The sequence below is a fragment of the Kitasatospora sp. NPDC008115 genome (assembly GCF_042957205.1).
Taxonomy (GTDB): domain Bacteria; phylum Actinomycetota; class Actinomycetes; order Streptomycetales; family Streptomycetaceae; genus Kitasatospora.
The window spans coordinates 1-56,195 of record NZ_JBIBHU010000032.1 but is presented as its reverse complement, the minus strand read 5'-3'; the positions used below and the strand labels follow the sequence as shown (position 1 = coordinate 56,195).

The 56,195-nt window shown below is 73.7% G+C and carries 49 protein-coding genes and 5 tRNA genes (1 of these 54 running past the window's edge); 12 read left to right on the top strand and 42 right to left on the bottom strand.

Translation table 11 applies throughout. The features are described 5' to 3' along the window. Positions 1 to 648, bottom strand: partial view of a proline--tRNA ligase gene (gene proS, locus ACFZBX_RS31525; protein ID WP_391537219.1) — the 5' portion only. 765 nt of this gene lie to the left of the window's left edge; the window shows 648 of its 1,413 coding nt (coding positions 1-648); it begins with the start codon at positions 646 to 648; the stop codon falls past the left edge of the window. A gap of 199 nt (positions 649 to 847) precedes the next feature. Here proS and ACFZBX_RS31520 point away from each other — a divergent pair, with 199 nt between their 5' ends. After that, a complete protein-coding gene (locus ACFZBX_RS31520) occupies positions 848 to 1,648 on the top strand; it encodes an SAM-dependent methyltransferase (protein ID WP_391537218.1) in 801 nt (266 codons plus the stop codon). 167 nt (positions 1,649 to 1,815) lie between these two features. Here the strand turns inward: ACFZBX_RS31520 and ftsH are convergent, their stop codons facing one another. The 7 genes from ftsH to ACFZBX_RS31485 all read right to left on the bottom strand — a co-directional run bounded on the left by ftsH (position 1,816) and on the right by ACFZBX_RS31485 (position 12,135). After that, entirely contained in the window at positions 1,816 to 3,735 is a 1,920-nt protein-coding gene (gene ftsH, locus ACFZBX_RS31515; protein WP_391537217.1) for an ATP-dependent zinc metalloprotease FtsH, read from the bottom strand. Positions 3,736 to 3,868: 133 nt separating this feature from the next. Continuing rightward, positions 3,869 to 4,408, bottom strand: coding sequence for a GNAT family N-acetyltransferase (locus ACFZBX_RS31510; RefSeq protein WP_391537216.1), 540 nt, complete (start codon positions 4,406 to 4,408; stop codon positions 3,869 to 3,871). Positions 4,409 to 4,555: 147 nt separating this feature from the next. Next, a complete protein-coding gene (gene ffh / locus ACFZBX_RS31505; protein ID WP_391537247.1) occupies positions 4,556 to 6,115 on the bottom strand; it encodes a signal recognition particle protein in 1,560 nt (519 codons plus the stop codon). 168 nt (positions 6,116 to 6,283) lie between these two features. After that, complete coding sequence (locus ACFZBX_RS31500) at positions 6,284 to 8,737, bottom strand: [protein-PII] uridylyltransferase (RefSeq protein WP_391537215.1); 2,454 nt, start codon at positions 8,735 to 8,737, stop codon at positions 6,284 to 6,286. Positions 8,738 to 8,749: 12 nt separating this feature from the next. Then, positions 8,750 to 9,088, bottom strand: a complete 339-nt coding sequence (locus ACFZBX_RS31495; protein ID WP_380285260.1) for a P-II family nitrogen regulator — start codon at positions 9,086 to 9,088, stop codon at positions 8,750 to 8,752. Then, the gene (locus tag ACFZBX_RS31490) at positions 9,085 to 10,458 is read right to left on the bottom strand and encodes an ammonium transporter (protein ID WP_391537214.1); all 1,374 of its coding nucleotides are present in this window, start codon (positions 10,456 to 10,458) and stop codon (positions 9,085 to 9,087) included. The genes ACFZBX_RS31495 and ACFZBX_RS31490 overlap by 4 nt, the downstream gene beginning before the upstream one ends. A gap of 222 nt (positions 10,459 to 10,680) precedes the next feature. Next, complete coding sequence (locus ACFZBX_RS31485; RefSeq protein ID WP_380759442.1) at positions 10,681 to 12,135, bottom strand: hypothetical protein; 1,455 nt, start codon at positions 12,133 to 12,135, stop codon at positions 10,681 to 10,683. A 578-nt stretch (positions 12,136 to 12,713) separates the two neighbouring features. Here ACFZBX_RS31485 and ACFZBX_RS31480 point away from each other — a divergent pair. Then, positions 12,714 to 13,385, top strand: coding sequence for a bifunctional DNA primase/polymerase (locus ACFZBX_RS31480; protein ID WP_391537213.1), 672 nt, complete (start codon positions 12,714 to 12,716; stop codon positions 13,383 to 13,385). 120 nt (positions 13,386 to 13,505) lie between these two features. On the opposite strand, the gene ftsY is transcribed toward ACFZBX_RS31480, so the two are convergent. The 6 genes from ftsY to ACFZBX_RS31450 all read right to left on the bottom strand — a co-directional run bounded on the left by ftsY (position 13,506) and on the right by ACFZBX_RS31450 (position 21,608). Beyond that, positions 13,506 to 14,735 carry a signal recognition particle-docking protein FtsY gene (gene ftsY, locus ACFZBX_RS31475; RefSeq protein WP_391537212.1) on the bottom strand — a complete coding sequence of 410 codons (1,230 nt, stop codon included), beginning with the start codon at positions 14,733 to 14,735 and terminating at the stop codon, positions 13,506 to 13,508. 66 nt (positions 14,736 to 14,801) lie between these two features. Beyond that, positions 14,802 to 18,377, bottom strand: coding sequence for a chromosome segregation protein SMC (gene smc, locus ACFZBX_RS31470; RefSeq protein ID WP_391537211.1), 3,576 nt, complete (start codon positions 18,375 to 18,377; stop codon positions 14,802 to 14,804). 207 nt (positions 18,378 to 18,584) lie between these two features. Then, positions 18,585 to 18,788, bottom strand: coding sequence for a hypothetical protein (locus ACFZBX_RS31465; RefSeq protein ID WP_270143783.1), 204 nt, complete (start codon positions 18,786 to 18,788; stop codon positions 18,585 to 18,587). 425 nt (positions 18,789 to 19,213) lie between these two features. Beyond that, entirely contained in the window at positions 19,214 to 19,513 is a 300-nt protein-coding gene (locus tag ACFZBX_RS31460) for an acylphosphatase (protein ID WP_380759450.1), read from the bottom strand. A gap of 60 nt (positions 19,514 to 19,573) precedes the next feature. After that, positions 19,574 to 20,152, bottom strand: coding sequence for a hypothetical protein (locus ACFZBX_RS31455; protein ID WP_391537210.1), 579 nt, complete (start codon positions 20,150 to 20,152; stop codon positions 19,574 to 19,576). Between the two features lie 112 nt (positions 20,153 to 20,264). Continuing rightward, entirely contained in the window at positions 20,265 to 21,608 is a 1,344-nt protein-coding gene (locus ACFZBX_RS31450) for a hypothetical protein (protein WP_391537209.1), read from the bottom strand. A 314-nt stretch (positions 21,609 to 21,922) separates the two neighbouring features. Here ACFZBX_RS31450 and ACFZBX_RS31445 point away from each other — a divergent pair, with 314 nt between their 5' ends. Next, the gene (locus ACFZBX_RS31445) at positions 21,923 to 22,846 is read left to right on the top strand and encodes a hypothetical protein (RefSeq protein ID WP_391537208.1); all 924 of its coding nucleotides are present in this window, start codon (positions 21,923 to 21,925) and stop codon (positions 22,844 to 22,846) included. A 10-nt stretch (positions 22,847 to 22,856) separates the two neighbouring features. Here ACFZBX_RS31445 and mutM read toward each other — a convergent pair whose 3' ends face one another. The 10 genes from mutM to ACFZBX_RS31395 all read right to left on the bottom strand — a co-directional run bounded on the left by mutM (position 22,857) and on the right by ACFZBX_RS31395 (position 33,729). Beyond that, complete coding sequence (mutM, locus tag ACFZBX_RS31440) at positions 22,857 to 23,726, bottom strand: bifunctional DNA-formamidopyrimidine glycosylase/DNA-(apurinic or apyrimidinic site) lyase (RefSeq protein ID WP_391537207.1); 870 nt, start codon at positions 23,724 to 23,726, stop codon at positions 22,857 to 22,859. Between the two features lie 57 nt (positions 23,727 to 23,783). Continuing rightward, complete coding sequence (gene rnc, locus ACFZBX_RS31435; protein ID WP_391537206.1) at positions 23,784 to 24,572, bottom strand: ribonuclease III; 789 nt, start codon at positions 24,570 to 24,572, stop codon at positions 23,784 to 23,786. A gap of 20 nt (positions 24,573 to 24,592) precedes the next feature. Then, a complete protein-coding gene (gene rpmF / locus ACFZBX_RS31430) occupies positions 24,593 to 24,766 on the bottom strand; it encodes a 50S ribosomal protein L32 (RefSeq protein WP_030275709.1) in 174 nt (57 codons plus the stop codon). Between the two features lie 2 nt (positions 24,767 to 24,768). Further along, positions 24,769 to 25,413, bottom strand: coding sequence for a YceD family protein (locus ACFZBX_RS31425; RefSeq protein WP_391537205.1), 645 nt, complete (start codon positions 25,411 to 25,413; stop codon positions 24,769 to 24,771). A 144-nt stretch (positions 25,414 to 25,557) separates the two neighbouring features. Beyond that, positions 25,558 to 26,724: an ATP synthase F0 subunit B gene (locus ACFZBX_RS31420; protein ID WP_391537204.1), complete on the bottom strand. Its 1,167-nt coding sequence runs from the start codon at positions 26,722 to 26,724 to the stop codon at positions 25,558 to 25,560. Between the two features lie 198 nt (positions 26,725 to 26,922). Beyond that, positions 26,923 to 27,414 carry a pantetheine-phosphate adenylyltransferase gene (gene coaD / locus ACFZBX_RS31415; RefSeq protein WP_380759465.1) on the bottom strand — a complete coding sequence of 164 codons (492 nt, stop codon included), beginning with the start codon at positions 27,412 to 27,414 and terminating at the stop codon, positions 26,923 to 26,925. Positions 27,415 to 27,465: 51 nt separating this feature from the next. Further along, on the bottom strand, positions 27,466 to 28,050 hold the full coding sequence (rsmD, locus tag ACFZBX_RS31410) for a 16S rRNA (guanine(966)-N(2))-methyltransferase RsmD (RefSeq protein WP_391537203.1): 585 nt from the start codon (positions 28,048 to 28,050) through the stop codon (positions 27,466 to 27,468). 111 nt (positions 28,051 to 28,161) lie between these two features. Next, complete coding sequence (locus ACFZBX_RS31405) at positions 28,162 to 28,695, bottom strand: hypothetical protein (RefSeq protein WP_391537202.1); 534 nt, start codon at positions 28,693 to 28,695, stop codon at positions 28,162 to 28,164. A 105-nt stretch (positions 28,696 to 28,800) separates the two neighbouring features. Next, positions 28,801 to 32,058: a helicase-related protein gene (locus ACFZBX_RS31400; protein WP_391537201.1), complete on the bottom strand. Its 3,258-nt coding sequence runs from the start codon at positions 32,056 to 32,058 to the stop codon at positions 28,801 to 28,803. Positions 32,059 to 32,097: 39 nt separating this feature from the next. Further along, complete coding sequence (locus tag ACFZBX_RS31395) at positions 32,098 to 33,729, bottom strand: DAK2 domain-containing protein (protein WP_391537200.1); 1,632 nt, start codon at positions 33,727 to 33,729, stop codon at positions 32,098 to 32,100. 283 nt (positions 33,730 to 34,012) lie between these two features. Between ACFZBX_RS31395 and rpmB the strand changes: the two genes are divergently transcribed. Next, on the top strand, positions 34,013 to 34,198 hold the full coding sequence (gene rpmB / locus ACFZBX_RS31390; RefSeq protein ID WP_073813963.1) for a 50S ribosomal protein L28: 186 nt from the start codon (positions 34,013 to 34,015) through the stop codon (positions 34,196 to 34,198). A gap of 136 nt (positions 34,199 to 34,334) precedes the next feature. Here the strand turns inward: rpmB and thiD are convergent, their stop codons facing one another. From thiD to ACFZBX_RS31375, 3 genes are all read right to left on the bottom strand, one after another. Beyond that, positions 34,335 to 35,132 (bottom strand): bifunctional hydroxymethylpyrimidine kinase/phosphomethylpyrimidine kinase, encoded by a 798-nt coding sequence (gene thiD / locus ACFZBX_RS31385; protein WP_380764013.1) that lies wholly within the window; start codon positions 35,130 to 35,132, stop codon positions 34,335 to 34,337. Between the two features lie 17 nt (positions 35,133 to 35,149). Next, the gene (locus ACFZBX_RS31380; protein WP_391537199.1) at positions 35,150 to 36,175 is read right to left on the bottom strand and encodes a 6-phosphofructokinase; all 1,026 of its coding nucleotides are present in this window, start codon (positions 36,173 to 36,175) and stop codon (positions 35,150 to 35,152) included. A 143-nt stretch (positions 36,176 to 36,318) separates the two neighbouring features. Further along, positions 36,319 to 37,284: a thiamine-phosphate kinase gene (locus tag ACFZBX_RS31375; protein WP_391537198.1), complete on the bottom strand. Its 966-nt coding sequence runs from the start codon at positions 37,282 to 37,284 to the stop codon at positions 36,319 to 36,321. 217 nt (positions 37,285 to 37,501) lie between these two features. Between ACFZBX_RS31375 and ACFZBX_RS31370 the strand changes: the two genes are divergently transcribed. Continuing rightward, positions 37,502 to 37,735, top strand: coding sequence for an Lrp/AsnC family transcriptional regulator (locus tag ACFZBX_RS31370; protein ID WP_376142682.1), 234 nt, complete (start codon positions 37,502 to 37,504; stop codon positions 37,733 to 37,735). A gap of 20 nt (positions 37,736 to 37,755) precedes the next feature. Beyond that, positions 37,756 to 38,274: a DUF3515 domain-containing protein gene (locus tag ACFZBX_RS31365; RefSeq protein ID WP_391537197.1), complete on the top strand. Its 519-nt coding sequence runs from the start codon at positions 37,756 to 37,758 to the stop codon at positions 38,272 to 38,274. Between the two features lie 67 nt (positions 38,275 to 38,341). Here the strand turns inward: ACFZBX_RS31365 and ACFZBX_RS31360 are convergent, their stop codons facing one another. The 3 genes from ACFZBX_RS31360 to ACFZBX_RS31350 all read right to left on the bottom strand — a co-directional run bounded on the left by ACFZBX_RS31360 (position 38,342) and on the right by ACFZBX_RS31350 (position 41,376). After that, complete coding sequence (locus ACFZBX_RS31360; RefSeq protein ID WP_391537196.1) at positions 38,342 to 39,484, bottom strand: D-alanine--D-alanine ligase family protein; 1,143 nt, start codon at positions 39,482 to 39,484, stop codon at positions 38,342 to 38,344. A 66-nt stretch (positions 39,485 to 39,550) separates the two neighbouring features. Continuing rightward, positions 39,551 to 40,552: an NAD(P)H-dependent glycerol-3-phosphate dehydrogenase gene (locus ACFZBX_RS31355; protein ID WP_391537195.1), complete on the bottom strand. Its 1,002-nt coding sequence runs from the start codon at positions 40,550 to 40,552 to the stop codon at positions 39,551 to 39,553. Then, the gene (locus ACFZBX_RS31350) at positions 40,549 to 41,376 is read right to left on the bottom strand and encodes a lysophospholipid acyltransferase family protein (protein ID WP_391537194.1); all 828 of its coding nucleotides are present in this window, start codon (positions 41,374 to 41,376) and stop codon (positions 40,549 to 40,551) included. Before ACFZBX_RS31350 ends, ACFZBX_RS31355 begins: the two co-directional genes overlap by 4 nt. Before the next feature lie 214 nt (positions 41,377 to 41,590). Between ACFZBX_RS31350 and cofC the strand changes: the two genes are divergently transcribed. Then, positions 41,591 to 42,292, top strand: a complete 702-nt coding sequence (cofC, locus tag ACFZBX_RS31345; RefSeq protein WP_391537193.1) for a 2-phospho-L-lactate guanylyltransferase — start codon at positions 41,591 to 41,593, stop codon at positions 42,290 to 42,292. 43 nt (positions 42,293 to 42,335) lie between these two features. Then, the gene (locus ACFZBX_RS31340; protein WP_371517044.1) at positions 42,336 to 42,557 is read left to right on the top strand and encodes a hypothetical protein; all 222 of its coding nucleotides are present in this window, start codon (positions 42,336 to 42,338) and stop codon (positions 42,555 to 42,557) included. 133 nt (positions 42,558 to 42,690) lie between these two features. Here the strand turns inward: ACFZBX_RS31340 and ACFZBX_RS31335 are convergent, their stop codons facing one another. From ACFZBX_RS31335 to leuC, 4 genes are all read right to left on the bottom strand, one after another. Beyond that, on the bottom strand, positions 42,691 to 43,419 hold the full coding sequence (locus ACFZBX_RS31335; protein ID WP_391537192.1) for an HU family DNA-binding protein: 729 nt from the start codon (positions 43,417 to 43,419) through the stop codon (positions 42,691 to 42,693). A gap of 133 nt (positions 43,420 to 43,552) precedes the next feature. Then, entirely contained in the window at positions 43,553 to 43,900 is a 348-nt protein-coding gene (locus ACFZBX_RS31330) for a hypothetical protein (RefSeq protein WP_380764579.1), read from the bottom strand. Between the two features lie 183 nt (positions 43,901 to 44,083). Next, positions 44,084 to 44,680 (bottom strand): 3-isopropylmalate dehydratase small subunit, encoded by a 597-nt coding sequence (leuD, locus tag ACFZBX_RS31325; protein WP_391537191.1) that lies wholly within the window; start codon positions 44,678 to 44,680, stop codon positions 44,084 to 44,086. Between the two features lie 5 nt (positions 44,681 to 44,685). After that, positions 44,686 to 46,107, bottom strand: coding sequence for a 3-isopropylmalate dehydratase large subunit (leuC, locus tag ACFZBX_RS31320; RefSeq protein ID WP_391537190.1), 1,422 nt, complete (start codon positions 46,105 to 46,107; stop codon positions 44,686 to 44,688). Positions 46,108 to 46,337: 230 nt separating this feature from the next. Here leuC and ACFZBX_RS31315 point away from each other — a divergent pair, with 230 nt between their 5' ends. Continuing rightward, positions 46,338 to 47,051, top strand: coding sequence for an IclR family transcriptional regulator (locus tag ACFZBX_RS31315; RefSeq protein ID WP_030306825.1), 714 nt, complete (start codon positions 46,338 to 46,340; stop codon positions 47,049 to 47,051). A 178-nt stretch (positions 47,052 to 47,229) separates the two neighbouring features. Here ACFZBX_RS31315 and ACFZBX_RS31310 read toward each other — a convergent pair. The 8 genes from ACFZBX_RS31310 to ACFZBX_RS31275 all read right to left on the bottom strand — a co-directional run bounded on the left by ACFZBX_RS31310 (position 47,230) and on the right by ACFZBX_RS31275 (position 50,676). Continuing rightward, positions 47,230 to 47,304 (bottom strand) — tRNA-Gln (locus ACFZBX_RS31310). A gap of 48 nt (positions 47,305 to 47,352) precedes the next feature. Continuing rightward, a tRNA-Glu gene (locus tag ACFZBX_RS31305) sits at positions 47,353 to 47,425 on the bottom strand. A gap of 25 nt (positions 47,426 to 47,450) precedes the next feature. After that, a tRNA-Glu gene (locus ACFZBX_RS31300) sits at positions 47,451 to 47,523 on the bottom strand. Positions 47,524 to 47,550: 27 nt separating this feature from the next. Beyond that, positions 47,551 to 47,623: transfer RNA gene (locus tag ACFZBX_RS31295), tRNA-Glu, on the bottom strand. Positions 47,624 to 47,665: 42 nt separating this feature from the next. Beyond that, a tRNA-Gln gene (locus tag ACFZBX_RS31290) sits at positions 47,666 to 47,737 on the bottom strand. Between the two features lie 227 nt (positions 47,738 to 47,964). Beyond that, positions 47,965 to 49,461 (bottom strand): glutamate--tRNA ligase, encoded by a 1,497-nt coding sequence (gene gltX / locus ACFZBX_RS31285; RefSeq protein ID WP_391537189.1) that lies wholly within the window; start codon positions 49,459 to 49,461, stop codon positions 47,965 to 47,967. Continuing rightward, on the bottom strand, positions 49,454 to 50,254 hold the full coding sequence (locus tag ACFZBX_RS31280) for a fumarylacetoacetate hydrolase family protein (RefSeq protein WP_391537188.1): 801 nt from the start codon (positions 50,252 to 50,254) through the stop codon (positions 49,454 to 49,456). Before ACFZBX_RS31280 ends, gltX begins: the two co-directional genes overlap by 8 nt. A gap of 200 nt (positions 50,255 to 50,454) precedes the next feature. Then, positions 50,455 to 50,676 carry a hypothetical protein gene (locus ACFZBX_RS31275; protein WP_391537187.1) on the bottom strand — a complete coding sequence of 74 codons (222 nt, stop codon included), beginning with the start codon at positions 50,674 to 50,676 and terminating at the stop codon, positions 50,455 to 50,457. A gap of 568 nt (positions 50,677 to 51,244) precedes the next feature. Here ACFZBX_RS31275 and ACFZBX_RS31270 point away from each other — a divergent pair. The 3 genes from ACFZBX_RS31270 (at position 51,245) to ACFZBX_RS31260 (ending at position 56,152) form a co-directional block, all read left to right on the top strand. Continuing rightward, the gene (locus ACFZBX_RS31270; RefSeq protein ID WP_391537186.1) at positions 51,245 to 55,141 is read left to right on the top strand and encodes a nitrate- and nitrite sensing domain-containing protein; all 3,897 of its coding nucleotides are present in this window, start codon (positions 51,245 to 51,247) and stop codon (positions 55,139 to 55,141) included. Positions 55,142 to 55,151: 10 nt separating this feature from the next. Further along, positions 55,152 to 55,565: a roadblock/LC7 domain-containing protein gene (locus ACFZBX_RS31265; RefSeq protein ID WP_344345973.1), complete on the top strand. Its 414-nt coding sequence runs from the start codon at positions 55,152 to 55,154 to the stop codon at positions 55,563 to 55,565. A 164-nt stretch (positions 55,566 to 55,729) separates the two neighbouring features. Then, a complete protein-coding gene (locus tag ACFZBX_RS31260; protein WP_380761768.1) occupies positions 55,730 to 56,152 on the top strand; it encodes a DUF742 domain-containing protein in 423 nt (140 codons plus the stop codon). The last annotated feature ends 43 nt before the right edge of the window (positions 56,153 to 56,195 follow it).

Genomic DNA, 56,195 nt, shown 5'->3' with positions numbered 1-56,195 from the left:
CTCGAGGGTGAGGGTGTTGATGGCGCCCGCGAAGCGCTCCTTGGCGGTCTTGCGGCCGAGCACGACGTCGATGCCGAGCACGTTGGTCATGAAGTCGCCGTAGACCTGGGTGTGGATCATCGACGCGTAGTCGCGGGCGTCCTCGTAGGTGGCGTGGGCGGTGTGGCCCTCCTGCCAGAGGAACTCGGTGGTGCGCAGGAAGACGCGCGGGCGCAGCTCCCAACGGACCACGTTGGCCCACTGGTTGATCAGCAGGGGCAGGTCGCGGTGGCTCTGCACCCACTTCGAGAAGTACTCGTTGATGATCGTCTCGGAGGTCGGCCGGACCACGACCGGCTCGTCGAGCTGCTTGCCGCCGCCGTGCGTGACCACCGCGAGCTCGGGGGCGAAGCCCTCGACGTGCTCCGCCTCCTTGGTCAGGTAGGACTGCGGGATGAACATCGGGAAGTAGGCGTTCTGGGCGCCGGCCTTCTTGATCCGGGCGTCCATCTCCTGCTGCATCCGCTCCCACAGACCGTAGCCGTACGGTCGGATGACCATGGTGCCGCGCACCGGACCGTTGTCGGCCAGCTCGGCCTTGTTGATGAGGTCCTGGTACCAGCGCGGGAAGTCTTCCGCCTGGGGGGTGAGAACGGGTGCCTTAGCCATGGGCGAATCGTACGGGGAGCGGGCCCCCGACTTCGAATCCATTCCCCCCGGCGACCCGCCCGGGGGCGCACGACCCCGACACGCGCGCACCACCCCGCACCCCTCTGGACGCCGCGCCCGAGCCGCTGTTCGCTGGAGTGGGGGCGGGACGTCGAGGGGGGCCGGAGCAGCACACCGAAGGACCGGATGGGAGGCCGCGATGGCTTCAGCGCGGGTGACCGGCACGACCGCAGCACCCCCCGGCGCAGGGCGCACCGCCGCCCGGGCCCGGGACTGGGCGGAGATCCAGGAGCGGATGCTGGTGCCGCTCTACGAGGCCGTCCACGACCGACTGGAGGTCGGCCCGGCGACCAGCGTGCTGGGCCTGGGCTGCCGCTCGGGCCTGGCCCTGCTGCTGGCCGCCGGCCGGGGCGCGCAGGTGGCCGGGCTGGAGCCCGACGACGCGCTGCGCGGGCTGGCCGCGGAGCGCCGGCTGCCGGTCCGCGCGCACCACCGGCCGGGGGCGGACGTCGCCCGCTCGGCCTACTCGCTGGTCACGGTTTTCGAGCAGCCGCCACCGGGCACCGAGCCGCGCCGCACGGTGGCCGCGGCGGCCCGGCTGGTCCTGCCCGGCGGGCACGTGGTGCTGGCCGCCTGGGGGCCCCGGGGGCGCTGCGAGAGCGCGGCCGTGCTGGACGTCGCCCGGCGGATGGCCCGGCGCAGCGCGGCGCGCGACCCGTTCGAGCTGAGCCCGCCCGGCGCGCTGGAGGACCTGCTCGCCGGGACCGTGCTGCGCCCGGCCGGCGGCGGCCGGGTCGGCTGCCCGTTCGCCTACCCCGACCTGGAGAGCGCGCTGCGCGGGCTGCTCGCCACCGGGCTGTACGACGCGGCGGCGGAGTTCTCCGGGCCGGCGCTGGTGGCCAAGGAACTGGAGGAATCGCTCCAGCCGTACCTGCGGCCGGACGGCTCGGTGCGGATGGCGAACGTCTTCCGCTACCTGATCGCCGAACGGCCCCGCTGAGAGGGCCCTGCCGAGAAGACCCGCCGAGAAGGCCCCGCTGCGAAGACCCCGCTGCGAAGGCCCCGCTGACAACAACCCCGCGGGAAGGCGCACGCGACAAGGAGCGCGCAGGAGAAGAGGCGCGCGCCACCACGGCGCGCGCCCCTCACCCGGCGACGGCGGGGCCCTCAGGCCTGGTCGAGCGCCTTCCGGGGCACCCCCGCCGCCCGGTAGGCCGCCTCCTCGTCCAGCGTCTCCGCCTCCAGCAGCGCCGCCGCCAGCGCGTCCAGCCGGGCCCGCTCCTCGGTCAGCAGCCGCACCGCCTCGCCGTAGCACTCCGCGACGATCCGCCGGGCCTCCTCGTCCACCGCGTCCAGCGTGGTCGGCGCCGCGGAGAGCCCGTAGGCGCCCTGCGGGTCGGACGGGACGGCGGTGAGCCGGCCGACCCGCTCGCTCATGCCCCACCGCCCGGCCATGCCGCGGGCGATGCCGGTGACCTGCTCCAGGTCGCTCTCCGCGCCGGTGGTGATCACCCCGTAGACCACCTGCTCGGCGGCCATCCCGCCGAGCGCGCCGATGATCCGCCCGCGCAGGTAGGGCTCGGTGTAGGAGTACCGGTCGGTCTCCGGGGTGGAGAGGGTGACGCCGAGGGCTCGGCCGCGCGGCACGATGGTGACCTTGCGGACCGGGTCGGCGCCCGGCTGGAGCATGCCGAGCAGGGCGTGGCCGCTCTCGTGGTAGGCGGTCCGCTCCCGTTCGGCCCGCGGCATCACCAGCGGCCGGACGGCGCCGAGCTGGACCTTCTCCAGCGCGTCCGAGAGGTCGCGGTCGTTCACCGCGTCCTGGCGGCGCTTGACCGCGATCAGGGCGGCCTCGTTGACCAGGTTGGCCAGTTCGGCGCCGGTCATCCCGGGGGTGACCTTGGCGAGCCGGTTCAGGTCGGCGTCACCGGCCAGCGGGACCTCCCGGGAGTGGATGCGCAGGATGGCCGCCCGGCCGTCGCGGTCGGGCGGGCTGACGGTGATCCGCCGGTCGAAGCGGCCGGGGCGCAGCAGCGCCGGGTCGAGCACGTCGGCCCGGTTGGTGGCGGCGATGACGATGACGCCCTCGGAGCCGGTGAAGCCGTCCATCTCGGTGAGGATCTGGTTGAGCGTCTGCTCGCGCTCGTCGTGGCCGCCCATGCCGCCGCCGCTGCCGCGCTGGCGGCCGATGGTGTCGATCTCGTCGATGAAGACGATCGCCGGGGCGACCTTGCGGGCCTCCGCGAACAGCTCGCGCACCCGGCTGGCGCCGACGCCGACGATCATCTCGATGAACTCGGAGGCGGAGGCGGAGAAGAAGGGCACGTCCGCCTCGCCGGCCACGGCCCGGGCCAGCAGGGTCTTGCCGGTGCCGGGCGGGCCGCTGAGCAGCACGCCGCGCGGCATCTTGGCGCCGAGCCGGCGGTACCGCTGCGGGTTCTTCAGGAAGTCGACCACCTCGGTGAGCTCGGCCTCGACCTCGTCGATGCCGGCCACGTCGGCGAAGGTGGTGCGCCGGCCGGCCTCGGCGGTGACCGGTTTGGGCGGGGCCTTGCGCCCGAGCGCCCCGCCGCCGAGTCCGCCGGCCATCCGCCGGGCGAGCAGCACCCAGATCAGGACCAGCAGCAGCATCGGGGCCAGCGAGATGAGCAGGTTGGCGAGGAAGCTGCGCTGCTGGACGACCGGTTCGGCGGTGACCTCGACGCCCTGCTGCTGGAGGGTGGCCCAGAGGTCGTCCCCGGCGAACACCGGCCGCTGGGTCTTGAAGTCGGTGTACGTCCCCTTGTCGCCGTCCGGCTTGGGCTCGGCGTTCTTCAGGGTGCCCTCGATCGAGTCGCCCTTGGAGTAGATCTTGGTGACGTTGGCCTTGTTCAGCTGGTTGTTGAACTCGGTGTAGGAGATCGTGGTGGCGCCGTCGGGGCCGAAGAAGGACAGCAGCAGGTCGCTGATCAGGAACACCACGAGGGCGGTGAGGATGAGGCCCGTCCAGCCGCCGGGCATCTTGCGCCGCGGGGGCGGCGGGGGTGGGGCGCCCTCGGACCGCCACGGCTGGTCGGGGGTCTGGCGCGGTGGCACGGGATCAGTCACCCATCGGACAATACGGACATCCGCTCGGCTCCTCCAACCGCAACGCCGCACCGTCCGACACGCCCGAACGCGGGCCCGGGCCCGAAGCGGAAGGCCCCCCGGGACGCGGGGCGCAACGGCCGGCCCCGCCCGGTCAGACCCGCTCCTCCGCGGCGGCCGACCCCGGCCACTCCTCGGCGGTCAGCGCGAACCGCTCGTGGTCCCGCCACTCCCCCTGGAGGAACAGCATCCGCGGGGTGAACCCCTCGTGCCGGAAGCCCAGCCGCTTGGCCAGGGCGATCGACCGGTCGTTGTCCGGCTGGACGTTGATCTCCAGCCGGTGCAGCCCGAGCCCGCCCTCCGTCAGCGGGGCGAAGCAGCTGTCCAGGACGAGCCGCAGGCCCTCGGTCATCCGCCCGGTGCCGGCGAACGGCAGGAAGGAGTCGTAGCCGAGCGCGCCGTTGCAGAACCGGCCCATCACGATGTTGGCCACATTGACCTTGCCGACCAGCCCGCCGGTCTCCCGGTCCACGATCAGGAAGGTCCGCAGGGAGGCCCCCTGGCGCCTCATCAGGTCGGGCATCGCGTCCGGCTCCACCGGGTTCCACCGGCCGATGTGCTCGGCGGACCGCCGGACCGCCTCGGCGTACGCCGCCTCGTCCCCGGCCCGCGGGGCCCTGATCGTCACTCGCATCGGCCCATCATCTCGGATGACCATCGGGCATGCGAACGGCCCGCCGCCCGGAGGGAACCGGGCGGCGGGCCGTTCGCATGCGCGCCTCAGGACCGCGGAGGCACCGGAGCAGGACCGGAGCAGGGCTCCGGGGCGGCCCCGACAGGACTACAGCAGGTCCTTGAACTCCTTGGGCAGCTCGAAGTCGGCCGGGCCCTTGCCCGCGCCGAGGCCGAACGCGCCGCCCTCGGCGGGCGGCTGGCCGGGGCCGAGCGCGCGGCGCTCGGCGGCCGCGGCCTCCTCCTGCGCCCGCTTCAGCGGGTTGCCGCTCTTGCGCTTGCCCTTGGCGACCGGGGCCTTCTTGGCGGACTTCTTGCCGCCGCCGCCCATGCCCGGGATGCCCGGCATGCCGGGGACGCCCTTGCCGGACGCCATCGCGGACATCATCTTGCGGGCCTCGAAGAACCGCTCGACCAGGTTCTTCACCTCGCCGACCTGGACGCCCGAACCCTTGGCGATGCGGGCCCGGCGGGAGCCGTTGATCAGCTCCGGCTCGGCGCGCTCGGCCGGGGTCATCGACTTGATGATCGCACCGACGCGGTTGACGTCCTTGTCGTCGATGTTGTTGATCTGATCGCGGATCTGGCCCATCCCCGGCAGCATGCCGAGCAGCTTGGAGATCGAGCCCATCTTCTGGACCTGCTCCAGCTGGGACAGGAAGTCGTCCAGGGTGAACTGCTTCGGGCCGCCGCGCAGCTTGGCGGCGATCTTCTCGGCCTCCTCCTGCGAGAAGGTCTGCTCGGCCTTCTCGATCAGCGAGAGGACGTCACCCATGCCCAGGATGCGCGAGGCCATCCGGTCCGGGTGGAAGGCGTCGAAGTCGTCGACCTTCTCGCCGTTGGAGGCGAACATGATCTGCCGGCCGGTGACGTGCGCGACCGAGAGCGCGGCACCGCCGCGGGCGTCGCCGTCGAGCTTGGAGAGCACCACACCGGTGAAGTCGACGCCTTCGAGGAAGGCCTGCGCGGTGGTGACCGCGTCCTGGCCGATCATCGCGTCGACGACGAACAGGACCTCGTCCGGGTTGACGGCGGCCCGGATGTCGGCGGCCTGCTGCATCAGCTCGGCGTCGATGCCGAGGCGGCCGGCGGTGTCGACGATGACGATGTCGTGCTGCTTCTGCTTGGCGTACTCGATCGAGTCCCGGGCCACCTGGACCGGGTCGCCGACGCCGTTGCCCGGCTGCGGCCCGTAGAACGCGACACCCGCGCGGTCGGCGACGACCTGCAGCTGGTTGACGGCGTTGGGGCGCTGGAGGTCGCAGGCGACCAGCAGCGGGGTGTGCTTCTGCTGCTTCAGCCAGTGGCCGAGCTTGCCGGCCAGGGTGGTCTTACCGGCACCCTGCAGACCGGCGAGCATGATCACCGTCGGGCCGTTCTTGGCGAACCGCACCCTGCGGGTCTCGCCACCGAGGATGGCGATGAGCTCCTCGTTGACGATCTTGATGATCTGCTGGGCCGGGTTCAGCGCGCCGGAGACCTCGGCGCCGAGCGCGCGCTCCTTCACCTGCTTGATGAAGGCCCGGACGACCGGCAGCGCGACGTCCGCCTCCAGCAGCGCGATGCGGATCTCGCGGGCGGTGGCGTCGATGTCCGCCTCACTCAGGCGGCCCTTGCCCCGGAGGTTCTTGAACGTCGCTGCGAGGCGATCGGAAAGGGTGTCGAACACGTCGTCGCGGGTCCTCTGCGGCATCGGTGTGAGTACGGTCGTCGCCCCCAAGGGTATCCGGCCGCCCCGGGGACGGTCTCCACCCGGGTTCGACCGAACTCCGACCGACCCCGTACCCGCCCCCCGACCGGGCCCCCGACCGGACCCCGGCGGGCCTCCCGGACGGCCTCAGCCCAGCGCCGCCCGGACCGCCGCCGCCACCTCCCCGGCCCGCCCCGCGGTGAGCGGACGCCCCGCCGCATCGGTCAGGTAGAACGCGTCCACGGCGTCCGCGCCGAGCGTCGAGACGTGCGCGGTGCGCACCCGTACCCCGGCGCCGTCCAGCGCCCGGCCGATCCGGTGCAGCAGCCCAGGGGCGTCGTGCGCGCGCACCTCCAGCACCGTCGCGCTCGCCGAGGCGACCGGCGGCGCGACCGTCACCACCGGCGGCGGGACGGGGGCGCCGCGCCGGCGCGGGGCCGCCGCGTCGCGCTCGGCCAGTCGGCGGGCGACGTCCAGCGAGCCGTCCAGCGCCCGGCGCAGGTCCGCCCGGAGCCGGGCCGCCTGCGGCAGCTCGCCGAACTCCGCGGCCACCGTCCAGGAGAGCAGCAGCACCGGCCCGGCGCCGACCGGGTCCAGCTCGCGCAGCCCCGCCGAGCGGACCGCCAGCCGGTGCAGGGCCAGCACCCCGGCGACGGTGCCCAGCAGGCCCGGCCGGTCCGGGACGGCCAGCAGCAGCCGCCCGCCCATCGGCCCGCCGCCGGCCGCGTCCGTCTCGCTGCGGGCCGCCAGCGACAGCGCCGGCCCGCCGGTCCTGACCGCCTCCACCGCCAGCCGCTCCTGCTCGGCGGTCGGCTCGGCCTCGACGGGACCGGGGCACCCGCCCGGCGGCCCGGTCAGCCGGGCGGCGGCCCGGGCCGCCAGGCCGTCCACCAGCGCGGCCCGCCAGCCGCTCCACGCGGCCGGGCCGGTGGCCAGGGCGTCCGCCTCGGTCAGCGCCCGCAGCAGCTCCAGCCGGGCCACCGAGCCGACCGCCTTGGTGACGGCCTCCACGGTGGCCGGGTCCTCCGGGTCCCGCCGGGTCGCGGTGTCCACCAGGGTCAGGTGGTGGCGGACCAGTACCGCCAGGGTCTCCACCGACTCCGGGTCGAAGCCCATCCGGGCGGCCAGCCCGCGGACGACCGCCTCGCCCGCCTCGCTGTGGTCGCCCGGGCGGCCCTTGCCGATGTCGTGCAGCAGCGCGGCGACCAGCAGCAGGTCCGGGCGGGCCACCCGGCGGGTCATCGCGGCGGCCCGCACCGCGGTCTCCACCAGGTGCCGGTCCACCGTCCAGCGGTGCACCGCGTTGCGCTGCGGCCGGCAGCGCACCCACTCCCAGTCCGGCAGCAGCCGGGTGATCAGCCCCCGCGCCTCCAGCGCCTCCCAGACCGGCAGACAGGCCTCGCCCGCGCCGAGCAGGGTGACCAGCTGCTCGCGCGCCTCGTCCGGCCAGGGCACCGGCAGCGGACGGCACTCCGCCGCCAGCCGGCGCACCGTCGCGTGGGAGAGGGCGAGGCCGTTCTGGGCGGCCGCCGCGGCGGCGCGCAGCGGCAGTACCGGGTCCGCGGCCGGGCGGGCGCCCCGGGCGAGCACCGCCTCGCCGTCCTGCTCGACCACGCCCTCGGCGAGCGGCCGACGCTCGACCGGGCCCCGGGCGGGCGCGCCCCGGGCCGGCGCGCCGCGCCCGGCGGCGGTGAACGGGAAGCGCCGGGCCGGACGGCGGCCCCGGCCCGAGCGGGCGGCCAGCACCCGCTCCACCGACCGCCAGGCGACGTCGGAGGCGTAGGCGACGGTCCGCGCCGCCCGGTAGACCTCGCGCAGCAGGGCGTCCGCGTCCGGCACGCCCAGCCGCTCGGCGACCTGGTCCTGGTCCTGGAGGGCGAGCCGCTCGGTGGCCCGGCCGGTCACCAGGTGCAGGGCGTCGCGGACGTCCGCCAGCCGGAGCGCGGCGGCGTCCAGCCCCTCCCGGGGCGCGTCGGCCAGCCAGCTCGCGGCGATCGCACCGAGCGTCACGACGTCCCGCAGGCCGCCGCGGGCCTCCTTCAGATCGGGTTCCAGCAGGAAGGACAGCTCGCCGTGCCGCTCGGCCCGCTGCCGGACCAGCTCGCGCAGCTCCGGCAGCCGCCGCGGGGCGCCCGCCCGCCAGTCGGCGAGCACGGCGGAGCGCAGCGCGGCGGTGAGCGCCGGGTCGCCGGCCACGTGCCTGGCGTCCAGCAGGCCGAGCTGCGCCTTCAGGTCGGCGGCGGCCACCGACCTGGCCTCGGCCGGGGTGCGGACGGCGTGGTCGAGCGAGGCGCCGGAGTCCCACACCGGGTACCAGAGGCGCTCGGGCACGGCGGGGTCCAGCCGGCCCTCGTGCAGCAGCAGGACGTCGAGGTCGCTGCGCGGGGAGAGCTCGCCGCGCCCGTAGCCGCCGACCGCGACCACGGCGACCCCGGCGGGGGCGCCGGCCGCGGTGAACAGGCCGGCCAGCCAGGCGTCGGTGAGCGCCGACAGCGCGGTGCGGCGCCCCCGGCCGCCGGGTCCGGGGGCGGCGAGCAGCTCGGCCCGGGCGGCGGCGAGGCCGGCGGGGCCGGGCCGGGGGGCGTCGGGGGCGGTGGCCATCCGGTCGGGCCCTCAGAGGGCGTCGGGGCCGCGTTCGCCGGTGCGGACCCGGACCGCCGTCTCCACCGGGACCGCCCACACCTTGCCGTCGCCGATCTTGCCGGTCCGGGCCGCGTTGACCAGGACGTCGATCAGCGGCTCGGCGTCCTCGTCCTCGACCAGGACCTCCACCCTGACCTTGGGGACCAGGTCCACGGTGTACTCCGCACCCCGGTAGACCTCGGTGTGCCCGCGCTGCCGCCCGTAGCCGCTGGCCTCGGAGACGGTCAGGCCGTGCACGCCGAAGGCCTGCAGCGCGGCCTTCACCTCGTCCAGGCGGTAGGGCTTGATGACGGCGGTGATGAGCTTCATCGGGCGTCCACCTCGGTCTTGTCGATGCTGTCGGCCGCGGCCGCGGTCGCGGACACGGGAGTCACGGGCACGGCCCTCACGGGTACGGCGGCCGCGGCGGCCGTACGGCCGAGGCCGGAGCCCAGCGCGCCGAGGTCGTACGCGGACTCGGCGTGCTCGGCCTGGTCGATGCCGGCGACCTCGACCTCCTCGGCGACCCGGAACCCGATCGCCCGGTCGACCGCCTTGGCCAGCAGCCAGGAGAGCACGAAGGAGTAGACGCCGACCACCGCCACGCCCATCGCCTGCTTGCCCAGCTGCGCCGGCCCGCCGCCGTAGAACAGCCCCTTGGCGCTCTGGCCGACCGTCCCGGTGGCGAACAGGCCGACCAGCAGCGAGCCGATCACCCCGCCGACGGCGTGCACGCCGACCACGTCGAGCGAGTCGTCGAAGCCCCAGCGGTACTTGAGGCTGATCGCGGCCGCGCAGGCGGCGCCGGCGGCCAGGCCGATCGCCACCGCGCCGAGCGGGGAGACCGAGCCGCAGGCCGGGGTGATCGCCACCAGGCCCGCCACCGCGCCGGAGGCGGCGCCCAGCGTGGTGAACGCGCCGTGCCGCAGCCGTTCGTAGACCAGCCAGCCGACCAGCGCGGCACCGGTGGCGACCTGGGTGTTGAGCAGGGCCATCGCCGCCACACCGTTGGCGGCCAGCGCCGAGCCGGCGTTGAAGCCGAACCAGCCGAACCAGAGCAGCCCGGAGCCGAGCATCACCAGCGGCAGCGAGTGCGGGCGCATCGGGTCCTTGCGGAAGCCGATCCGCCTGCCGAGCACCAGGCAGAGCGCCAGGCCCGCGGCGCCGGCGTTGATGTGCACGGCCGTCCCGCCGGCGAAGTCGATCACGCCGTTGCGGTCGCCGAGCCAGCCGCCGCGGCCGCCGTCGAAGAAGAACACCCAGTGGGCGACCGGGAAGTACACCACCGTCGCCCAGAGCGCGATGAACAGGCCCCAGGCCGCGAATCTCGCGCGGTCCGCGACCGCCCCGCTGATCAGCGCCGGGGTGATGACCGCGAACATCAACTGGAAGGCGGAGAACGCCGTCACCGGGATCGTCCCGGTGAGGTCGGTCAGGCCGATGCCGCGCATCCCGAGGAAGTCCAGGTTGCCGATCAGGCCGGCGCCCGCGTCGGGCCCGAAGCTGAGCGAGTAGCCGTAGAGGACCCACAGCACGGTGACGATGCCCAGCGACAGGAAGCTCATCGCCAGCATGTTCAGCGTGCTCTTGGCCCGGACCATCCCCCCGTAGAAGAAGGCCAGCCCCGGGGTCATCACCATGACCAGGGCCGCACTGATGAGTACGAAGGCGGTGTCGCCCGCGCTGAAGCCCTCCGGCATCGGCGTCTCCTCCCGACTGGAGCCGATCCGCACCCGGGTCCCTGTCCCGTGACCCGGTGCGTCGGCGTTGAGCAGGAGCGTGCCGAAGGCTGGTTTCGGCCGATGCGGCCCGGTGTTTCGCCGCCGTGACGAGGGCGACGGCGGGGTTACGCCCGCGTGAACGCGGCACCGACCGTGCCGGCGGCGGCCGGCACGGTCGGTGGGGGGAGTCGCGGTGGAGGCTCAGACCACCGAGACGTATTCGGGGATGTCCTGGACGACCCGCTCCTTGAGCCGGCTGACCGCGTCCACGCCCTTGAACCGGGCGGCGGCGGCCTCGGTGGTCTTGCGGACCCGCGAGTTGAGCCGCTCGGAGCGGACCTTGGTGGCGATGTCCACGGCCTGCTCGGCGAAGACCGCGGCCTCCTCCGGCTCGTTCTGCAGCAGGTGCACGCTGGCCATGCCGACCAGGTTGAAGGCGTACGAGCGCACGTGGTCGCCGTCCTGCCGGAACAGGTCGACCGCGCGTTCCATCACCGGCGCCGACATCGAGGCGTAGAGCTCCGAGTTGTCCGAGTGGTAGGCGAGGTCGCGGAAGGAGTGCGCGTTCTCGGCGTTCAGCTCGGCCGGTGAGAAGAACTTCAGCCAGTCCGGATCGCCGTCGCCCTCGCGGATGTCGGTGAAGGTGTCCTCGGCCAGCCGGATCGCCCGGGCGCACCGGTTCACCTCTCCGATCGTGGCGTACGCGCGCGCCTCCATCGCGTAGAGCAGGGACTGCTGGCGCGGGGTGGCGGTGTCCCGGCTGCCGTACTGGGCGAGGTGGATCAGCTCCAGCGCGTCCTCGCCCCGGTTGAGGTGGATCATCTGCCGGCTCATGTCGGTGAGGATCAGCGCGCCGAACGGGCGGTCGCCGGCCTCCTTGGCGGCGTGCAGCGCCAGCACGTAGTACTTCTGCGCACTGGGGTGCATGCCGACGTCGTAGGACATCCAGCCGGCCAGGTGGGCCAGCTCGGCGGTGAGCCGGAACAGCCGCTTGGTGGTCTGCTCGGGGTAGGTCTCCTGGAGCAGGTCGGTGACCTCGTGGAGCTGGCCGACCACGGCCTTGCGGCGCAGGCCGCCGCCGTTCTGCGCGTCCCACTGGCGGAACATGACGGTGGTCTGCTCCAGCAGTTCCAGCTCGGGCTCGGAGAGCCGGCCGGTGAACGGCTCGCCGCCGTTGGCCGCGGTCAGGATCGGGGTGGGGGCGCCGGTCGGGCCGGGCGCCAGCCAGCGCTGCATCGGCTCGATCAGCGCGGCACCGGCGGTCAGCGCGAGCGAGGTGCCCAGGAAGCCGCGCCGGTTGAGCATGAGGTCGCTGCGCGAGTAGTCGCTGATCAGCTGGACGGTCTGCGGCGCGCTCCACGGCAGGTCGACGCCGCCGCCCACGGTGGAGACCGGCACGGCGGCGCGCAGGCCGAGGTCCTCGATCGAGACCACCGAGCCGAACCGCTCGGAGAACAGCTCGGACATGATCTTCGGGATCGGCTCGCGCGGCTGCTCGCCGTCGAGCCAGCGCCGCACCCGCGAGGTGTCCGTGGAGACGTGGTGGGCCCCGATCTGCCGGGCCCGGCGGTTGACCTGGCGGGCCAACTCCCCCTTGGACCAACCGCTGCGGGCGAACCACGTGGTCAGCTTCTCGTTGGGTTGCTTCTCTGCCATGGGTCCGTCCCCATCCCGCCCGGGCCCCGGGGCCCCGATCGTGACCGCCCGACGGTTGCGGGCTCTTACCAGACGTGTCGTACCGGACTGCGGCGCTGCCGCCGCAGACGGACCGTCAGTTCCCCAACTCCCGGCCCGCCACGGCCCGGAGCGGACTCCCCGACGAGGGTCCGTGTGCTGAACGTAACGCCCCGCACACCGCCCCGGGGAGCGGCCCTGGCGAAACGCCACCTTTCGCCACCCCCAGGAGTGAACCGAACCGCGCCGGCAGGCGGTTCACTAGGAAGTCCCGACGGTCCGGCATATGCGGGCCGCCAAGTCCCCGACGGCACCCGGCTTTTCAGGCGAACCGCCGCCGCCGCAGGCGGACTTCGCACCCGCACCGACCGACGGCCCTCCCGGGCACAGACGATCCGGCATCGGCACCGCCGACCACAAGGCGGCGCACGAGGCGCACCAGGGCAACTGGCGCACACCGCGCGCTGCGCGCCGCCACCGCACCACGCACCACGCACAGGAAAAACAACACACAGTCACCGTCCCGTAACCATCGGCAACGAGATCCTGTTGGGGGAGGCATGGACAACCTGTTCGGCGTACTTCGACTGGGGCACCTGCGGCGGGCGCCGCTGGGCGCGCGCCACCGCACCCGCGCCACCGCGAGCCAGGCTGCCGCGGAGTACACCGGCCGTTGGGGCTGGGCCGTCGTCGTCGGCGAGCCGGCCCGCACCGCCACCACCCCGGACCGCTGCCACTGCGGCACGCCGCGCTGCGCCGCCCCCGGACTGCACCCCGTCCCCGGCGCCGGACCGGCCGCCCGTCCCGGCGCCGACGTCTCGGTGCTCTTTCCCACCGGCCGCGCCTTCGACGTCCTCGACGTGCCCGAGCAGGCCGGCCTCCAGGCCCTGGTCCGGCTGGAGCGGATGGGCACCCAGGTGGGCCCGGTGCTCGCCGCGCCCACCGGGCGGCTGCAGTTCCTGGTCGCGCCGGGCACCGCCCGCCGGCTGCCGGACCTGCTCTACCGGATGGGCTGGGACGACGCCGCCCTCGACCTCATCTGCCACGGCGAGGGCAGCTTCGTCGCCGCGCCGCCGACCGTGCTCGCCGGCCTCGGCCCGGTCCGCTGGCTGCGCCGCCCCACCCGCGACAACGCCGGCTGTCCCCCCGAGGCCCGCCTGCTGCTCGGCACCCTCGCCTACGCCTGCCACCGCGGCCGCGAACGCACCCGCGAACCCGCCTGGATCGCCTGACCGTGTTCTCGGCGGCTCGCCTCCGGCGGGTGCCCGGGGCGGGCGGGGCGCTCCCGGACATGCCGAAGGGCCCGCCCCTCGCGGGAGCGGACCCTTCACCGGTGGCACCGGGGGTGGTGCTCAGTCCCCGATGAGCGCGTCCACGAACGCGCCCGGCTCGAACGGCGCCAGGTCGTCGGCGCCCTCGCCGAGACCGATCAGCTTGACCGGCACGCCCAGCTCACGCTGGACGGCCACCACGATGCCGCCCTTGGCGGTGCCGTCCAGCTTGGTCAGCACGATGCCGGTGATGTCGACCACCTCGGCGAAGACCCGGGCCTGGATCAGCCCGTTCTGACCGGTGGTGGCGTCCAGCACCAGCAGCACCTCGTCCACCGGGCCGTGCTTCTCGACGACCCGCTTGACCTTGCCCAGCTCGTCCATCAGGCCGGTCTTGGTGTGCAGTCGCCCGGCGGTGTCCACCAGCACGGTGTCCGCGCCCTCGGCGATGCCCTCCTTGACCGCGTCGAAGGCGATCGACGCCGGGTCGCCGCCCTCGGGCCCGCGCACGGTGCGCGCGCCGACCCGCTCGCCCCAGGTCTGCAGCTGGTCGGCGGCGGCGGCGCGGAAGGTGTCGGCCGCGCCGAGCACCACCTTGCGGCCGTCGGCGACCAGGACCCGGGCCAGCTTGCCGGTGGTGGTGGTCTTGCCGACGCCGTTGACGCCGACGACCAGGACGACCGCGGGGCCCTCCTCGTGCTTGGTGGAGCGCACGGTGCGGTCGGAGTCCTTGCCGATCAGCTCGACGAGTTCCTCGCGCAGCAGGCCGCGCAGCTCGTCCGGGGTGCGGGTGCCGAGCACCTTGACCCGGGTGCGCAGCCGCTCGACCAGCTCCTGGGTGGGGGCGACGCCGACGTCGGCGGTCAGCAGGGTCTCCTCGATCTCCTCCCAGGTGTCCTCGTCCAGGTGCTCGCGGGAGAGCAGCGAGAGCAGGCCCTTCCCGAGCGAGTTCTGCGAACGGGAGAGCCGCGAGCGCAGCCGGACCAGGCGGCCGGCGGTGGGCTCGGGGACCTCGATGGCGGGGGCCTCTTCGACCGTCTCGGGGACGGTCTCGGGGACGGCCGCGACCTGGGCCTCGGCTTCGGCCTCGGCCTCGGGGAGCCGGACCTCCTCGACGGTGCGGCGCGGTTCCTCGGTCGGCGGCGCGGCCTCCTCGCCGACGGCGGGCTCGCGCGGGGTCGGGGGCGCCGTGATGACCGGCGCCTGCGACTTCGGGGGCAGCTGCTGGCGTCGTCTGCCGGAAACGACGAGTCCGGCGATCGCGCCTACGGCGACCACCGCGATGACTACGGCAAGAATCACGTATTCCATAACCCCATCAGTATCCGCGACACCGGTCCGCGTGAACCGCAGGCGGTGGTGTGGATCACCGACGGGTCAGGGCCGCCGCTCCTTCCGGTCCTCCCGCAGCCGCTGGCTGATCACCTGCGAGATGCCGTCGCCCTTCATGGTCACCCCGTACAGGGCGTCGGCGGATTCCATGGTCAGCTTCTGGTGGGTGATGACGATCAGCTGGGAGCTCTCCCGCAGCTCCTCCATGATCGCGATCAGCCGGCGCAGGTTGGTCTCGTCCAGCGCCGCCTCGACCTCGTCCATGACGTAGAACGGGCTGGGCCTGGCCTTGAAGATCGAGACCAGCAGCGCCACCGCGGTCAGCGAGCGCTCGCCGCCGGAGAGCAGCGACAGCCGCTTGACCTTCTTGCCGGGCGGGCGGGCCTCCACGTCGACGCCGGTGGTCAGCATGGACTCCGGGTCGGTGAGCACCAACCGGCCCTCGCCGCCCGGGAACAACCGGGCGAACACGCCCTCGAACTGCGCGGCGGTGTCGTGGTAGGCGGCGGTGAACAGCTGCTCGACCCGCTGGTCGACGTCCTTGACGATGTCGAGCAGGTCGCGCCGGCTGCGCTTGAGGTCGTCCAGTTGCTCGCCGAGGAAGGTGTGCCGCTCCTCCAGGGCGGCGAACTCCTCCAGCGCCAGCGGGTTGACCTTGCCCAGCTGCTGGTACGCCCGCTCGGCCGCTCGCAGCCGCTTCTCCTGCTCGGCGCGGACGTAGGGGCTCGGCTCGCCCGGCTCCTGCCCCTCCTCCGGCGTGGACGGCGGGACGGGCTGGTCCGGCCCGTAGGAGGCCAGCAGCTCGGAGCCCTCGATGCCGAACTCCTCCAGCGCCCGGCTCTCCAGCTGTTCGATCCGCAGCCGCTTCTCGGCCCGCAGCACCTCGTCCCGGTGGCCGGCGTCGACCAGCTTGTCCAGCTCGTCCTTGAGCGCACGCCCGTGCTCGCGGTGCTCCTTCAGCTCCGCCTCGCGCGCCGCCCGCGCCTGTTCGACGGCGGCCCGTTCGGCGTCCGCGCGGGCCAGCGAGACCTCCAGGCAGGCGAGCAGCTGCCGCGCGCCGGCGGCGACGGCGCGTGCGACGGCGGCCTCGTGCTCGGCGCGCCGGCGGCGCTCGGCCGCCCGGGCGCGCGCCTCGCGCTCGGCGCGGGCGGCCCAGTCCAGCTGCTCGGCCCGGCCGGCCAGGGCGCGGACCCGCTCCTCGTGGGTGCGCACCGCGAGCCGGGCCTCCAGTTCGGTCTGCCGGGCGGCGGTGGCGGCCCCGGCCAGCCGCTGCTGCTCGGCGGCGTCCGGCTCGTCCTCGCCGTCGGCGGCGCTCTCCTCGGCGACGGCCAGGCGCTCGGCCAGTTCCTCGGCGGTGGCGAGCAGTTGGGCCAGCCCGTCCTCGGCCCGGCCGGCGGCGGCGGTCAGCCGTTCGGCCTCGCCGGCGGCGGCCCTGGACTGTCCGCCGAGCCGGCCCAGGGTGCCCGCGACCTCGGCCCGCTCGCGTTCCAGCTGCCGCCGCCGGACGGCGAGTTGCTCCAGCTCGGCGGCCGACTCCCGGCGCCGCTCGGTGAGTTCGGCCAGCCGCCCGGCCGACTCGGCGCAGCGGACGTCGAGTCCGGCGATCGCCCGGGCGGCCTCGTCCACCGCGGCCTGGGTCTCCAGCAGACTGGGCGCGCCGCCCGAGCCGCCGTGCGCGAAGCCGGCGCCGAGCCGGTCGCCCTCGGCCGTGACGGCGCTCAGCGCGGGGTGTGCGGCGACAAACCGCAGGGCCTCGTCGAGGGTGTCCACCACCGCGACGCCGGCCAGCAGCCGGCCGACGGCGGCCCGCAGTCCGTCCGGTCCGTCCGGTGCGTCGACCAGGTCGGCGGCCCAGCGGGCACCGGGCGGCAACTCCTCCGCCGGGCCGGCCGGTTCGGGGGCGCCCGCGATCAGCAGGGCGGCTCGGCCCGCGTCCTCCTTGCGCAGCAGCCGCAGCGCCTCGGCGGCGGTGTGGGTCGAGTCGACGGCCACCGCGTCGGCGGCGGCGCCGAGGGCGGCGGCGACGGCGGTCTCGTGGCCGGGGGCGATCCGCAGCAGCGCGGCGGCCGGTCCGAGCAGCCCGGCCAGCCGGTCCCCGGCGGCGATCAGGGCGCCGCTGCCGTCCTTGCGGCGCAGACCGAGCGCGAGCGCCTCGTGCCGGGCGGTCAGCGCGGCCCGCTCGCGCTCGGCGGCGCCGGCGGCCTCGCGCGCGGCGGTGAGCTCCCGCTCCACGGCGGCGAGCCGTTCCCGGGCGCTCTCGTGCGCGGTGTCGGTCCGCTCGCCGTCCTCGGTGTCGGCGTCGACCCTGGTCCGCAGGTCCTCGTACTCCTGCCGGGCGGCCTCGGCGCGTTGCAGCGCCTCGTCGCGGGCCTCGGCGAGCCGGCCGATCTCGGCCTCGGCGGCGGCGGCCTTGGAGCGGGCGGCGGCGGCCTGCCCCTGGAGCCGGGCCAGTCCCTCGCGGCGGTCGGCGATGGCCCGGGCGGCGTCCTTGAGCCGGCGCTCCTCGGCGGCGAGGGCGCGTTCCAGTTCCGCCTTGGTGTCGACGGCCTCGTCGAGCGCCTCCTGGGCCTGTTCCAGCGCGGCGGCCAGCGCGGCCTCCTCCTCCCGGACCCGTTCGGCCTCGTGCTCCAGCTCCTCTGGGTCCCGGCCACGCGGCTCCTCGGCCTGCCCGCCGGCGGCGGCGTGCCGGACCCTGGCCTCGGCGAGCCCGATGGTGCCCCGGGTGCGCTCGGCCAGCGCGGAGAGCCGGTACCAGGTCTGCCGGGCGGCCTCCAGCCCCGGGCCGAGCTGCTGGACCTGCGCCTCCAGCACGGCCTCGCGCCCGATCGCCCGGCCGAGCTCCTGCTCGACGGTGGAGCGGCGCAGCCGCAGCGCCAGCTCGTCGGCGATCTCCGCCTCGACGGCGGTGCGCAGCGCGCGCAGGTCGTCGGCGAGCAGCCGCAGCCGGGCGTCGCGCAGGTCGGCCTGGATGCCGGCGGCGCGCCGGGCGATCCGGGCCTGCCGGCCGAGCGGGCCGAGCTGGCGGCGCAGCTCGGCCACCAGGTCCTGGACGCGGTTGAGGTTGACCTGCATCGCGTCCAGCTTGCGCAACGCCTTCTCCTTGCGCTTGCGGTGCTTGAGGACGCCGGCCGCCTCCTCGATGAAGGCGCGCCGGCCCATCGGGTCGGCGTGCAGGACGGAGTCGAGCTGTCCCTGGCCGACGATGACGTGCATCTCGCGGCCGATGCCGGAGTCGGAGAGCAGTTCCTGGATGTCCAGCAGGCGGCAGGTGTCGCCGTTGAGCGCGTACTCGCTGCCGCCGTTGCGGAACATCGTCCGGGTGATGGTCACCTCGGAGTACTCGATCGGCAGGGCGCCGTCGGTGTTGTCGATGGTGAGGCTGACCTCGGCGCGGCCGAGCGGGGCGCGCCCGCTGGTCCCGGCGAAGATGACGTCCTCCATCTTTCCGCCGCGCAGCGACTTGGCGCCCTGCTCCCCCATCACCCAGGAGAGCGCGTCGACGACGTTGGACTTGCCGGAGCCGTTGGGCCCGACCACGCAGGTGATGCCGGGCTCGAAGCGGAGGGTGGTGGCCGAGGCGAAGGACTTGAACCCGCGCAGCGTCAGACTCTTCAGGTGCACGCGCCGGTCTCCTCACCTCGCTCACCAGGGGCTCCAGCGGTGACTGTATCCCCCGGCGGCCCGGCGGCCCCGCCCCGGACACGGCACGGGGCGGACAAGGGGCGGACACGACGAAGGGACGCCACACGGGGCGTCCCTTGCAAGCTGCGTCCCTTTCGGGGCGGCTCAGTGCACAGCGGCGTCGATCGAGGGGGGATCGGGCGGGACTCAGGTGAGAGCCGGCTCCCGCTGATCCAGATCGATGCTGTTGAGCAGCGAGTGCTCGCCAGCGACAGCGGTGAGTGCGTCGTTCTCAGCCTGCATCCGAAGGAGCTCGGCTTCGAGGTCCTGGACGCGCTGCTGCAGCCGTCGCATCTCGGAGAGCATTCGCGGGTCGGGGCCGCCGACGTACCCGAGAAGCGCCTTTGCCATGATGAATGGTCCTCCACGCTGAGTGACCGAACCGGAACGGTACAGGTCTAGGGGGAAGGGGGACGCACGCGCGGCGCGCACCGGCAGTGCTGGCTGGGCACTACGGCACAACCACCATGAGCTGGGCTCACGGGGGCGTGCGCCTACCGGAATGACGCGGTCGTGTGCGCGGGCTTCCAGCGTCTCACCAAAGACGGTACGGGTCAACACGATCACCGCACGCTACCGCGCCCCTGTCACCTGCCTGGCGGTGTTGTCACGCCGGACGGTCGCGAAGGGGGGTCCACCACCTGCTCGTGGATCATCGTTCGATGCGGAGTCAACCACGAGTCTGCCCGGATGGCAACCGTACGACACCGCCGGTTGCCGATCGTTTTCCGGCGACCTGTTCCGGCCCCGCCCCGGGCCCGTCCGGCGGGCGGCGGTCAGCGGATCTCGAAGGTCCCGTACCCGGTCCCGACGGCGGTCCAGATCTCGGTCACCCCGCTGACCCGGCCCGGCGTGTCCGGGCCCCGGAGCAGCGCGAGCAGCCGCTCGCAGTCCGGGGCGAGGCCCTCGGCCACCACCTGCACCCGGCCGTCGCCGAGGTTGCTCGCATAGCCGGTCAGCCCGATCTCCAGCGCCCGCGCCCTGGTCCACCAGCGGAAGCCGACCTGCTGGACCTTGCCGCGCACCCAGGCGGTGACCCGGACCGGCTCGTCACTGTGGGCGTCGCGACCGTGCATGCCCCCGACCCTATCCGCCCCGGCGACGGCGCGCGTCACGGGCCGGACGGGGGTCGTTCCTCAGAGCGGGCCGCTCAGGGAGGCCAGCCCGGCCAGCGTCTTGAGCTGCCCGGACGCCACCCGCACGGCCACGGTCGAGCCGTCCGCGAACCGCAGCCCCACCCGCCGGGTGTCCGCGCGGCGGCGGACGTCCGGGGACTTGCGGAGGCGGAACGGGCCGAGGTCGGCCAGGTGCTCGGCGCACACCGCGCCGTGCCGCTTGAGCAGCAGCGTCCGGCGGTCGGTGACGGCCAGCAGCACGAAGCCGAAGGTGGCCGAGCCGCGCGAGATCTCGGCCTCCCGGGCGGTGGCGGCGAACCGGCCCGCGGCGCTCGCCCAGCCGCCCCGCACCGGGGGCGTGAGCAGCCGCCCGCCGAAGAACACCGTGGTCAGGCCGGCCAGGGCCAGCAGGCCCTCGGGGTCCAGCAGCTCGAACCCGCCCTCGACCGCGAACTCCACGCCGGTGCCCACGTCGCGCTTGTGCCGCCGGTAGCGCTTCGGCGGCCGCACGACCAGCGCGCTGAGCCGGACCTCGACCAGCCCGAACAGTTCCTCCCCCGCCCGCAGCCACTGCTCGGCCAACGCCCGGTCCGGTGCCACTCCCCCGCCTCCTCCGACGACGCCCGCTCCCCCGGACAGACCACGGCCCCCGCCGGTCGCCCGGCGGGGGCCGTGGGCCGATCATCGCATCGGCGGGTGGTGCGGGACAGGGTCAGAAACCGCCACCGAAGTCGCCACCGCCACCGAAGTCCCCGCCGCCGTCGAAACCGCCGAAGTCGGAGGAGTCGAAGTCGGCGCCCGAGTAGTCGCCGCCGTCGTAGCCGGCGCCCGCGTCGACGGGGCCGGCCGCGTAGGCCGGGGTGGCCATCATCGAGCCGAGCATGGTGCCGACCAGCAGCCCCGGCAGCAGTCCGCCGCCGCCGAAGCCTCCGAAGTAGCCGCCCGCCCAGGGGCCGTAGGCCGGGCCGGCGTTCCAGTACGGCTGCGGGCCGTGCTCGGTCGGGACGGTCCGGATGTCCGGGGCCCGGCCGGCCGCCAGCCGGTCGGCGTCGGCCCGGCAGGCCGGGACGGAGCGGGCGGCGCCGCCCTCCGGGGACCACTCGGCGTCCAGCACGGACGGGCCGTGCCGCGGGTCGAAGAAGCACGGCGGCCGGCGCTCCGGCAGCGCGCGCCGCTCCCGCCGGGCGGCCAGGGTGGCCAGCGCGAACCGGCCGTCCTCCAGCGCCTCGGTGACCGGCTTCACGTCCTCCGGCCCCTTGGCCCCGTCCATCAGCCGCTTGGCCTTCTCGTAGGAGTCCAGCGCATGGGTGTAGTCGCCGCGCTGCACGTCGTCGGCGTCCGGCGCGGAGGGGACGAAGTCGAGCCGGTCCAGCTCCTCGCCGTAGGCGGTGATGTCCTCGTCGACCACCTGGCGCAGTTGCGCCAGGTCGGCCCGGCGCTGCTCCTCCTTCTTCTGCCTGGCCCGGCGGAACAGCAGGAAGACGCCGCTGCCGGCGAGCGCCAGCAGGGCCAGCGGGACGACCACCGCGGCGGTGGAGACGCCACCCTGGTCGCTGCTCACGCCGTGCCCCTTGATCTGCGGGGCGGCGGTGTCCACGAAGTCGTTCAGGGTGGCGTCGATGTCACCGGGGTGGGAGCGGAAGGAGGCGCCGGCGATCCGCTCGGCGCTCGCGCTGGGCAGCGCGGCCTTGTCGGAGCGGGCCTGGAACTGGTCGCCGCGCCAGACCGCGTAGGTGCCGGTGATGCCGACCTTGGTGCGCAGGTCCTCGAAGACGGTCCTGGCGCCGTACGGGTCGGCGGCCGGAACCACCGCCACGAAGATCGGCTTGTCCGCCTTACGGATCTTCTCGGTCAGGGCGTCGGCCTGCCCCTGGTCGAACCGGCCCGCCATCGCCGGGTCGACGTACACCCGGCCCTGCTTCAGCGCGGCGGACGCCTCGTCGAGACCGCCGGCCGCCGAGGCCGCCGGTGCCAGCAGGAGCAGCAGCCCGAGCAGCGCCGCCACCAGGGCCAGCGGCCCGGCGCCCCGGGAACGTCGTCGTGCAAGGGTTCTCATGTCTCGACGCTACCCCGGACGACCCCTTTACCGGGCATACCGGCCGGGTACGGCCGGACCGGGCACCCCCACCGTCCGCCGGGGTGGGCCCCCTTCTCCGGGATGATCTTCCGCCCGGCCGTCCCTGAGGCCTCCCCGGTGCGGGAACCCGGTGGGCGGCCCCGCGCGTACCTCCCGGCGGACGCCGGAGCGGACCGGCCGCTCGGGCAGCGTGTCCAGACCGTACCGCGCGACCGGGCATAGTGGTGGCCGTACCGCCGCCCCATGACCATCTCTTGACCATCCAGTCCCACCCCTCCTGATCGGAGCTCCGCGTGTTGATCGGCCTCGTCACCGCTGTGGCGGCCTCCGCCTGCTACGGCACCGGTTCGGTGCTCCAGGCCGTCGGCTCCCGGCGCTCGGCCCGTGAGGAGGCCGCCAAGGGCGGCGGCTCCGCCGGCACCACGGCGCACGGCGGGCCCAGCCTGGCCTCCACCGCCAAGGCCGCCGTGACCTGGGAGTTCATCCTCGGCACGGTGCTGGACTTCATCGGCTTCGGACTCGGTGCGCTGGCCGCCCGGCTGCTGCCGCTGTTCCTCTCCCAGACGATCATCAGCGCCAACCTGGTGATCACCGCGGTGCTCTCGATCAAGCTGCTCGGCATCCGGCTCAAGCAGCTGGAGTGGGCCTCGATCGGCGTGCTCTGCTCGGCGCTGGTGCTGCTCGCGGTCTCCGCCGGACCCGAGGGCGGCCACCACGCCGCGATGGCCTTCCACTGGTGGCTGCTGGCGATCACCACCGTGCTGCTCGTCGGCGGCAGCCTGCTGGTGCGCCGGATGGGCTCCAACGGCGCGATCGTGGCCGGTCTGCTCTCCGGCCTCGGCTTCGGCGCGCTCGGCGTCGGCGTGCGCATCCTCAACGGCGTCGAGCCCTTCGACCTGGCCGAGCTGCTCGCCGACCCGGCCCTGTACGCGATCCTGGTCGGCGGCATCGGCGGCATGTACGTGCACACCGTGGCCCTGCAGATCGGCTCGGTGAACGGCGCCACCGCCGCCCTGGTGGTCGGCGAGACGGTGCTGCCCGGCGCGGCCGGCGTGCTGTGGCTCGGCGACTCCTCCAAGGCCGGACTGGGCTGGCTCGGCGTGCTCGGCTTCCTGATCGCGGTGGTCGCGGCGGTCGGCGTCGCCTACTTCGGCCAGGACACCCACGGCGGACTGCCGGAGGCCGTCCCGGCCGAACCGGAGCTCGCGAAGGGCTGAGGCCCGCGGGTCACCGCGCGCGCGGCACCCGCTGGCAGCGGGGGCAGAAGTAACTGGAGCGGTTCATCCAGGGCGCCCGCCGCAGCGCGGTGCCGCAGCGCCGGCAGGGCTCGTGCTCCCGGCCGTAGGCGTCCAGGTCACGGGAGAAGTAGCCGCTCTCGCCGTTCACATTGACGTACAGGCTGTCGAAGCTGGTGCCGCCGACGGCCAGCGCCGCCGTCATCACGTCGCGGGCGTTGGCCAGCAGCAGCAGCGCCTGCGGGCGGGTCAGCGTCGCGGTCGGCCGGTCGTAGTGCAGCCGGGAGCGCCACAGCGCCTCGTCGGCGTAGATGTTGCCGACCCCGCTGATCAGCGTCTGGTCCAGCAGCGCCCGCTTGACCGTGGTGCGCCGGGCCCGCAGCGCGGCCGCGAAGGCGGCATCGTCGAACCGGGGGTCGAGCGGGTCGCGGGCGATGTGCGCGATGGAGAGCGGGGTGCCCTCGGGGTCGCCGTCCTCGGCCTCCTCGACCGCCAGCCCGCCGAAGGTCCGCTGGTCGACGAAGCGCAGCTCGCGCCCGCCGTCGGTGAACCGCAGCCGCACCCGCAGGTGGGTCTCGTCCGGCACCGCGGGGTCCTGGACGAGCAGTTGGCCGCTCATGCCGAGGTGGCCGATCAGTGAGAAGCCCTCGCCGGCCCCGGACAGCGGCACCCAGAGGTACTTGCCGCGGCGCTGCGCCGCGCCGAGGGTGGTGCCGGTGAGCCGGGCCGTGAAGTCCGCGGCGCCGGCCGGCTGGCGGCGCACCGCGCGCGGGTGCAGCACCTCCACGCCGGCGACGGTCCGCCCGGCGACCCAGTTCGCCAGACCGCGGCGGACGACCTCGACCTCGGGAAGTTCGGGCACGGGAACACGCCTCCAGCGGAACGGACTCGGCTCTGCAGGAGGAAGGCTACTGCGTGGTCAGGCGCCGCTCGGCAGGCGGTCGGCGTACTTCTCCTTGATCGCCCGCCAGGCGCTCTCCGCGGCCTTCTGCTCGGCTTCCTTCTTCGAGCGGCCGACGCCGCTGCCGAAGTCCTCGCCGGCCACCCGGGCCGCTGCGGTGAAGGTCTTCTCGTGGTCCGGACCGGACTCCTCGACCACGTACTCCGGCACTCCGATGCCCACCGAGGCGGTGAGCTCCTGGAGGCTGGTCTTCCAGTCCAGGCCGGCGCCCAGCTGAGAGGATTCCTCGATCAGCGGGTCGAACAGCCGGTGGACGAACTCGGTGGCGGCGTCCAGGCCCCGGTCGAGGTAGACGGCCCCGATGACCGCCTCGACCGTGTCGGCGAGGATCGACGACTTGTCGCGGCCGCCGGTGCCCTCCTCGCCCTTGCCGAGCCGGATGAACGTGCCCAGTTCCAGGCCGCGGCCGACATCGGCGAGCGCGCGCGAGTTGACCACCGCGGCGCGCAGTTTGGCGAGCGTGCCCTCCGGGACGTCCGGGTGGACGCGGTAGAGGGTGTCGGTCACCACCAGGCCCAGCACCGAGTCGCCGAGGAACTCCAGGCGCTCGTTGGTGGGCAGACCACCGTTCTCGTACGCGTACGAGCGGTGGGTCAGGGCACGCACCAGAAGGGCGCGCTCGAGCGTGTACCCGAGGCGCCCTTCCAGGACGTCGTATTCGGTCGAAGCCGGCCCGCCGGCCTTGCCACCGCCCGAAGGAGTCTTCGGAGCCGTGGTCGCCTTGCGGGAGGAGTTACCGTCCGACATCGATCCGTGCACCCCGCCGATCAGACCGAGAGGACCTGGCGACGGTTGTACGTGCCGCAGCTGGGGCACGCGATGTGCGCCAGCTTCGGCTCGTGGCAGCGGTCGCACGCCACGAGGGCCGGGGCAACGGCCTTCCAGTTGGACCGGCGGTGGCGCGTGTTGCTGCGCGACATCTTCCGCTTCGGAACAGCCACGGCTACTTCTCCTGGTTCTCGGCGAGACCCTCACGGGTGTCGCTGTTCTTGATTCCGTCACCCTCGTCGCCGTGGGCGGCGGAGAGTCCCTGCAGAGCCGCCCACCGGGGGTCGGCGGCATCGTGGTGGTGCGCCGGGTCGTCACTCAGGCGCGCTCCGCACTCGGAGCACAGGCCCAGGCAGTCTTCCTGGCACACCGGCTGCAGCGGCAGTGCGAGCACCACCGCGTCACGCAGCACCGGCTGGAGGTCGAAGTAGTCGCCCTCCAGGCGGTAAGTCTCTTCCTCCGAGTCCTCTTCGAGGTCCTCGGACCCGGCGGTCCGGGCGCGGTGACGCTCGTCGGACTCCGGGTAGTAGTACAGCTCCTGGAAGTCCACGTCGAGGTCGAACTCGACGGGCTCCAGGCACCGGACGCATTCGCCCTCGACCCGGGTCTCGGCGGTGCCGGTGACCAGCACGCCCTCGACCACGGACTCCAGGCGGAGCTCCAGCGCGATCCCGCTCTTCTCCGGGACGCCGATCACATCGATGATCCCGAGGCCCTCGGGGGCCTCCAGGGTCCGGGTCACCCTGCGCAGCGCACCCGGACGACGGCCCAGCTCGTGCGTGTCGAACACGAGGGGGTCGCGGTGGTCGAGGCGGTTCAAGGTGTCCTGACTTCCTGGGGGGGTACCGGTTGCGCGGCGCTGCTCGTCGGAGGAATGCGCGGGCAGACCGACGGCCCGACACGGAGAGGCCGGAGTGGTCAGACTACCCGAGTCTCCCGCCAGGCCCAACTTCGCGCCGAGGGCCTACCGGCCGCCCAGCTCCCGCAGCCTGGTCATGTCGATCATGCTGGTGTCGAAGAAGCTGGTCTCGTCCAGCCCGGCCTGGGACTGCTGCGGCACCGGCGCCGGGGGGTGGGCGGGCTGCTGCGGGTAACCGTAGCCGCCGCCGTACTGCTGCTGCTCCGGGTAGCCCTGCGGCTGGGGCGGGTAGCCGTAGCCGGGCTGCTGCCCCTGCTGCTGCTGTTCCTGCTGCTGATAACCGTACTGACCCCCGTAGGGGTCCGCGGCCTGGCCACCGGCCGGGTCGAAGCCGCCGCCGTACACCTCGGCGTACTGGGCGCCGCCCTGCTGCGCGGCCGCGTACTGGTCCGTGCCCGGCGCCTGCCAGCCGGCCGCCGCCGGGGCCTGCTCCGGCCAGGTCTGCTGCTGCGGCACCTCCTCGCGGTACCAGGCCAGCTCGCTGCCGTCCGCGTCGGCGGCGAAGCCGGCCGCGACCGCCTCGGCCCGCTCCTTGGCCTGCTGCGCCTCGTCGGCGGCGGCCAGGTAGGCGCCGAGCTCGTCGATCGGCCGCTTGCCGGTCAGCTTGTCACGGCCCTTGCCGACGGCCTCCAGGGTCGCGCCGAGCACGTTCTCCAGGGTGGCGAGCTTCACATCGACGTACTCGTCGACCTCGGGGCTGGGGCTGATCCGCTGCGGCTGGAACTCCTCGCCGTCGGTCTCGCCCTCGTACTCGGTCTCGAAGACGCTCGCGTCGCCGCGCAGCTTGGTGCGGCCGCGGCCGACCGCGCCGAGGGTCTTGGTGAGCACGACCTCGAAGTTGGCCAGCTTGCTGTCGACGTAGTCGTCGGCCTCGGCGCGCTTGGTCTCGGTCTCGGCGCGGGCCTCGGCCAGGATCCGGTCCGCCTCCGCCTGGGCACGGCGGACCACCTCGGTGTCGGAGATCAGCGAACCGCGCTCGGCGTGCGCGCCCTGGATGATCCGGTCTGCCTCGGCCTGGGCGCCGGCGACCATCGACTCGTGGTCGGCCATCACCGACTGCGCCTGGGCCAGCTCGGCGGGCAGCGCCGCCCGGAGCTCCTGGAGCAGGCCGATCAGCTCGGCACGGTTCACCACGCAGGAGGCCGACATGGGCATCGAGCGGGCGTTCTCGACGGCCGCCACGATCTCGTCGACCTTGTTCTGCACGTCCACGGGGCTTCGTCTTTCCGTGTGCCGCCGAGGTCCGGCGGAGGCAGCGCCCGGCGCGGTGGACGTCACCGCAGGGCAGGAATACAGACTGTACGGCCACTGCCGGGCGAGGTCACAACGCCCGGACACGGCCGTCTCCCCGCCCCTCGGGCAAACCGTGATGAACCGGCAGAAACGGACGCCCGGTCACCCCGGGCCCGGCTACTGCTGGGCGCGCCGCTCGGCGATCCGCTCGACCAGCCGGCGGTGCACCGTCTCCGGCAGCAGGTGCGAGACGTCGCCGCCGTACGAGGCGACCTCCTTCACCAGCGTGGAGGAGAGGAAGCTGTACGTCGGCGAGGTCGGCACGAAGAGCGTCTCGACGCCGGTCAGGCCGTGGTTCATCTGGGCCATCTGCAGCTCGTAGTCGAAGTCGCTGACCGCGCGCAGGCCCTTGATGATCGCCGGGATGTCCCGCTCCCGGCAGAAGTCCACCAGCAGGCCCAGGTGCGACTCGACCACCACGTTGCCGTACTGGGCGGTGGTCTCCTCGATCAGCGCGATCCGCTCCTCGATGCTGAACATGCCCTGCTTGTTGCGGTTGATCAGCACCGCGACGTGCACCACGTCGTACAGCTTCGAGGCCCGCTCGATGATGTCGAGGTGACCGTTGGTGATCGGGTCGAAGGACCCGGGGCAGACGGCGCGGCGCATGGCGTGTGTGCTCCCTCGTGGGGTGACGGGAATCCTGCGGGCCCTGGCCCGCTAGGGGTGTCGGGTCTCGGCGGCGGCGCGACCGTACCAGAGCGTGCCCTCGCCGTAGCGGCGGGAGCGCAGCACCTCGAAGCCCTCCGGCCAGCCGAACTCGCCGCCACGGGTGCTGCGCTCCACGGTGACGAGTGCGTCCTCCGCGAGCCAGCCCCCAGCTGACAGTGTGATCAGCATCTCGCGCACCTCGTCGTCGGTGACGACGTACGGCGGGTCGAGGAACACCAGGTCGTACGGGGCCTCCGGGGCGGGCCCGGCGATCACCTTCTCCGCCCGGGCGGCCTTCACCAGCGCGCCCGGCAGGCCGATCGTCCGGACGTTCTCCCTGATCACCCGGGCCGCCTGGGCGTCCGCCTCGACCAGCAGCACGTGCTCGGCGCCGCGCGAGAGCGCCTCCAGGCCGACCGCACCCGATCCGCCGAACAGGTCCAGCATCCGGGCGCCGCGCAGGGGGGCGCCGCGCAGCGCCTCCAGGGTGGAGAACATCGCCTCGCGGGCCTTGTCGGAGGTCGGGCGGGTGCCCCGGCCGGGCGGTACGGCCAGCCGGCGGCCGCCGGCCGCCCCGGCGATCACGCGGGTCATGGTGGTGGGAGGTCCTTTCGTCGCTGCCCGACCACGCTATACGGCCGTGGCCCCCGCCGGTCCGACCGGCGGGGGCCACGCTCACGCGCTCAGGTGATCGGACTCGGGTGGTCAGCTCGCCTCGGAGCCGGCCGCCGGGGCCGGGACGGCCGCGCCCAGCAGCGAGGGCGAGGCGTAGCGGGACCAGGAGAGGCAGCCGTCGGGCGGGCAGTACTCGGGGCGGCGCGGGTCGTGGCCGAGCTCGCGCAGCTTGGTGCGGACGGAGTCGGGCGTGCGGCCGAAGCGGGCGGCGATCCGGGCGACGGTCTCGCTCTCGTGGAAGCGCCGGACCAGCTCCTCCTCGTGCTGCGGCACCCAGGGGGCGCCGTGGCCGGGGTAGAGCTCGCGCAGCACGTCGCGGTCGGGGATGGGCTCGGAGACGTCGGCGACGATCGCCAGGGCCCGGAGCGCGCGGTTGAGCGCGATCCGCAGCGAGGCGACGTCCTCCACCGGCAGCCGCAGCTTGCCGGAGGCGAGCGGGGCCGCCGGCGCCCCCTCGCGCCAGCCGGTGAGGGTGAGGGTGACCTCGCGGTCGTCGTCGCTGGCGAGTTCGATCCGGAAGACCTTGTCGCCCAGCGGGAGCTCGTTGAGATGACGGAATGCCATGGCTAAACCCCCAAGTGTCGCGCCAGGAGCGCACCTTGGGGGTGCGCCCTGAACACCTTCATTCTCTCCCGGGGGTCTGACAATCGAGCCCTTCCGGCGGGCCCTTCAGCCCTTCTCCATGTAGGCCGCGCGCTCCTCGTCGAGCAGGCTCTCCAGGACGGTGCGCAGGTCCGGGTGGGCGGCGAGGTCCGGGTCCTCGGCGACCAGCCGGGTGGCCTCGGCGCGGGCGGTGACGATGACCTCCTCGTCCTCCAGCACCGAGAGCACCTTGAGCGAGGACTTCACCCCGGACTGCGCCTGGCCGAGCACATCGCCCTCGCGCCGCTGTTCGAGGTCGATCCGGGACAGCTGGAAGCCGTCCAGGGTGCCCGCCACCGCGTCCAGCCGGGCGCGGGCGGCGCTGGCCGCCGGCATGTCGGTGACCAGCAGGCAGAGCCCGGGGGCGGAGCCGCGGCCGACCCGGCCGCGCAGCTGGTGCAGCTGGGAGACGCCGAACCGGTCCGCGTCCATGATCACCATCGCGGTGGAGTTCGGGACGTTGACGCCGACCTCGATCACCGTGGTGGCGACCAGCACGTCCACCTCACCGGCCGCGAACCGGCGCATCACCTCGTCCTTGGCCTCCGGGGCGAGGCGCCCGTGCAGGATCTCCACCCGCAGTCCGGCCAACGGGCCGTCGACCAGCTTCCCGGCGGTCTCCACCACGGACAGCGGAGGCCGCCGGTCGCCCTCGGCCGCCGCACCCTCGTCCGGCGCGTCGTCGAGCAGCTCCTCCAGGTCCTCGGCGCGGCGCTTGCGCTTGGCTCCCTTGGCGCCCTTCTGCTCCTCCGGCTCCTCGTCGCCGATCCGCGGGCAGACCACGTACGCCTGGTGGCCCTTCTCCACCTCCTCGCGGACCCGCTCCCAGGCCCGGGTCAGGAAGTTGGGCTTCTCGACGGCCGGCACGACGTGAGTGGAGATCGGCGAGCGGCCGGCCGGCAGCTGGTCCAGGACGGAGGTCTCCAGGTCCCCGAAGACGGTCATCGCGACCGTGCGCGGGATCGGGGTGGCCGTCATCACCAGCAGGTGCGGCGGCTGCTCGCCCTTGGCGCGCAGCGCGTCCCGCTGCTCGACGCCGAACCGGTGCTGCTCGTCGACCACCACCAGGCCGAGGTCCTGGAACTGCACCTTGTCCTCGATCAGCGCGTGGGTGCCGATCGCCAGGCCGGCGTCCCCGCAGGCCATGTCGAGCAGCGCCTGCCGCCGCGCCGGCACCCCCATCGACCCGGTGAGCAGCACCACCCGCGTCGCCAGGTCGGCCCCGCCGAGCATGCCGCCCTCCGCGAGGTCGCCCATCATCTCGACGATCGACCGGTGGTGCTGCTGGGCGAGCACCTCGGTGGGCGCCAGCAGCACCGCCTGCCCGCCCGCGTCGACCACCGCCAGCATCGCCCGCAGCGCGACCAGCGTGTTGTGCGTCACCGTGAAGTTGTCGGTCACGTAGGCCGCGTCCGGATGTCCGACGCTGATGCACTGCACCGGCTTGCGGCCGACGTACTCGATCTGCCGGATGCCCCGGCGGAACGTGTTGTACTTGGGCCGCTCCGCCACCCGTTCGGCCTTTCGCGCCAGGCGGAACGGCGGATGCCCCGCCGGCAACGCGACCGACACCTCGAACGCGGCCTTCTTCGGCCGCACCCGGGCACGGCCCCCCAGCGACCGCACCAACCAGGCCACATCGTCCGCGAGGCGGCGCGAGGCACTGCAGAACGAGACGTCGCAGCCGCCGCGTCCGACCGTGCCATCCGTGTCCAGCAGGCCCTGCAGCACCGCGAGCCGCTGCTTGACCGGGGCGTTCAGGTAGCCCGTCGGCACGAACTTGTCGTGCGAGGTCAGACCCCAGAGGCCGAAGTCCCTCAGCGCCTGGATCACCGGGTTCCGACGCGTTCCACCGCGCGGTCCGGCCAGATTGATCCCGTAGTCGTACGGCCTGCTGGACGACGGGACGACCACGCATTCCGCCGGTACGGCAGCGGCGACGGCGTCCCGGATCTCGGCATCGGCCGTGGAGAACCCCAGCTGGTGGCGGAACGTCCCGTCCCCGAGGAGGAGGCCCATCAGATACGGGTCGAGGGGCTGTCCGCCGTCGGGGCCCAGGTCGACCGGCACGGCCTGCGGCAGGTACCATTTCGACGACCCGTTGCGTTTGTGGAGGTCCTGGCGGATCTCCCGCGTCGTCAGGACCTTCGGCTGTTCACCCCGGTGCCACGCGCAGCTCGTCGCGACGATCCAGAGGTGCTCGTCGTCGCACTCCACCGAGCTGCCGTCCGACAGCAGCAGCCGCCACACCTCGCGCTCGCCCTGCGGAAACACCCCGGTGACGGGAGCGAGTTCGCCGGAAGGGGTGACCACGAGGTCCCCCTCCCGAACGCTTCCCATGGCCTTGAAGCCGTCGGGGGTCAGCACCAGGGAGTCGAGCGGCTGGGCCTTGCCGGAGCCGACCTCGCCCTGGAGCAGGCGGTGCATGGGGTGGTCGCTCGCGAGGTCGGCGGCGATCTCGGCGGAGACCTTCCGCTGGCCGTCGGTGAGGGTGAACGGGAGGCGGGCGTCGAAGGCGTCCAGCAGGCCGCCGGGGCGGGCCTCGCGGGGTTTGGCGGGGAGGGCGGAGTCGGCGGCCCGGCGCTGGGCGAGGGCGACCTGGAGGACGAAGGCCTCGTCCCAGCGCAGCCGCTCCTGGGCGCGTTCGCGGTCGGCCTGGCCCCGCGGGCGGTGGATCAGTTCGAGCGCCTCGGGCAGCGGGATCAGGCCGTGTCGCTCGCGCAGTTCGGCGGGCAGCGGCTCGCCGACGTCGGACAGGTGCTTGGTGAGCGCCGTCTCCACGCAGAGCGAGAGCTTCCAGCTGGGCATCTGGGCGCTGGCCGGGTAGACCGGGATCAGCCGTCCGGCGAACTGCGCGGCGGCGCTGTCGCCGTCCGCGTCGTCGAGCAGCTGGTAGTCGGGGGAGGCCAGTTGGCGGGTCCGGTTGAACAACCCGACCTTGCCGGCGAACAGGCCCTGGGTCCCCGGGCGCAGCTCCTTCTGCCGCCAGCCCTGGTTGAAGAAGACCAGCGAGAGCCGGCTGCGGCCGTCGGTGACCACCACCTCCAGCCGGTCGCCCTTGCGGCCGCGGAACGGGATCAGGGTGACCTTCTCGATCCGGGCCAGCACGGTGACGTGCTCGTCGATCTCCAGCTCGTCCAGGCTGGTGAGCTGGCCGCGTTCGACGTAGCGGCGCGGGTAGTGGTGCAGCAGGTCCCCGACCGTGCGCAGCTTGAGGCTGTCGGCGAGCACCTTGGCGGTCCGGTCGCCGACGAGCTTGGTCAGTGGTTCATCGAGAGCGCCCATCACGCCCTGTTTACACCACCGAACCGACAATCCAGGCGCTCACTCCACGCCGATCAGCAGCGGCGCCGATTCCTGGCCGCCGTGGAAGACCGCCGCGTCCACCTCGGGCCGGCTGTGCCGGGCGTGCGCGACCAGGCCTTCGGCGAGGTCCTCGGGGGCGCCCTCGCCGAGGATCAGGGTGACCAGTTCGCCGCCCCCGCCGAGCATCCGGTCCAGCACGCTCTCGCCGACCTCGGCCAGGCCCGTGCCGATCACCGCGACGTCCCCGTCGATCAGGCCGAGCACGTCGCCGGCCTGGCAGACGCCGGCCATGGTCCAGGACTCGCCCTCGGCGACGGCCAGTTCGGCGTAGCGGGTGGCACCGGCCGCCGAGGTCATGGCGACCACGTCCTCGTCGAAACGCCGCCCGGCCTCGTGCACGGCGAGCGCGGCCAGGCCCTGGACCGGCGAGCGGGTGGGCAGCACGGCGATCCGCACGCCCTCCTCGCGCAGCTGGTCGGCGGCGGCGCCGGCGGCGGCCCGCAGTTCGGGGTCGTTGAGCAGCAGCACGACCTCCCTGGCGGCGGCCCGGCGGACGGCGGCGGTGAGTTCGGCGCTGGCCGGCGGACGGCCGGGCTCGGCGTGCAGGACGACCGCGCCGGCCTGTTCGCAGAGTTCGGCGAGGCCCTCGCCGGAGACCACCGAGAGCACCGCGCGGGCCGGCCGCTCGGGCTCGCCGCGGTCGGCCGCGGCGCCGGAGCGGGCGGCGGCCTCGGCGAAGTGGGTGATCCGGATCTGGTGCGGGCGCCCGGCCCGCACCCCGGCCTCGACGGCGGCGCCCGCGTCGTCGACGTGGACGTGCACGTTCCACAGGCCGTCGCCGCCGCCGACCACCAGCGAGTCGCCGAGCGCGCCGAGGCGCTCCCGGAGGACGGGCAGCGCCTCGTCGGGCGCGTCCAGCAGGTAGATCACCTCGAACGCCGGGTGGCCGGGCCCCGGCGGCCGCACGTGCACCTCGCAGCCCTCGGCCTGCAGAACATCGCCGCGCAGCGCGACCGGCCCCATCGGCTGGTGGCCCGCCACCGCGTCGGCGAGCGCCCCGAGGACGGCGACCAGGCCGCGGCCGCCGGCGTCCACCACGCCGTTCTCGGCCAGCACGGCCAGCTGCTCGGGGGTGCGCCGCAGCGCGTCGCGGGCGGCCCGGTAGGCGGCCTCGGCGACCTGTCCGAGCCCGTCACCGGCCCGGCCGGCCTCCCGGGCGGCGATCCGGGCGACGGTCAGCAGGGTGCCCTCGACCGGTTCGGCGACGGCCTGGTAGGCGGCGTCGGAGGCGCGCTGGAGGGCGGCCCGCAACTGGTCGGCGCCGCCGCCGTCGGCGAGCTTCTCGGCGGTGCCGCGCAGCCACTGGGCGAGGATCACCCCGGAGTTGCCACGGGCGCCGACCAGGGCGCCGCGGGCCATCGCCCGGGCGGTCTCGGCCAGGCCGGGCGCCGGGCCGGGGCCCGGGTCGGCGAACCGGCTCTCCACCTCGGCGGCGGCCGACTCCACGGTCAGGTACAGGTTGGTGCCGGTGTCGCCGTCCGGAACGGGGTAGACGTTGAGTGCGTCGATCTCCTCGCGGGCCTGGCCGAGCGCGCGCAGCGCCAGTTGGCACCAGCTGCGCACGGCCGGGGCGTCGAGCGTGTGCAGCACCAGGTCTCCTCCGGAGTGGGACGCCGTGATGGCCTGACAGTGAACGGCGAGGGTGGTACCCGCAGGTTATCGGGGGGCGGGAGGCGGCGGCGGACACGGCGGCCGGAGCGATCACCCTGCCGGTCATGGTAGTTTCGTTGAACGGAAGCAAGCGTTGTATGCTCTTCCGGTTGCCTGGAACAGGTTCAGGCTCACCCCTTGGTCCGGTTCGGTTCACGCGAGTGCTCCGCTGGTCTGGCGGGGTTGTCTCATGTAAATGATCTGAAGTCTTGGAGTGACTCCTGTGGCTGCCAACTGCGACGTCTGCGGCAAGGGGCCGGGCTTCGGCAACAGCATCTCCCACTCGCACCGCCGTACCCCCCGTCGCTGGAACCCCAACATCCAGACGGTGCGCGCTGTGGTTGGGCGGACGCCGAAGCGGCTCAACGTCTGCACCTCGTGCATCAAGGCCGGTAAGGTCTCGCGCTGACGCGCAGACCGGCATGCCGGTCCTCCAGTGAGCCGGTTCATCCTCGGGTGAACCGGCTTTCTGTTGTTCCGGCATGTGACCGACCCGGTGTGGGCGGGCCCTCGGGCCCGCCCACAGGCGTTTGCGGCGCCGGGGCTCAGCGCCAGCGCCAGGCGTGGTCGACCGGCCCGATGCCGGCGCCGAGCGCGAAGCCGCCGGCGATCGCCCCGGTGATGTACTCCTTCGCCGAGGCGACCGCCTCGGGCAGCGCCTCGCCCTTGGCCAGGCCGGCGGCGATCGCGCTGGCCAGGGTGCAGCCGGTGCCGTGGGTGTGCCGGTTGTCGTAGCGCGGCGCCCGGTACCAGTGCTCCTCCCCCGCGCCGCCGTACAGCAGGTCGGCCGCCTCGCCGGCCAGGTGCCCGCCCTTGACCAGCACCCAGCGCGGTCCGAGGTCGAGCAGCGCCTTGGCGGCGTCCAGCATCTGCGCCTCGTCCTCGACCACCCGCCCGGTGAGCTGCGTCACCTCGTGCAGGTTGGGCGTGGCGAGGGTGGCGACCGGCAGCAGCTTCTCCCGGACGGTGGCGACGGCCTCGGCGGCGAGCAGCGCGTCGCCGTGCTTGGAGACGCCGACCGGGTCGACCACGACCGGCGCGCCGACCCCGGCCAGCAGCCCGGAGACGGTCTCGACCAGTTCGATCGACGCCAGCATCCCGGTCTTGACGGCCTGGACGCCGATGTCGTCGACCACGCTGCGGAACTGGGCCCGGACGGCCTCGGCGGGCAGCTCCCAGTAACCCTGGACGCCGAGCGAGTTCTGCGCGGTGACGGCGGTGATCACGCTCATGCCGTGGACGCCGAGGGCGAGCATCGCCTTGAGGTCGGCCTGGATGCCGGCGCCGCCGCCGGAGTCCGAGCCGGCGACCGTGAGAACGCGGGGAGGTGCGGTGGAAGACATGCGCCCAACCTACGCGGTCACAGCACGGCCTCGGACTCCGCCCAGTGGCCCTCGGGGACGGTCTTGAGCCTGGTCACCGCGTCGGCGATCGGCACCAGCCGGATGTCGTTGCGGCGCAGCGCGGTGAAGTGGCCGAAGGCGCCCCGGTGGACGGCCTCCACGGCATGCCAGCCGAACCGGGTGGCGAGCACCCGGTCCCGGGCGGTGGGGGTGCCGCCGCGCTGGACGTGGCCGAGGATGACCGGGCGGGCCTCCTTGCCGAGCAGGTTCTCCAGTTCGTGGGCGAGGCGGTTGCCGATGCCGCCGAAGGTCCGGTGCCCGAACCGGTCGACCTCGCCGTGGTCGAAGCGCATGGTGCCGGGCATCGGGGTGGCGCCCTCGGCGACGGCGATGATGGCGAACTTCTTGCCGCGGGCGAAGCGGTCCTCGACCATCCGGGCCACCCCCTCGATGTCGAACGGCTTCTCCGGGATCAGGATGCCGTGCGCGCCGCCCGCCATGCCGGCGGTGAGGGTGATCCAGCCGGTGTGGCGGCCCATCAGCTCCACGACCATGACCCGCTGGTGCGATTCGGCGGTGGTCTTGAGCCGGTCGATCGCCTCGGTGGCGACGTGCACCGCGGTGTCGAAGCCGAAGGTGACGTCGGTGGCGTCGATGTCGTTGTCGATGGTCTTGGGGACGCCGACCACCGGCAGTCCGGCCTCGCTGAACATCCGGGCGGCGGTGAGGGTGCCCTCGCCGCCGATGGCGATCAGCGCGTCGATGCCGATGTCCCGGGCGAGGGTCTTGGCGTTCTCCACCGCCCACTGGATCCGCTCGCGCTGCACCCGGGCGGAGCCGAGGATGGTGCCGCCGAGGGTGAGCAGGCCGGTGACGTCGTCGTGCGAGACCGGGCGGGTGCGGCCCTCGATGAGGCCGAGGAAGCCGTCCTCGATGCCGACGATCTCATCGCCGTGCACATCGGTGCCCCGGTGCACCACGGAACGGATCACCGCGTTCAGGCCGGGGCAGTCGCCGCCGCTGGTCAGTACTCCGATTCGCATGGTGGTGGGCTCTCCCGCTCAGAGTGGTTCAGACCATTATGGTCCAGACCACCTGTTGTGAGGGGCGGGCGGCCGGGCCGTGGCCAAGCCTACGCACTCCCCGCCCGCCCGGCCGCCAACCGCCGCCCGGCGCGCGCCCGTTGTCACTCCGCGAAGTGGTCCCAGCCGCCGACCCGGTCCCAGGCCTCGCCGTCCACCGTCACCCGGCCGCCGCGGGCCGCCCGTGCCCGGCCGACCACCTCGCCCACCACGCGCCAGCGGGCGGGCAGTTGGACCCCGCGCGGGAAGGTCGCGGCGATCGCGTGGTCCTCGCCGCCGGAGAGCACCCAGACCAGCGGGTCCACCCCGACCGCCTGGCCGATGTCCGCCATCTGGGCCGGCACGTCGAAGTCGGCCGCCCGCAGGTCGATGTCCACCCCGCTCGCCCCGGCCACGTGCCCGAGGTCGGCCACCAGGCCGTCGCTCACGTCGATCATCGAGGTGGCGCCCAGCTCCGCCCCGGCCGGCCCCGCGTGGTACGGCGGTTCCGGGCGGCGGTGCGCCTCGACGAAGGCCCGCGGCGAGCGGAAGCCGCGCTGCAGCACCGTCAGCCCGGCCGCCGACCAGCCGAGCCAGCCGGTCACCGCGACCACGTCACCCACCTGGGCACCGGCGCGCGTCACCGGCGCGCGCCCCTGAAGGTCCCCGAGCGCCGTGATGGCCAGCGTGATGGTGTCCCCGCGCACCACATCGCCGCCGACCACGGTCGCCCCGGCCACCTGGCACTCGTCCCGCAGCCCGTCCATCAGCTCGGTGGCCCAGGTGGTCGGCAGGTCCGCCGGCGCGACCAGGCCGAGCAGCAGCGCGGTCGGCACCGCGCCCATCGCGGCCACGTCGGCGAGGTTCTGCGCGGCCGCCTTGCGGCCCACGTCGTAGGCGGTGGACCAGTCCCGGCGGAAGTGCCGGTTCTCGATCAGCACGTCCGTGGTCGCCACCACCCGGCCGTCCGGGGCCTTCACCACGGCGGCGTCGTCACCCGGGCCGAGGTCGACCGCGTCGGTGAGCGGTACCCGGGCGGTCAGCTCCCTGATGAGTCCGAACTCGCCGAGCTCGCCCACGGTCCCCTGCATCTGCCGTCCTCTCGGTTGCGCCCGCCCGGGCGCTTACGTCCTGCGGCCACGCCGCCTCCGCGCGCAGCGTACGCCCTTCGGGGGCGCACGGGTCTCCCCTCCCCGGCCCGCCGGGAGGTAGCGTGGTGATCAGTCTGCCGTGAGCCCGCTCTCCCACCCGACGCCCGACCGGGCGGTCACGGCGGCGATCCCCGTACCCAGCCGCCGGGAGGTCCCCGTGGTCCAGGCCTACATCCTGATTCAGACCGAGGTCGGCAAGGCCAGCGCCGTCGCCGAGTCCATCGCCAAGATCCCCGGAGTCATCCAGGCCGAGGACGTCACCGGCCCGTACGACGTGATCGTCCGGGCCGAGGCGGACACCGTGGACGACCTCGGCCGTCTGGTGGTCGCGAAGGTCCAGCAGGTCGAGGGCATCACCCGAACCCTGACCTGTCCCGTCGTCCACCTGTAAGACGCGCATACCATCGGCGGGTGACCCGAGAACCCCGAGTCCCCCGTTTCCTCGCGGCACTGCCGGCCCCCGTCCGGTGGCTGGCGGTGCCGACCGCGCTCACCTGCACCGTCGTCGTGCTGCTCGGCAGCTGGGGCGCGCCCGCCGACCCGGAGGTCGAGACGCCGGAACCGCGCGGCAAGGCCGCCGAGTACTGCCGCACGCTCGCCGGCACGCTGCCGCAGGAGCTGCTCGGCCACGCCCGCAAGGACCCGTCCCCGGCCTCCCCGTACGTCGCCGCCTGGGCGTCCTCCCCGCGCACCGTGCTGCGCTGCGGCGTGCCGCACCCCGAGGGGCTGGTCGACGAGAAGCAGGCGGAGATCTCGCCGACGATCAACGGCGTCACCTGGTGGCCGGAACCGCTCGGCGACGGCGGCTACCGCTTCACCGCCACCCAGCGCGCCGCCTTCGTCGAGGTGACCGTCCCCGGCGGCGCCACCGGCAACCCGCTGGACGCCGCCGCCGCGCTCTCCGACCTGGTCCGGGCCGCCATCCCCTGACCGGTCCCGACGCGCGCGGAGGGCGGCCCCGGGATTCCGGGACCGCCCTCCGTCCGTCCGCGCGCGGTCAGCGCAGGCCGGTCGAGCGGCGCAGCGCCGCCTGGAGCAGCCGGTCGATCAGCTCCGGGTACGACAGCCCGCTGGCCTGCCACATCTTCGGGTAGGCCGAGATCGGGGTGAAGCCGGGCATGGTGTTGACCTCGTTGACCATCCAACCGCCGTCGTCCAGCAGGAAGAAGTCGACCCGGGCCAGGCCCTCGCAGCCGAGCGCCTCGAACGCGGCGACCGCCTGCCGGCGGATCTCGGCGGTCTCCTCCGCGGAGAGCTCGGCCGGGATCCGGACCTCGGAGGAGTCGATGTACTTGGCCTCGAAGTCGTAGAACTCGTAGCCGCCGCCGACCAGGATCTCGGCCGGGACGCTGGCCCGCGGGCCGTCCTCGGACTCCAGCACCGCGCACTCGATCTCGCGGCCGGAGACACCCGCCTCGATGATCAGCTTGGGGTCGTGCCGGCGGGCCTCCTCGATCGCGGCGTCGAGGTCGGAGAGGTCCTTGACCTTGGTGATGCCCATGCTGGAGCCGGCCCGGCAGGGCTTCACGAACAGCGGCAGGCCGAGGCCCGAGGCGCGCTCGCGGACGGCCGCGCGGCCCTCCTCGGTCTCCCACTCGCGCGGCCGGACCACGGTGTACCGTCCGACGCCCAGGCCGTGCGAGGCCAGCAGCCGCTTGGTGAACTCCTTGTCCATGCCGACCGCGCTGGCGAGCACGCCGTTGCCGACGTAGGGCACGCCCGAGAGCTCCAGCAGACCCTGAAGGGTGCCGTCCTCGCCCCACGGCCCGTGCAGCAGCGGGAAGACCACGTCCACCTCGCCGAGCACCTTGGGGGCGGTGCCGGGCTCGCTCCAGACCACCTCGCGGCTGCCGGGGCCGACCGGCAGCGAGACCTGGCCCTCGGCGGACTCGGCGACCTGGTCGACGCTCGGCAGCCGGCCGTCGGTGATGGCCATCCGGGCCGGCTCGTCGCTGACCAGCGCCCAGCGGCCCTCGTGGGTGATGCCGATCGGCAGCACCTCGTACTTGTCGCGGTCGATCGCCTTCAGCACGCTGCCCGCGGTCGCGACCGAGATGGCGTGCTCGGAGCTGCGGCCGCCGAACACGACGGCGACCCGCGGCTTCGCGGACGGGTTCTGGGAGGTCTGTTCGATGCTCATATCGCGACGAAGGGTACCCCGAGCCGTGTTTCGGGAAGGTGACCGACCCGAACCGGCCCAGCGGCCCTAGCGCCGCTCGGGCTTGGCCGAGCGGGACATCAGCGCCTGCAGTGCCTCCTGGGTGGGCCGGCCGTTGTGGACGACGTCCACCACCGCCTCGACGATCGGCATGTCGACGCCGCTGCGCCGGGCCAGGTCGAGCACCGACTCGCAGGACTTGACGCCCTCGGCGGTCTGCCGGGTGGCCGCGATGGTCTCGGCGAGCGACATGCCCCGGCCCAGGTTGGTGCCGAAGGTGTGGTTGCGGGAGAGCGGCGAGGAGCAGGTGGCCACCAGGTCCCCCATGCCCGCCAGCCCCGCGAAGGTGTACGGGTCGGCGCCGAGCGCCAGCCCCAGCCGGGTGGTCTCGGCGAGCCCCCGGGTGATCAGCGTCGCCTTGGTGTTGTCGCCCAGCCCCATGCCGTCGGCCATGCCGACCGCCAAGCCGATCACGTTCTTGACCGCCCCGCCGAGCTCGCAGCCGATCACGTCGGTATTGGTGTAGGGCCGGAAGTACGGCGTGTGGCAGGCCGCCTGGAGCCGCTTGGCGACCGCCTCGTCGGTGCAGGCGACCACACTGGCGGCCGGCTGCCGGTTGGCGATCTCCCGGGCCAGGTTCGGCCCGCTGACCACCGCGATCCGCTCCGGGCCGACCCCGGCGACCTCGGCGACGACCTCGCTCATCCGCTTGGCGGTGCCGAGTTCGATGCCCTTCATCAGGCTGACCAGGACGGTCTGCGGCTCCAGCAGCGGCGTCCAGGCGGCCAGGTTCTCGCGCAGCGTCTGCGAGGGCACCACCAGCACCGCGAAGTCCGCCCCGGCCAGCGCCTCGGCGGGGTCGGTGGTGGCCCGCACCGAGTCCGGCAGCCGGATGCCGGGCAGGTAGTCGGGGTTGGTGTGGGTGGCGTTGACGGCGTCCGCCAACTCCTGACGGCGGCCCCAGAGGGTCACCTCGCAGCCGGCGTCGGCGAGCACCATCGCGAACGCGGTGCCCCAGGAGCCGGTGCCCAGCACGGCGCAGCGGGTCACTTGGCGCCCTCCCCGGTCTCGTCGGTGCGGCCGGCCCGGGCCGGACGGCGGGCGGCCGCGGCGGCGGCCCGCTTCCGGGCGGCCTCCCGCATGTCGTACCGCTCGGCGGGCGGCTCCTCGCCGCGGATGCCGGCCAGCACCTCGGTGATCGCCGCCATGATGTCCTCGGTGGCGTCCCTGAGCACCTGGGCGGTCAGCTCCTGGCCCTGGTACCTGCTGAGGTCGACGGCGGGACCGGCCGCCACGGTCACCCGGTGGCGCGGGAAGAGGTTGAACCTGCCCTTGCCCGAACCGCCCCTGCCGTACGGCGGGATGATCTCGTGGGCGCCCCAGTGGGCGACCGGGATGACCGGCGCGCCGGTCATCAGCGCCACCCGGGCGACGCCGCTCTTGCCGGTCATCGGCCACAGGTCCGGGTCCCGGGTGAGCGTGCCCTCCGGGTAGAACTGCACGCACTGGCCCCGGTCGACGGCGTCGATCGCCGCCCGGAACGCCTGCGCCGCGTCGGTCGACTCGCGGAACACCGGGATCTGGCCGGTCTTGCGGAGCATGAAGCCGATGAAGGGGACGGCGAACAGCGAGGACTTGCCGAGGATCCGCGGCGGCCGCCCGCTGTTGTACTGCCAGTGCGCGTACACCACGGGGTCGATGATCGAGTTGTGGTTGACCGCGGCGATGAAGCCGCCCTCCTTCGGGAGGTGCTCCCAGCCCCGCCAGTCCGGCTTGACCAGGGCGGTCGTCACCGGCTTCACCAGCACGGCCGCGAAGCGGTACCAGAAGCCGTAGTCGGCGTTGCCGAAGCTGGCGTACGAGCGGCGGGCCACCCCAGGTCCTCCTCATCCGTGCGGCACGCCGGCGTGCCGCGGTCGATCTCGCCGCCGCGACCCTCTCGGGGCGCGGGCGCGGAACAGTCTCGCCCGACCTCTCACCGGCTGTCGAGCAACCCCGCCCGCCCGCCGCGCGGGCGTGATCAAACGCACGTCCGCACAGCTCGGACGGCCTGGCGAGGGTTCCGGGACCGGCGTCACAATGACGCCGATGACCCAGGACACCGTACGCCCCAGCGGGCCCGTCGCGCCCCCCGCACCCGCCGCCGGCTGGTCGCTGGTGCTGCCGCTCAAGCCGCTCGCCCTGGCGAAGTCCCGGCTGGCCCCGTTCGCCGGCCCGCACCGCCCGGACCTCGCACTCTCCTTCGCCCTGGACACCGTCACGGCCGCGCTGGCCGCGCCCGGGGTCGGCCGGGTGCTGGTGGTCACCAGGGACGCCGCGGCCGGCGCGCGGCTGGCCGGGCTCGGCGCCCTGGTGGTGGACGACGAACCCGGCGGCGGGCTCAACGAGGCACTGGCGCACGGCGCGGCGGCCGCGCTGGTGCTCGCGCCCCGCGCGCCCTTGGCCGCGCTCTCGGCGGACCTGCCGGCGCTGCGTCCGGCCGAGCTGGGCCGGGTGCTGGCCGCCGTGCCCGCGGCGGGCCGGGCCTTCCTGCCGGACGCCCCGGGGCTGGGCACCACTTTGCTGGCCTGCGCCCCGGGCAGCCCGCTCGCTCCCGCGTTCGGGGACGGCTCACGTGCCCGGCACGCGGCCGGCGGGGCCCGCGAACTGCGACTGCCCGGCGTGGAGTCGGTCCGCCGGGACGTCGACACCGGGGAGGACCTGGCCGAGGCGCTGGCGCTCGGCGTCGGCCCGCACACCCGTGCGCTGGCGGCCCGGCTCGGCCACCTGCCGCCGCAGCGGCCGCGCTGAGACGGCCGGGGGCGCTGTCGGTGGCCCTCGCTATGCTGCTGCCATGCAGGCCACCGCGTTCACCTTCGACCCCGCCACCCGGGCCGGCTCCGTGCTGCTCGACGACGGGACCCCGGTGCCGTTCGACGCGGCCGCCTTCGACGCCGGCGGCCTGCGGCTGCTGCGTCCCGGCCAGCGGGTGCGGATCCGCACCGAGGGCACCGGCGAGGCCCGCCGGGTGGTCTTCGTGACGCTGCAGACCTTCCCCGACCCGGCCGCGGGCTGACCCCGCCCGCCCCCGGCGGTTCCCCGGGAGATCCCGGGACAGCGAAGAGCCGTGGCACCGCCCTGCCCGGATTCCCGGGGGCAGGGCGGTGCCACGGCTCTTGAAGGCCGTCCGACGAGGACGCGCGCGGCGACTACTTGGCGGAGGTCTTGCGCGCGGTGGTCTTGCGGGTGGCGGTCTTCTTCGCCGGCGCCGTCTTCTTGGCCGTGGCGGTCGCCTTCTTGGCGGTCGCGGTGGTCTTCTTGGCGGCGGCCGTGGTCGTCGCCTTCTTGGCGGCGGCCGTGGTCTTCTTGGTCGCGGTCGCGGTGGTCTTCTTCGCGGCGGCGGTGGTGGTCTTCTTGGCGGCGGCCGTGGTCGTCGCCTTCTTGGCGGCGGCCGTGGTCTTCTTCGCCGGGGTGGCGGCCGTCTTGGTGGCGGTCGCCTTCTTGGCGGCGGCCTTCTTGGCCGGGGTCGCGGCAGCAGCAGCGGCGGCGGCACGCTTGGTGGCGGCCCGCTTGGCGGCCGGGGTCGCGGCGACGCCGCTCTTGCCCGGGGTGAGGGAGCCCTTGGGGGCCTTCTTCACCGAGGGGCCTTCCTTCGGCAGCTTCTTGGCGCCGCTGACCAGGTCCTTGAAGCCCTGGCCCGGGCGGAAGCGGGGCACCGAGGTCTTCTTGACCTTGACCTTCTCGCCGGTCTGCGGGTTGCGGGCGAAGCGCGCGGAGCGCTCCACCTTCTCAAAGGTGCCGAAACCGGTGACCGAAACGCGGTCGCCGGCCACGACGGCGCGCACCATGGTGTCGAGCACTGCGTCGACGGCCTCTGCGGCAGCCTTGCGACCGCCCAGCTGCTCGGCCACCGCTTCGACAAGCTGAGCCTTGTTCACGTCTTCCCCTTCGGAAACGGGCGCCGGATGATTCCATCCGTTCATTTCGCACGTTAGGTATGTATCTGCGGACTTTCAATTACCAAACGCGCGAATCACCCTAGTGTCGCAATGGATTTGCGCGTCGGCGACCTCAGTCGACGGGCGGGCGCCCCTCGTCGAGGTCCTGCACAAAGCGACTCAACCGCCGCGCCGCCTCCGGAAGATCGCGCTTGGCGGTCTCCGTGACGATGAGCAGTTGACGGGTGAGAGCGGTCTTTGCATCGGCAGACACGTTCAGCGCATGCACGCGGTCGTGAGCTTGCTTCAACCGCTCGGCCACAAGCGCGAAGAGCGCTGCGACTTCCGGGTCGTCCGGCCCCTCAGCAGGTGAGGTTGCGGCGTCCGGCCGATCGTCAATTCGGCGTTCGGATCCCCGGCCCGTGGACTCCGGTGACGCGGGTTCGCCGCCCGCGTACGGAGGTTCATGGTGCCGGTGCATGCACTGATTGTGCCATCTACGCGCAGTTGTGCATGCTGCGGGGGCCTCTGTCGCAAAACCGAATCCCCAATCCGGGGGCGTCGGACGGGCACAACTCCTCGCCCGGAACGGCGGATGGCCCGCCCCCCCGAGGGGGAGCGGGCCATCCGGCGGTTCGTCAGAATGCTTGTTCAGAACGGGATCTCAGGCCACCGGCAGGGTACGCGGCTTGAACGCGGGGCGACGCGCCTCGAACGCGGCGATGTCCGCCTCGTTCCGCAGGGTGATGCTGATGTCGTCCAGGCCGTTCAGCAGCCGCCACCGCACGTTGTCGTCCAGCTCGAACGGCGTGGTCACGCCACCGGCGCGCACCTCGCGGGCCTCCAAGTCGACGGTGATCTCGGCGGTCGGATCGGTCTCGACCAGCTCCCAGAGCCGCTCCACGGTCTCCTGCGGGAGGACCACGGTCAGCAGGCCGTTCTTCAGCGAGTTGCCGCGGAAGATGTCGGCGAAGCGCGAGGAGATCACCGCGTGGAAGCCGTAGTTCTGCAGGGCCCAGACGGCGTGCTCGCGGGAGGAGCCGGTGCCGAACTCGGGGCCGGCCACCAGGACGGTGGCCCCCTGGCGCTCGGGCCGGTTGAGGATGAACGACTCGTCCTTGCGCCAGGCCTCGAACAGCCCGTCCTCGAAACCGGAACGGGTGACCTTCTTGAGCCAGTGGGCGGGGATGATCTGGTCGGTGTCGACGTTGCTGCGGCGCAGCGGCACCGCCCGGCCGGTGTGGGTGGTGAACTTCTCCATGCTGCTCAGACCTCCACGGCGGCGTCGGCCACCAGATCGGCGGGGGCGGCCAGGCGCCCCAGGACGGCGGTCGCGGCGGCGACCTGCGGCGAGACCAGGTGGGTGCGTCCGCCCTTGCCCTGGCGGCCCTCGAAGTTGCGGTTCGAGGTGGAGGCGCAGCGCTCGCCGGGGGCGAGCTGGTCGGGGTTCATGCCCAGGCACATCGAGCAGCCCGCGTGCCGCCACTCGGCGCCGGCCTCGGTGAACACCTTGTCCAGGCCCTCCTCGACGGCCTGGAGGGCGACCCGGACGGAGCCGGGGACGACCAGCATCCGCACGCCGTCGGCGACCCGGCGCCCGCGCAGCAGGTCGGCGGCGGCGCGCAGGTCCTCGATCCGGCCGTTGGTGCACGAGCCGACGAAGACCGCGTCGACCTCGACCTCGCGCAGCGGGGTGCCGGCCTCCAGGCCCATGTAGGCCAGGGCGTTCTCGGCGGCGATCCGCTCCTGCGGGTCGGTGAAGGAGGCCGGGTCCGGCACGGCGGAGCCGAGCGGGGCGCCCTGGCCGGGGTTGGTGCCCCAGGTGACGAACGGGGTCAGCTCGGCGGCGTCGATGAAGATCTCGTGGTCGAAGACCGCGTCCTCGTCGGTGCCCAGGGTCCGCCAGTACTCGACCGCGGCGTCCCAGTCCTCGCCCTGCGGGGCGTGCGGGCGGCCCTTGAGGTACTCGAAGGTGGTCTCGTCGGGGGCGATCATGCCGGCCCGGGCGCCCGCCTCGATGGACATGTTGCAGACGGTCATCCGGGCCTCCATGGAGAGGCTGCGGATCGCCGAGCCGCGGTACTCCAGGACGTAGCCCTGGCCGCCGCCGGTGCCGATCCGGGCGATGATCGCCAGGATGAGGTCCTTGGCGGTGACGCCGTCGGGCAGCTCGCCCTCGACGGTGATCGCCATCGTGCGGAACGGGGCCAGCGGCAGCGTCTGGGTGGCCAGCACGTGCTCGACCTGGCTGGTGCCGATGCCGAACGCCAGCGCGCCGAAGGCGCCGTGGGTGGAGGTGTGGGAATCGCCACAGACCACGGTGGTGCCGGGCTGGGTCAGGCCCAGCTGCGGGCCGACCACGTGCACGACGCCCTGCTCGACGTCGCCCAGCGAGTGGATCCGGACGCCGAACTCCGCCGCGTTCCGGCGCAGGGTCTCCAGCTGGACCCTGGAGACCGGGTCGGCGATCGGCTTGTCGATGTCCAGGGTCGGGGTGTTGTGGTCCTCGGTGGCGATCGTGAGATCGGTGCGGCGGACCGTACGCCCGGCCAGCCGGAGGCCGTCGAAGGCCTGCGGGCTGGTCACCTCGTGGAGCAGGTGCAGGTCGATGAAGAGCAGGTCGGGCTCGCCCTCCGCGCGCCGCACGACGTGGTCGTCCCAGACCTTCTCTGCGAGTGTCCGTCCCATCGGGTTCCCTCCAGCCGGCCGCGTTGCCGGCCTTCTCGTGTGTCGAGGTCAAAGCTGTCGCCGCCCCGTGCGGCACGCGTCGCGCGGCCTGCACGCCGGATCGGTGTCCACGATGCGGACGCCTCGACGGGGCCGCATCCTGGATGTCTCCCGGGCTGCTGCATCCAGAGTGGCGCTTTTCGCGGAAGATTGAACTTGCGTCTCGCGGAATGAGACTGCAGTCTTAGGGCATGGACAACTCTAGCGGCGTCGGCGTGCTCGACAAGGCCGCTCTGGTGCTGAGCGCACTGGAGTCGGGCCCCGCCACGTTGGCGGGGCTGGTCGCCGCCACCGGTCTGGCGCGCCCCACGGCCCACAGACTCGCCGTCGCACTCGAACACCACCGCCTGGTCACCAGGGACATGCAGGGACGTTTCATCCTCGGTCCCCGCCTGTCCGAACTCTCCGCCGCGGCGGGTGAGGACCGGCTGCTCGCCACCGCGGGCCCGGTCCTCACCCACCTGCGCGACGTCACCGGCGAGAGCGCACAGCTCTACCGCCGGCAGGGCGAGATGCGGATCTGCGTCGCGGCCGCCGAGCGGCTCTCCGGTCTGCGGGACACCGTCCCGGTCGGCAGCACCCTGCCGATGAAGGCCGGCTCGGCCGCCCAGGTCCTGCTGGCCTGGGAGGAGCCCGAGCGGCTCCACCGCGGCCTCCAGGGCGCCCGCTTCACCGCCACCGCGCTCAGCGGCGTCCGGCGGCGCGGCTGGGCCCAGTCGATCGGCGAGCGGGAGCCGGGCGTGGCGTCCGTCTCCGCGCCGGTCCGCGGCCCCTCCAACCGTGTCGTGGCCGCCGTCTCGGTCTCCGGCCCGATCGAGCGCCTGACCCGTCACCCCGGGCGCCTGCACGCCCAGGCCATCATCGAGGCCGCCAACCGCCTCACCGAGGCCCTGCGCCGCAGCTGACCCCCACCCCGTTCCCCACCACCCCCACTCCCCCGTTCCCCCACTCCCCCGCCGCGAACACCGGAAAGGGCCCCGCTCGATGCCGAGCGGGGCCCTTCTCACGGTGCCGTGGAATTCCCGGGTCCCGGGAAGCCGCCGGGAAAGCAAAAAGACCCCGGAAACCGGGGCCTTCAATTTCTGGCTGGGGTACCAGGACTCGAACCTAGACTAAATGAACCAGAATCACTCGTGCTGCCAATTACACCATACCCCAACGCAAAGCAATCAGCCGATGAGGTGACCCATCGGCTTTTTGCTTCGGTACCCCCGACCGGATTCGAACCGGCGCTACTGCCGTGAGAGGGCAGCGTGCTAGGCCGCTACACAACGGGGGCTCCTGGTGATCCCTTGCGAGACCAGTACCCCCGACCGGATTCGAACCGGCGCTACTGCCGTGAGAGGGCAGCGTGCTAGGCCGCTACACAACGGGGGCTTTCCAGGCGGTTCCTTTCGGAACCAGTACCCCCGACCGGATTCGAACCGGCGCTACTGCCGTGAGAGGGCAGCGTGCTAGGCCGCTACACAACGGGGGCTTGTTCTTGAATTGTACGGTCCGGATGGACCGCGGTACTGCGCTGGGGTACCAGGACTCGAACCTAGACTAAATGAACCAGAATCACTCGTGCTGCCAATTACACCATACCCCACCAGAGTTGAACCCCTGTCGGGGATCCTCTCGGGCTCGCGCCTCCCGCGTGGCTCCGGCGGGAGGCTTTCGCTCCCTCGCCGTTGCCCTCCCGGGCGGCGCAGAAAGAACATTACCCGACGTCCGCCCCGGCTCCAAAATCGATAACCCCAGGCAGCGGACAGGGGGCCGTCCGGTGACGTCCGGGGAGGCCGCGGGCCCGGTGTGCGACCGGGCCCGCGGGCGGGTTCAGGCCGCCGGGAGGGCCGCCAGCGCGGTGGTCAGCCGGCGCAGCGTCTCGGGGCGTCCGAGCAGCTCCATCGACTCGAACAGCGGCGGGGAGACCCGCCGGCCGGTCACCGCCACCCGCAGCGGGGTGAAGGCGAACTTCGGCTTGATGCCCAGCCCCTCCACCAGGGCCTCGCGCAGCGCGGCCTGGATCGGCTCCGGGGTGAAGTCGCCGAGCGCCTCCAGCGCCCCGATGCTCGCCTCCAGAACCGGCCGGGCGTCGGCGGTGAGCACCTTGGCGGCGTCGTCCGGGTCGACGGCGAAGTCCTCCGGCGCGACGAACAGGAAGCCGGCCATGCCGACGATCTCGCCGAGCACCACCATCCGCTCCTGGGTGAGCGGCGCCACCTTCGCCAGCAGTTCGAGCTGCCCGGCGGTCGGCTCGGCCGGCAGCAGGCCGGCGGCCCGGAGGTAGGGCACCAGGCGGCGGACGAAGTCCTCCGGGGCCAGCCGGCGCAGGTGCTCGGCGTTGATCGCCTCGCACTTCTTCAGGTCGAAGCGGGCCGGGTTGGCGTTGACCTTGGTGATGTCGAAGGCCGCGACCAGCTCGTCCACGGTGAAGACGTCACGGTCCTCGGCGAGCGACCAGCCGAGCAGCGACAGGTAGTTGAGCAGGCCCTCGGGGATGAAGCCGCGCTCCCGGTAGAGGTTGAGCGAGGCCTGCGGGTCGCGCTTGGAGAGCTTCTTGTTGCCCTCCCCCATCACATACGGCAGGTGGCCGAAGCGCGGCGTGCCGCCGTCGCCGACGCCGATGTCGGCGAGCGCGGCGTAGAGCGCGATCTGGCGCGGGGTCGAGGAGAGCAGGTCCTCGCCGCGCAGCACGTGGGTGATGCCCATCAGGGCGTCGTCCACCGGGTTGACCAGGGTGTAGAGCGGCGCGCCGTTGGCCCGGACGATGCCGTAGTCGGGGACGTTCTCCGGCTCGAAGGAGAGCCGGCCGCGCACCAGGTCGTCGAAGGCGATCGTGGTGTCCGGCATCCGGAAGCGCAGGATCGGCTCGCGCCGCGCCAGCCGGTGGACGGCCACCTGGTCGTCCGTCAGGTCGCGGCAGTGGCCGTCGTAGCCGGACGGCCGGCCGGCCGCGCGGGCGGCCTCGCGGCGGGCGGCCAGCTCCTCGGTGGAGCAGTAGCAGTGGTACGCGTGGCCCGCCTCGTGCAGCCGGCGGGCGACATCCGCGTAGACGTCCATCCGCTGCGACTGGCGGTACGGCGCGTGCGGGCCGCCGACCTCCGGGCCCTCGTCCCAGTCGAAGCCGAGCCACCTCATCGCGTCGAGCAGCTGCTCGTAGGACTCCTCGGAGTCCCGGGCCGCGTCGGTGTCCTCGATCCGGAAGACCAGGGTGCCGCCGTGGTGGCGGGCGAAGGCCCAGTTGAACAGGGCGGTGCGGACCAGGCCCACGTGCGGGTTGCCGGTCGGGGACGGGCAGAAGCGCACCCGCACGGCCGGCCCGTCAGCCACGCTTGACCACCTTGTTGGCGAGCGTGCCGATGCCCTCGACGGAGACGGCGACCTCGTCACCGACGTTGATCGGGCCCACCCCGGCCGGCGTGCCGGTGAGCACGACGTCGCCGGGCAGCAGCGTCATGGCCTCGGAGATGTGCACGATCAGCTCGGCGACCGAGCGGGCCATCTGCGAGGTGCGGCCGGCCTGCCGGAGCTCGCCGTTGACCGTGCAGGTGACCGCGAGGTCGGACGGGTCGAGGTCGGTCTCGATCCACGGGCCGAGCGGGCAGGCGGTGTCGAAGCCCTTGGCGCGGGCCCACTGGCCTTCGCGCTGCTGGACGTCGCGCGCGGTGACGTCGTTGGCGCAGGTGTAGCCGAGGATCACCTCGGGGACCCGGTCCAGCGGCACCTCGCGGCACATCCGGCCGATCACCACGGCCAGTTCGGCCTCGTGCTGGACGTCCGAGGAGAACGGCGGGTAGGCGATGCTCTCGGTCGGGCCGATCACCGAGGTGGACGGCTTGAAGAAGGTGAGCGGGACGTCCGGGACGTCGTTGCCCAGCTCGGCGGCGTGCGCGGCGTAGTTGCGGCCGACTGCGACGATCTTGTTGGGCAGCATCGGGCTGAGCAGCCGGACGTCCTGGAAGCGGTAGCTCTCGCCGGTCGGCTGGGGCTGGCCGAACGGGTGGCCGGCCAGGGCGTGGACCACCAGCGACTCGGGCCGGGCCGGGTCGCCCTCGACCACACCGAAGGAGACGCTGCCGGCGGCAGGGCTCCCTTCCCGGACGGAAAACCTGGCAATGCGCACGGTTGGGCTACCCCTCGCTTCGACGGCCGCCCGGGGCGCGCCCCGGGCGCTGGCGGGTGCCGTGCCCGGTATGTGGGCCCGGCCCCGCTCGATCGTTGTCAGGCTATCGCGTGGTCCTTGACCCGGCCTGCTCCACGGCCGCACGACGAAGGGCGCCGTCACGGGAGGTGACGGCGCCCTTCGGACGCATGCGGAACGCCTCAGCCCTGCGGGACGTTCACCGCCGGGGCGACCATCAGCTGGGTGCGGCGCGGGTTGGCGGTGTTGGTCGGCAGCTCGGCCGCGTAGGTCACGACGTCCTCCGGCTTGCGGGCGCCGGGGATCTGGCCGAAGTCCTCGACCGAGGCCAGCGTCGTCCGGCGCGGGTTCGCCGTGGAGCGGGCGGTCGGCGTGGACGTGTCGGCCTTCTTCGCCTGGGACATCTCGTCAGCACCTCAAGGTCGCGGCCGGCGACCGACCGCGGTCGGCACCCGGCCTGAGTGATTCGGGGAGATTCTGGGCAGGCTGATCGGGGCCGTGCTCCGGATACAGCCAGGTTACGGATCTCTTTCCACAGTCACCGTGACCAAAGCTACACATTCATCTGTGATTTTCGCCACAAATCGCAGAGCATATCTCTGATATCCGACATATCGCCGCATCCACCTTTACCGACATACCGGAAATATCGGGCATTTCCGATGCTCCGCCCATCATGTTGATCTCGGGTCGGCTTGGCATGCATCCGGCGAGTGTCCGAAAAAGGCGGTATTCCGGTCCGTTTGCCGCACAGTCGGTGAGAACCCGCGCGCGGTGAGTAGTGCCGTCCGATGTGCCCCGTCCGCCCTTGTTGGGATTCCCCGGCTGTGCTGGAATGCCACGGACCGTGGGTAGGGAGCTGTCCACCCCGGTGACCCGCTCTCCCGGACCGGCCGGGGTGCGGATGGAAACTCGACACCGTCCAGGCCGTGGCGACGCGGCGGGACGCCCGGTCCAGAGGTTGCGACGCCAGTGCAGGGACGTTTCAAAAGGGGTAGCGGCGCCGCGGGTGACCCGGAGTCGCGTGAGCCCGCGGCAGCCCCCCAGCAGGCGGCGGCCCCCGGCGGCCCGGCCGAGCCGGCATCCGATGTGATCGGCGGGCCGGAGGAGGACGGCGCGGAGCGGAAGTCGGCCCGCGGCAAGCTCCGCAGCTCCCTGACCCGCCGGCGCGCCAAGGGCATGAGCCGCCTCGCCATGCGCAACTGGCGGATCCGCAGCAAGCTGACCGCGCTGCTCGCGCTCCCCGTCCTGGTCGCGCTGGTGCTCGGCGGCCTGCGCATCCAGACCTCGCTCGAAACCTCGCAGCAGCTGGCCCAGATGGCCAACCTCTCGGACCTGGCCAAGAAGGCGACCGACCTCGCCAACGCCCTGCAGAACGAGCGGGACGTCAGCGCCGGCCCGATCACCGCCAAGCCCGCCGCGCCGCTGGACGACGACATCGTCGCCGCCCGCAAGGTCACCGACGACCTCAGCCGCACCTTCATCGCGTCCTCGGACAGGTTCGAGGACCTCGAACTCTCCGGCGGCAAGGCGCTGCTCTACCAGATCCGCAAGGACCTGAACGCCGTCTCCGACGCGCGCAGCAACCCGTACCAGAACAACCAGAACATCCAGGCGACGATCACCGCGTACGACGTGATCATCCGCGACCTGCTGTCGATCACCCAGGACATCGCGCTCGCCTCCAACAACCGCGAGCTGGTCCGCGCGACCCGCGCCCTGCAGCAGTTCTCGCTCGCCAAGAACACCACCTCGCAGCAGCGCGCGCTGATCAGCGCCGCGCTCGCCAACCCCACCGGCCCGGACCTCAGCCTGAGCGACGAGTCCTTCGGCATCCGCCTGAAGGCGTCCTACGACAACGCGCTCACCGGCTTCAACAACATCTACACCTCGCACGACCTGGACAACCTGCGCGGCCAGCTGAGCTACAACTCGGTGGTCGCCGCGGCCGACCGCTACGCGCGCTCGATCCTCCAGCAGAGCGGTATCCGCCAGAGCGAGGCCGTCGGCTACAAGGACTGGTACGAGCAGTCCACCGCCAAGATCGCCGCCGAGCGCCGGATCGAGTCCAAGCTCATCGAGGACCTCGACGGCAAGGCCCAGGAGCTCCAGGCCCAGGCCGACACCGAGGCCCTGATCATCGGTGCCGCCGTCGCGCTGGTCCTGCTCGTCGCCCTCGCCGGCGCCGGTCTGATCGCCCGCTCGATGGTGCGCTCGCTGACCCGTCTGCAGTCCGCGGCCGAGGACGTCGCCGAGCGGCGGCTGCCCGAGCTGGTCAAGACGCTCTCCGAGTCCGACCCGCACGACGTGGACGTCACCGTCGAGCCGGTCGCCATCGACTCCGCGGACGAGATCGGCCACGTGGCGCACGCGTTCGACATGGTGCACAGCGAGGCCGTCCGCCTCGCCGCCGAGCAGGCCCTCCTGCGCGGCAACATCAACGCGATGTTCACCAACCTCTCCCGCCGCAGCCAGGGCCTCATCCAGCGCCAGCTGTCGCTCATCTCCGAGCTGGAGAGCCGCGAGGCGGACCCGGACCAGCTGGCCAACCTCTTCAAGCTGGACCACCTCGCGACCCGTATGCGCCGCAACGGCGAAAACCTCCTCGTCCTCGCCGGCGAGGACCCGGGCCGCCGCTGGACCCGCCCCGTCCCGCTGGTCGACGTGCTCCGCGCCGCCGCGTCCGAGGTGGAGCAGTACGAGCGCATCGAGCTCGCCGCCGTGCCGTCGGCCGAGGTCGCCGGCCGCGTCGTCAACGACCTCGTCCACCTGCTCGCCGAGCTGCTGGAGAACGCCACCTCGTTCTCCAGCCCGCAGACCCGCGTCCGGGTCACCGGCCACGCGCTGCCGGACGGCCGGGTGCTCGTCGAGATCCACGACACCGGCATCGGCCTGAGCCCCGACGACCTCGCCGAGATCAACGAGCGCCTCGCCAACCCGCCGACGGTGGACGTCTCCGTCTCCCGCCGCATGGGCCTCTTCGTGGTCGGCCGCCTGTCGCTGCGCCACGGCATCCGCATCCAGCTGCGCCCCAGCGACTCCGGCGGCACCACCGCGCTGGTCATGCTCCCGGTGGACGTCACCAACTCCGCCGACCGCCGCGGCCCCGGCCGGGCCGGCGGCGGCGCCCAGCCCAAGCAGCAGCGCGGGGTCACCCCGACGCCGCGCCAGCAGCGCCAGGTCCCGGCCGGCCAGGGCGGGCGCGCCGGCGGTCCGGCGGCGCTCGGCCAGGGTCCGGCGGGCGGCGCCCCGCAGCAGGGCCGGCCGCAGCTCGGCCAGGGCGGCCCCGGGCCGTCCGGCGGCCAGGGTGCCCAGGGCGGCCAGGGCGGCCCCGGTGCGGGCGGCGGCCTGCCGACCCGCCAGGTCGGCCAGTCGCTGCGCGAGAACCCGGCGAACCCGGCGCCGCAGGGCGGCCGGCCGGGTGGCCCCGGCCAGCAGGGTCCGAACCAGCAGGGCCCGAACCAGCCGTCCTCGGCCCAGCAGGGCGGCCTGCCGCAGCGCACCCCGGGCCGGCAGGGCCCGCAGCAGGGCGGCCCCGGCGGCCTGCCCCGCCGCGGCCAGCAGCCCGGCGGTCCCCAGCAGTCCGGCCCCCAGCAGGGCGGCCCGGGCGGACGCCGTCCCGGCCAGGAGCGCCCGCAGGGCGACGCCGTCCCCGCCGCCCGCGGTGGCGAGCAGCCCCAGCACGGCTGGGCCGACCAGTCCGGCCGGCCGGGCGCGCCGCAGCAGGGCGCCCGCCCCGGTGAGCGTCCGCAGGACGGGCTGCCGCAGCGTCAGCGGCCCGGCCAGGGCCGTCCGCCGCAGGCCGGTCAGGGCCCGCAGGGTCCCCAGGGCCCGCAGGGCCAGGGCGGCCGTCCGCAGCGGCCCGCGCCGGGCGACCGGCAGCAGCCGAACCAGCAGACCCAGCCGCTGCCGCAGGTCCAGCCGGCCCAGCCGCTGCCCGCGGCCGAGCCCGCCCCGGTGGAGAGCACCCAGCAGTTCGCCCGCCCCCGGTTCGAGGCCAGTGACATCGACCCGCGCGACCCGCTGGGCCTCGGCCTGGTGGAGCCGGTGCTCCCGGCCATGCCGAACCCGGTCCGTCCGGAGCAGGCCGGCCGTCCGCAGCAGCCGCAGGCCCCGCAGCAGCCGGTCCAGCAGCAGCAGCCCGTCCGGCAGGAGCCGATGGCGCTGCCGACCGGTCCGTCCGACGGCGGGGCGCCGGCCGGGCAGGGCCGCCCGGCCCCGCAGCAGAGCCGCCCGCGGCCGTACCAGCCGCGCCGCCCCGGCACCACGGCGCCGGGTCACGAGGAGCAGGCGCCCGCCGCGCGGGCCGGACAGCCGCAGGCCGCCCAGGGCCGCCCGCAGCAGCCCGGTCAGCAGCCGCCGTCGCAGCAGCAGCAGGCCCAGCAGCCGCCGGCCCAGCCTCAGCAGAGCCGGCCGCAGCAGCAGGCCCCGCAGCCCGGTGAGCAGCCGCAGCCCGGTGACGCCCCGTGGCGCCCGTCGGCCAACGACGAGCGCTGGCGCCGTGCCGAGCAGGTCCGCGAGCCGTCGACCAGCGGGGTCACCATGTCGGGCCTGCCCCGGCGCACCCCGCAGGCCAACCTGGTCTCCGGGACCGCCGAGGCGTCCCCGCTGACCGGCCCGCAGGTGTCCCGCGCACCCGAGGAGGTCCGCGGCCGTCTCACCAACCTGCGCCGCGGCATCCAGCAGGGCCGCCGGGCGGGCGCCGAACAGGCCGCCGGCCAGGGGCAGCCCGGCCAGGGACAGGCCACCCAGGGCCAGAGCCGGGCACAGGCCGACCAGGCCGGTTTCCACCATGGTGCCCAGCAGCCCGGGTTCGATAGTTTCGGGGGCCGGACCGACGGCAACGCCGCAGAGCATCAGGAGCGTTGAGTTGAATCAGATGAGCCAGGCCGCACAGAACCTGAACTGGCTGATCACCAATTTCGTGGACAACACCCCCGGGGTGTCGCACACGGTGGTGGTCTCCGCCGACGGCCTCCTGCTGTGCATGTCCGAGGGCTTCCCCCGCGACCGCGCCGACCAGCTCGCCGCCGTCGCCTCCGGCCTCACCTCCCTCACGACCGGCGCCAGCCGGATCTTCGAGGGCGGCGAGGTCAACCAGACCGTCGTCGAGATGGAGCGCGGCTTCCTCTTCCTGATGGCCATCAGCGACGGCTCCGCGCTCGCCGTCCTGGCCTCCCCCGACTCCGACATCGGCCTCGTCGGATACGAGATGGCCCTGCTCGTCGACCGGGCCGGCGCCGTTCTCACCCCCGCACTCCGCGCAGAACTCCAGGGCAGTCTCCTGCACTGAGTGCACCCTGAGCGGTACTTCCCACCCGTCCCACCTCCCCGCCGGGTCCGACCCGACCGGACCCGGCGTTCCACCCTCAGCTACCCTCAGGCAGCTGATCTCGCCTCAGCTGGCATCGCCCCAGCTGGAACCGGCTGCCCCAGGCTGCAGCACAAGGAGGACCCATGACCCCGCCTTCGACACCCGCCGGCTACGGCAACGGGTACGGCAGCGGCTACGGCGGGCAGCAGTCCGACGGCTACGAGCAGCAGCCGCTGGTCCGCCCCTACGCGATGACCGGAGGCCGCACCCGGCCCCGGTACCAGCTCGCGATCGAGGCGCTGATCTCGACCACCGGTGCCGCCGAGCGGACCGGCGGCCTGCTGCCCGAGCACGCCCGGATCGTCAGCCTCTGCCGGGAGGTCAAGTCCATCGCGGAGATCTCCGCCCTGGCCGGTGTCCCCCTCGGTGTCGCCCGCATCCTCGTGGCCGACCTGGCCGAGGCCGGTCTTGTCGCCATCCACCAGCCCGCCGCCGCGGGCGAGTCGGGCGGAACGCCCGACGTCACGCTGCTCGAAAGGGTCCTCAGTGGACTTCGCAAGCTCTAACGCGGCCGCCCCCACCCGCGCCACCACCTCCGCGAAGATCGTC

Excerpts from the sequence above, each read along its gene's own strand:
- ACFZBX_RS31520 (WP_391537218.1), top strand. The coding sequence starts at position 848 with ATGGCTTCAGCGCGGGTGACCGGCACGACCGCAGCACCCCCCGGCGCA.
- ACFZBX_RS31510 (WP_391537216.1), bottom strand. The coding sequence starts at position 4,408 with ATGCGAGTGACGATCAGGGCCCCGCGGGCCGGGGACGAGGCGGCGTAC.
- ACFZBX_RS31500 (WP_391537215.1), bottom strand. The coding sequence starts at position 8,737 with ATGGCCACCGCCCCCGACGCCCCCCGGCCCGGCCCCGCCGGCCTCGCC.
- ACFZBX_RS31495 (WP_380285260.1), bottom strand. The coding sequence starts at position 9,088 with ATGAAGCTCATCACCGCCGTCATCAAGCCCTACCGCCTGGACGAGGTG.
- ACFZBX_RS31490 (WP_391537214.1), bottom strand. The coding sequence starts at position 10,458 with ATGCCGGAGGGCTTCAGCGCGGGCGACACCGCCTTCGTACTCATCAGT.
- ACFZBX_RS31485 (WP_380759442.1), bottom strand. The coding sequence starts at position 12,135 with ATGGCAGAGAAGCAACCCAACGAGAAGCTGACCACGTGGTTCGCCCGC.
- ACFZBX_RS31480 (WP_391537213.1), top strand. The coding sequence starts at position 12,714 with ATGGACAACCTGTTCGGCGTACTTCGACTGGGGCACCTGCGGCGGGCG.
- ftsY (WP_391537212.1), bottom strand. The coding sequence starts at position 14,735 with ATGGAATACGTGATTCTTGCCGTAGTCATCGCGGTGGTCGCCGTAGGC.
- ACFZBX_RS31465 (WP_270143783.1), bottom strand. The coding sequence starts at position 18,788 with ATGGCAAAGGCGCTTCTCGGGTACGTCGGCGGCCCCGACCCGCGAATG.
- ACFZBX_RS31460 (WP_380759450.1), bottom strand. The coding sequence starts at position 19,513 with ATGCACGGTCGCGACGCCCACAGTGACGAGCCGGTCCGGGTCACCGCC.
- ACFZBX_RS31450 (WP_391537209.1), bottom strand. The coding sequence starts at position 21,608 with ATGAGAACCCTTGCACGACGACGTTCCCGGGGCGCCGGGCCGCTGGCC.
- rnc (WP_391537206.1), bottom strand. The coding sequence starts at position 24,572 with ATGTCGGACGGTAACTCCTCCCGCAAGGCGACCACGGCTCCGAAGACT.
- coaD (WP_380759465.1), bottom strand. The coding sequence starts at position 27,414 with ATGCGCCGCGCCGTCTGCCCCGGGTCCTTCGACCCGATCACCAACGGT.
- rsmD (WP_391537203.1), bottom strand. The coding sequence starts at position 28,050 with ATGACCCGCGTGATCGCCGGGGCGGCCGGCGGCCGCCGGCTGGCCGTA.
- ACFZBX_RS31405 (WP_391537202.1), bottom strand. The coding sequence starts at position 28,695 with ATGGCATTCCGTCATCTCAACGAGCTCCCGCTGGGCGACAAGGTCTTC.
- ACFZBX_RS31400 (WP_391537201.1), bottom strand. The coding sequence starts at position 32,058 with ATGGGCGCTCTCGATGAACCACTGACCAAGCTCGTCGGCGACCGGACC.
- thiD (WP_380764013.1), bottom strand. The coding sequence starts at position 35,132 with ATGTCTTCCACCGCACCTCCCCGCGTTCTCACGGTCGCCGGCTCGGAC.
- ACFZBX_RS31380 (WP_391537199.1), bottom strand. The coding sequence starts at position 36,175 with ATGCGAATCGGAGTACTGACCAGCGGCGGCGACTGCCCCGGCCTGAAC.
- ACFZBX_RS31375 (WP_391537198.1), bottom strand. The coding sequence starts at position 37,284 with ATGCAGGGGACCGTGGGCGAGCTCGGCGAGTTCGGACTCATCAGGGAG.
- ACFZBX_RS31360 (WP_391537196.1), bottom strand. The coding sequence starts at position 39,484 with ATGAGCATCGAACAGACCTCCCAGAACCCGTCCGCGAAGCCGCGGGTC.
- cofC (WP_391537193.1), top strand. The coding sequence starts at position 41,591 with ATGACCCAGGACACCGTACGCCCCAGCGGGCCCGTCGCGCCCCCCGCA.
- ACFZBX_RS31340 (WP_371517044.1), top strand. The coding sequence starts at position 42,336 with ATGCAGGCCACCGCGTTCACCTTCGACCCCGCCACCCGGGCCGGCTCC.
- ACFZBX_RS31330 (WP_380764579.1), bottom strand. The coding sequence starts at position 43,900 with ATGCACCGGCACCATGAACCTCCGTACGCGGGCGGCGAACCCGCGTCA.
- leuD (WP_391537191.1), bottom strand. The coding sequence starts at position 44,680 with ATGGAGAAGTTCACCACCCACACCGGCCGGGCGGTGCCGCTGCGCCGC.
- leuC (WP_391537190.1), bottom strand. The coding sequence starts at position 46,107 with ATGGGACGGACACTCGCAGAGAAGGTCTGGGACGACCACGTCGTGCGG.
- ACFZBX_RS31315 (WP_030306825.1), top strand. The coding sequence starts at position 46,338 with ATGGACAACTCTAGCGGCGTCGGCGTGCTCGACAAGGCCGCTCTGGTG.
- ACFZBX_RS31275 (WP_391537187.1), bottom strand. The coding sequence starts at position 50,676 with ATGTCCCAGGCGAAGAAGGCCGACACGTCCACGCCGACCGCCCGCTCC.
- ACFZBX_RS31265 (WP_344345973.1), top strand. The coding sequence starts at position 55,152 with ATGAGCCAGGCCGCACAGAACCTGAACTGGCTGATCACCAATTTCGTG.
- ACFZBX_RS31260 (WP_380761768.1), top strand. The coding sequence starts at position 55,730 with ATGACCCCGCCTTCGACACCCGCCGGCTACGGCAACGGGTACGGCAGC.